At 62.7% G+C, this 57,234-nt stretch carries 50 protein-coding genes (2 of these 50 only partly in view); 37 read left to right on the forward strand and 13 right to left on the reverse strand.

The window, feature by feature from the left end:
* The 3 genes in view from pcaF to MPZ60_RS03645 are tightly spaced (at most 56 nt apart) and all read right to left on the reverse strand, a layout consistent with a single transcriptional unit that may run on beyond the window.
* A protein-coding gene (pcaF, locus tag MPZ60_RS03635) for a 3-oxoadipyl-CoA thiolase (RefSeq protein ID WP_034357429.1) crosses the window boundary here: on the reverse strand, window positions 1-941 show its 5' portion. Its footprint begins 271 nt before the window's first position; only the first 941 of its 1,212 coding nucleotides appear in the window; its start codon is at window positions 939-941; the stop codon falls past the left edge of the window.
* A gap of 56 nt (window positions 942-997) precedes the next feature.
* Window positions 998-1,639 carry a 3-oxoacid CoA-transferase subunit B gene (locus MPZ60_RS03640; RefSeq protein WP_034357431.1) on the reverse strand — a complete coding sequence of 214 codons (642 nt, stop codon included), beginning with the start codon at window positions 1,637-1,639 and terminating at the stop codon, window positions 998-1,000.
* Window positions 1,640-1,670: 31 nt separating this feature from the next.
* Complete coding sequence (locus MPZ60_RS03645) at window positions 1,671-2,372, reverse strand: 3-oxoacid CoA-transferase subunit A (RefSeq protein WP_034357433.1); 702 nt, start codon at window positions 2,370-2,372, stop codon at window positions 1,671-1,673.
* Between the two features lie 103 nt (window positions 2,373-2,475).
* Here MPZ60_RS03645 and MPZ60_RS03650 point away from each other — a divergent pair, with 103 nt between their 5' ends.
* The 4 genes from MPZ60_RS03650 to MPZ60_RS03665 all read left to right on the forward strand — a co-directional run bounded on the left by MPZ60_RS03650 (window position 2,476) and on the right by MPZ60_RS03665 (window position 10,577).
* Complete coding sequence (locus tag MPZ60_RS03650) at window positions 2,476-3,312, forward strand: IclR family transcriptional regulator (RefSeq protein ID WP_034357435.1); 837 nt, start codon at window positions 2,476-2,478, stop codon at window positions 3,310-3,312.
* An 89-nt stretch (window positions 3,313-3,401) separates the two neighbouring features.
* The gene (locus MPZ60_RS03655; RefSeq protein ID WP_034357436.1) at window positions 3,402-4,109 is read left to right on the forward strand and encodes a transposase; all 708 of its coding nucleotides are present in this window, start codon (window positions 3,402-3,404) and stop codon (window positions 4,107-4,109) included.
* A gap of 182 nt (window positions 4,110-4,291) precedes the next feature.
* On the forward strand, window positions 4,292-9,028 hold the full coding sequence (locus MPZ60_RS03660) for a glutamate synthase-related protein (RefSeq protein WP_034357437.1): 4,737 nt from the start codon (window positions 4,292-4,294) through the stop codon (window positions 9,026-9,028).
* 73 nt (window positions 9,029-9,101) lie between these two features.
* A complete protein-coding gene (locus MPZ60_RS03665; RefSeq protein WP_012837053.1) occupies window positions 9,102-10,577 on the forward strand; it encodes a glutamate synthase subunit beta in 1,476 nt (491 codons plus the stop codon).
* A gap of 184 nt (window positions 10,578-10,761) precedes the next feature.
* Here MPZ60_RS03665 and MPZ60_RS03670 read toward each other — a convergent pair whose 3' ends face one another.
* Together MPZ60_RS03670 and MPZ60_RS03675 are read right to left on the reverse strand one after the other, a co-directional pair.
* A complete protein-coding gene (locus MPZ60_RS03670; RefSeq protein ID WP_012837054.1) occupies window positions 10,762-11,250 on the reverse strand; it encodes a DUF3293 domain-containing protein in 489 nt (162 codons plus the stop codon).
* Entirely contained in the window at window positions 11,205-11,348 is a 144-nt protein-coding gene (locus MPZ60_RS03675; RefSeq protein ID WP_165570853.1) for a hypothetical protein, read from the reverse strand. The genes MPZ60_RS03670 and MPZ60_RS03675 overlap by 46 nt, the downstream gene beginning before the upstream one ends.
* A 374-nt stretch (window positions 11,349-11,722) precedes the next feature.
* Between MPZ60_RS03675 and MPZ60_RS03680 the strand changes: the two genes are divergently transcribed.
* The 23 genes from MPZ60_RS03680 to MPZ60_RS03790 all read left to right on the forward strand — a co-directional run bounded on the left by MPZ60_RS03680 (window position 11,723) and on the right by MPZ60_RS03790 (window position 37,509).
* Window positions 11,723-14,533 (forward strand): bifunctional glycoside hydrolase 114/ polysaccharide deacetylase family protein, encoded by a 2,811-nt coding sequence (locus MPZ60_RS03680; protein WP_034357438.1) that lies wholly within the window; start codon window positions 11,723-11,725, stop codon window positions 14,531-14,533.
* The gene (locus MPZ60_RS03685) at window positions 14,499-18,353 is read left to right on the forward strand and encodes a tetratricopeptide repeat protein (RefSeq protein ID WP_034357440.1); all 3,855 of its coding nucleotides are present in this window, start codon (window positions 14,499-14,501) and stop codon (window positions 18,351-18,353) included. The genes MPZ60_RS03680 and MPZ60_RS03685 overlap by 35 nt, the downstream gene beginning before the upstream one ends.
* 20 nt (window positions 18,354-18,373) lie before the next feature.
* Window positions 18,374-18,925, forward strand: a complete 552-nt coding sequence (locus tag MPZ60_RS03690) for a hypothetical protein (RefSeq protein ID WP_012837057.1) — start codon at window positions 18,374-18,376, stop codon at window positions 18,923-18,925.
* 22 nt (window positions 18,926-18,947) lie between these two features.
* Window positions 18,948-20,315: a PelD GGDEF domain-containing protein gene (locus MPZ60_RS03695; RefSeq protein WP_034357443.1), complete on the forward strand. Its 1,368-nt coding sequence runs from the start codon at window positions 18,948-18,950 to the stop codon at window positions 20,313-20,315.
* Window positions 20,308-21,327 carry a membrane protein gene (locus MPZ60_RS03700; protein ID WP_034357445.1) on the forward strand — a complete coding sequence of 340 codons (1,020 nt, stop codon included), beginning with the start codon at window positions 20,308-20,310 and terminating at the stop codon, window positions 21,325-21,327. The genes MPZ60_RS03695 and MPZ60_RS03700 overlap by 8 nt, the downstream gene beginning before the upstream one ends.
* Window positions 21,324-22,871 (forward strand): GT4 family glycosyltransferase PelF, encoded by a 1,548-nt coding sequence (gene pelF / locus MPZ60_RS03705; RefSeq protein WP_034357446.1) that lies wholly within the window; start codon window positions 21,324-21,326, stop codon window positions 22,869-22,871. Before MPZ60_RS03700 ends, pelF begins: the two co-directional genes overlap by 4 nt.
* Window positions 22,871-24,244 carry an exopolysaccharide Pel transporter PelG gene (pelG, locus tag MPZ60_RS03710; RefSeq protein ID WP_034357448.1) on the forward strand — a complete coding sequence of 458 codons (1,374 nt, stop codon included), beginning with the start codon at window positions 22,871-22,873 and terminating at the stop codon, window positions 24,242-24,244. Before pelF ends, pelG begins: the two co-directional genes overlap by 1 nt.
* 242 nt (window positions 24,245-24,486) lie before the next feature.
* Complete coding sequence (locus tag MPZ60_RS03715; RefSeq protein ID WP_034357450.1) at window positions 24,487-25,296, forward strand: amino acid ABC transporter substrate-binding protein; 810 nt, start codon at window positions 24,487-24,489, stop codon at window positions 25,294-25,296.
* A 143-nt stretch (window positions 25,297-25,439) separates the two neighbouring features.
* Window positions 25,440-26,093, forward strand: coding sequence for an amino acid ABC transporter permease (locus MPZ60_RS03720; RefSeq protein WP_003058677.1), 654 nt, complete (start codon window positions 25,440-25,442; stop codon window positions 26,091-26,093).
* A complete protein-coding gene (locus tag MPZ60_RS03725; RefSeq protein WP_003062063.1) occupies window positions 26,074-26,850 on the forward strand; it encodes an amino acid ABC transporter ATP-binding protein in 777 nt (258 codons plus the stop codon). Before MPZ60_RS03720 ends, MPZ60_RS03725 begins: the two co-directional genes overlap by 20 nt.
* 221 nt (window positions 26,851-27,071) lie before the next feature.
* Complete coding sequence (locus tag MPZ60_RS03730; RefSeq protein ID WP_034357452.1) at window positions 27,072-27,884, forward strand: ABC transporter ATP-binding protein; 813 nt, start codon at window positions 27,072-27,074, stop codon at window positions 27,882-27,884.
* Window positions 27,881-28,657 (forward strand): lipid asymmetry maintenance ABC transporter permease subunit MlaE, encoded by a 777-nt coding sequence (mlaE, locus tag MPZ60_RS03735; RefSeq protein ID WP_003062071.1) that lies wholly within the window; start codon window positions 27,881-27,883, stop codon window positions 28,655-28,657. The genes MPZ60_RS03730 and mlaE overlap by 4 nt, the downstream gene beginning before the upstream one ends.
* 29 nt (window positions 28,658-28,686) lie before the next feature.
* A complete protein-coding gene (mlaD, locus tag MPZ60_RS03740; RefSeq protein ID WP_034357454.1) occupies window positions 28,687-29,187 on the forward strand; it encodes an outer membrane lipid asymmetry maintenance protein MlaD in 501 nt (166 codons plus the stop codon).
* Complete coding sequence (locus MPZ60_RS03745; RefSeq protein ID WP_034357456.1) at window positions 29,184-29,981, forward strand: VacJ family lipoprotein; 798 nt, start codon at window positions 29,184-29,186, stop codon at window positions 29,979-29,981. The genes mlaD and MPZ60_RS03745 overlap by 4 nt, the downstream gene beginning before the upstream one ends.
* An 80-nt stretch (window positions 29,982-30,061) precedes the next feature.
* Window positions 30,062-30,694, forward strand: a complete 633-nt coding sequence (locus MPZ60_RS03750) for a phospholipid-binding protein MlaC (protein WP_034357457.1) — start codon at window positions 30,062-30,064, stop codon at window positions 30,692-30,694.
* Window positions 30,695-30,713: 19 nt separating this feature from the next.
* Window positions 30,714-31,040, forward strand: a complete 327-nt coding sequence (locus MPZ60_RS03755; protein ID WP_034357458.1) for a lipid asymmetry maintenance protein MlaB — start codon at window positions 30,714-30,716, stop codon at window positions 31,038-31,040.
* A 74-nt stretch (window positions 31,041-31,114) separates the two neighbouring features.
* Window positions 31,115-32,050: an ABC transporter ATP-binding protein gene (locus MPZ60_RS03760; protein ID WP_034357700.1), complete on the forward strand. Its 936-nt coding sequence runs from the start codon at window positions 31,115-31,117 to the stop codon at window positions 32,048-32,050.
* Entirely contained in the window at window positions 32,047-32,802 is a 756-nt protein-coding gene (locus tag MPZ60_RS03765) for an ABC transporter permease (RefSeq protein ID WP_003058656.1), read from the forward strand. Before MPZ60_RS03760 ends, MPZ60_RS03765 begins: the two co-directional genes overlap by 4 nt.
* Window positions 32,803-32,874: 72 nt before the next feature.
* The gene (locus MPZ60_RS03770) at window positions 32,875-33,117 is read left to right on the forward strand and encodes a BolA family protein (protein ID WP_003062090.1); all 243 of its coding nucleotides are present in this window, start codon (window positions 32,875-32,877) and stop codon (window positions 33,115-33,117) included.
* 92 nt (window positions 33,118-33,209) lie between these two features.
* On the forward strand, window positions 33,210-34,481 hold the full coding sequence (gene murA, locus MPZ60_RS03775) for a UDP-N-acetylglucosamine 1-carboxyvinyltransferase (protein WP_034357460.1): 1,272 nt from the start codon (window positions 33,210-33,212) through the stop codon (window positions 34,479-34,481).
* A complete protein-coding gene (gene hisG / locus MPZ60_RS03780; RefSeq protein ID WP_003062096.1) occupies window positions 34,478-35,140 on the forward strand; it encodes an ATP phosphoribosyltransferase in 663 nt (220 codons plus the stop codon). Before murA ends, hisG begins: the two co-directional genes overlap by 4 nt.
* Window positions 35,141-35,161: 21 nt before the next feature.
* On the forward strand, window positions 35,162-36,478 hold the full coding sequence (gene hisD / locus MPZ60_RS03785) for a histidinol dehydrogenase (protein ID WP_034357462.1): 1,317 nt from the start codon (window positions 35,162-35,164) through the stop codon (window positions 36,476-36,478).
* A gap of 98 nt (window positions 36,479-36,576) precedes the next feature.
* Complete coding sequence (locus MPZ60_RS03790; protein WP_034357464.1) at window positions 36,577-37,509, forward strand: hypothetical protein; 933 nt, start codon at window positions 36,577-36,579, stop codon at window positions 37,507-37,509.
* A 29-nt stretch (window positions 37,510-37,538) separates the two neighbouring features.
* Here the strand turns inward: MPZ60_RS03790 and MPZ60_RS03795 are convergent, their stop codons facing one another.
* Complete coding sequence (locus MPZ60_RS03795; protein ID WP_034357466.1) at window positions 37,539-39,104, reverse strand: serine hydrolase; 1,566 nt, start codon at window positions 39,102-39,104, stop codon at window positions 37,539-37,541.
* Between the two features lie 156 nt (window positions 39,105-39,260).
* Between MPZ60_RS03795 and MPZ60_RS03800 the strand changes: the two genes are divergently transcribed.
* The 7 genes from MPZ60_RS03800 (at window position 39,261) to MPZ60_RS03830 (ending at window position 44,345) form a co-directional block, all read left to right on the forward strand.
* Window positions 39,261-39,533 carry a hypothetical protein gene (locus tag MPZ60_RS03800; RefSeq protein ID WP_034357468.1) on the forward strand — a complete coding sequence of 91 codons (273 nt, stop codon included), beginning with the start codon at window positions 39,261-39,263 and terminating at the stop codon, window positions 39,531-39,533.
* Window positions 39,530-39,970, forward strand: coding sequence for a PIN domain-containing protein (locus tag MPZ60_RS03805; protein WP_003058641.1), 441 nt, complete (start codon window positions 39,530-39,532; stop codon window positions 39,968-39,970). Before MPZ60_RS03800 ends, MPZ60_RS03805 begins: the two co-directional genes overlap by 4 nt.
* A gap of 69 nt (window positions 39,971-40,039) precedes the next feature.
* Window positions 40,040-41,158 (forward strand): histidinol-phosphate transaminase, encoded by a 1,119-nt coding sequence (gene hisC, locus MPZ60_RS03810; protein ID WP_034357470.1) that lies wholly within the window; start codon window positions 40,040-40,042, stop codon window positions 41,156-41,158.
* Window positions 41,155-41,778 carry an imidazoleglycerol-phosphate dehydratase HisB gene (hisB, locus tag MPZ60_RS03815; RefSeq protein ID WP_034357473.1) on the forward strand — a complete coding sequence of 208 codons (624 nt, stop codon included), beginning with the start codon at window positions 41,155-41,157 and terminating at the stop codon, window positions 41,776-41,778. The genes hisC and hisB overlap by 4 nt, the downstream gene beginning before the upstream one ends.
* A gap of 81 nt (window positions 41,779-41,859) precedes the next feature.
* Entirely contained in the window at window positions 41,860-42,528 is a 669-nt protein-coding gene (gene hisH / locus MPZ60_RS03820) for an imidazole glycerol phosphate synthase subunit HisH (RefSeq protein WP_034357476.1), read from the forward strand.
* A 214-nt stretch (window positions 42,529-42,742) separates the two neighbouring features.
* A complete protein-coding gene (gene hisA / locus MPZ60_RS03825) occupies window positions 42,743-43,486 on the forward strand; it encodes a 1-(5-phosphoribosyl)-5-[(5-phosphoribosylamino)methylideneamino]imidazole-4-carboxamide isomerase (protein ID WP_003058631.1) in 744 nt (247 codons plus the stop codon).
* Window positions 43,479-44,345, forward strand: a complete 867-nt coding sequence (locus MPZ60_RS03830) for a D-hexose-6-phosphate mutarotase (RefSeq protein ID WP_034357477.1) — start codon at window positions 43,479-43,481, stop codon at window positions 44,343-44,345. Before hisA ends, MPZ60_RS03830 begins: the two co-directional genes overlap by 8 nt.
* Before the next feature lie 134 nt (window positions 44,346-44,479).
* On the opposite strand, the gene MPZ60_RS03835 is transcribed toward MPZ60_RS03830, so the two are convergent.
* The 7 genes from MPZ60_RS03835 to glmM form a co-directional block, all read right to left on the reverse strand.
* Complete coding sequence (locus MPZ60_RS03835) at window positions 44,480-45,349, reverse strand: hypothetical protein (protein WP_241781305.1); 870 nt, start codon at window positions 45,347-45,349, stop codon at window positions 44,480-44,482.
* 47 nt (window positions 45,350-45,396) lie between these two features.
* The gene (locus MPZ60_RS03840; RefSeq protein WP_034357481.1) at window positions 45,397-47,031 is read right to left on the reverse strand and encodes a DUF2334 domain-containing protein; all 1,635 of its coding nucleotides are present in this window, start codon (window positions 47,029-47,031) and stop codon (window positions 45,397-45,399) included.
* Between the two features lie 32 nt (window positions 47,032-47,063).
* Entirely contained in the window at window positions 47,064-47,387 is a 324-nt protein-coding gene (locus MPZ60_RS03845; RefSeq protein ID WP_034357484.1) for a hypothetical protein, read from the reverse strand.
* Window positions 47,388-47,489: 102 nt separating this feature from the next.
* Window positions 47,490-50,240, reverse strand: a complete 2,751-nt coding sequence (locus tag MPZ60_RS03850; RefSeq protein ID WP_034357486.1) for a tetratricopeptide repeat protein — start codon at window positions 50,238-50,240, stop codon at window positions 47,490-47,492.
* 10 nt (window positions 50,241-50,250) lie between these two features.
* On the reverse strand, window positions 50,251-52,470 hold the full coding sequence (gene nrfB / locus MPZ60_RS03855; RefSeq protein WP_034357488.1) for a cyclic di-3',5'-guanylate-activated glycosyltransferase NrfB: 2,220 nt from the start codon (window positions 52,468-52,470) through the stop codon (window positions 50,251-50,253).
* Entirely contained in the window at window positions 52,457-53,638 is a 1,182-nt protein-coding gene (wecB, locus tag MPZ60_RS03860; RefSeq protein ID WP_034357490.1) for a non-hydrolyzing UDP-N-acetylglucosamine 2-epimerase, read from the reverse strand. Before wecB ends, nrfB begins: the two co-directional genes overlap by 14 nt.
* Window positions 53,639-53,800: 162 nt before the next feature.
* A complete protein-coding gene (glmM, locus tag MPZ60_RS03865) occupies window positions 53,801-55,135 on the reverse strand; it encodes a phosphoglucosamine mutase (protein ID WP_034357702.1) in 1,335 nt (444 codons plus the stop codon).
* 788 nt (window positions 55,136-55,923) lie between these two features.
* On the opposite strand from glmM, the gene hisF reads away from it, so the two are divergent.
* The 3 genes from hisF to MPZ60_RS03880 form a co-directional block, all read left to right on the forward strand.
* Window positions 55,924-56,724: an imidazole glycerol phosphate synthase subunit HisF gene (gene hisF, locus MPZ60_RS03870; protein ID WP_003058607.1), complete on the forward strand. Its 801-nt coding sequence runs from the start codon at window positions 55,924-55,926 to the stop codon at window positions 56,722-56,724.
* Window positions 56,725-56,796: 72 nt separating this feature from the next.
* Window positions 56,797-57,225 carry a phosphoribosyl-AMP cyclohydrolase gene (gene hisI, locus MPZ60_RS03875; RefSeq protein ID WP_255538961.1) on the forward strand — a complete coding sequence of 143 codons (429 nt, stop codon included), beginning with the start codon at window positions 56,797-56,799 and terminating at the stop codon, window positions 57,223-57,225.
* 4 nt (window positions 57,226-57,229) lie between these two features.
* Window positions 57,230-57,234 carry the start of a phosphoribosyl-ATP diphosphatase gene (locus MPZ60_RS03880; protein WP_034357492.1) on the forward strand. It continues 394 nt past the right edge of the window, so the window shows 5 of its 399 coding nt (coding positions 1-5); its start codon is at window positions 57,230-57,232; its stop codon lies beyond the right edge, outside the window.

Genomic DNA, 57,234 nt, shown 5'->3' on the forward strand with positions numbered 1-57,234 from the left:
AGTCCTGTCTGGGTCAGCACCTTGCGCACGGCGGGAGCGGGGCCGAAGCCCATGATGCGCGGTGCGACGCCGGCCACGGCCATGCCGACCACGCGGGCACGCGGCACCAGGCCGTACTGGCTGGCCGCTTCCTCGTTGGCCAGCAGCAGGGCGCAGGCACCGTCGTTGACGCCGCTGGCGTTGCCGGCTGTGACCGTGCCGTCAGGGCGTACCACGCCCTTGAGCCTGGCCAAGGCCTCGATGGTGGTGGCGCGGGGGTGCTCATCCTGGCTCACGACAATGGGGTCGCCCTTCTTCTGGGCGATGGACACGGGCACGATCTCGCGTGCCAGATGGCCGGCAGCAATCGCGGCCGCGGCCTTTTCCTGACTGGCCAGGGCCATGCGGTCCTGGGCTTCGCGTTCGATCCCGAAATCGTCGGCCACGTTTTCGGCGGTCTCGGGCATGGAGTCCACGCCGTACTGGGCTTTCATCAGCTTGTTGACAAAGCGCCAGCCGATGGTGGTGTCGTAGACGGCATTGTTGCGGCTGAAGGCGGACTCGGCCTTGGGCATCACGAAGGGGGCGCGGCTCATGCTTTCCACGCCGCCGGCAATCATCAGGCGGGCTTCGCCGGACTTGATGGCACGCGCGGCCGTGCCGACAGCGTCCAGACCCGAGCCGCACAGACGGTTGATGGTGGCACCGGGTACATCGATGGGCAGGCCGGCCAGCAGCGCCGACATGCGCGCCACGTTGCGGTTGTCCTCGCCGGCCTGGTTGGCACAGCCATAGAGCACATCGGCCACGGCGGTCCAGTCCACGTCGGGGTTGCGCTGCATCAGCGCCTTGATGGGCAGGGCGCCCAGATCATCGGTGCGCACGCTGGACAGCGCGCCGCCGTAGCGACCGAAGGGGGTGCGGATGGCGTCGCAGATAAAGGCTTGGTTCTGGTTGCTCATGGCATGTCTCCGTTATGAAAATTGAGCTTCTGGTGCAGACGGGATTGGCCTGAAGTTCAGGCCGCGATGGGCAGGCCCACGATGCGTTCGAGTTCGGCGTGCTCCAGGCCTTCGACCTTGTCGATCAGGCGCAGCCCCTCGGGTGTGCATGTCAGGGTGCACAGATCGGTATAGATGCGCTTGACGCAGCCCAGGCCGGTCAGCGGGTAGCTGCACTGGGCCACGACCTTGCTCTCGCCCTTTTTGGTGAGCAGATCCATCATCACCCAGGTCTGCTTGGCGCCAATCGCCAGGTCCATGGCTCCGCCCACGGCGGGAATGGCGCCGGGCTCGCCGGTGCTCCAGTTGGCCAGGTCGCCCGTGGCCGAAACCTGGAAGGCTCCGAGCACGCAGATGTCCAGGTGGCCGCCGCGCATCATGGCGAAGCTGTCGGCGTGGTGGAAATAGCTGCCGCCGGGCAGCAGGGTCACGGGCTGCTTGCCGGCATTGGTCAGGTCGTAGTCTTCGGAGCCGGCCGCCGGTGCCGGGCCCATGCCCAGAATGCCGTTCTCGCTTTGCAGCACGATCTCGCGTCCTGCGGGAATGTGGTTGGCCACCAGGGTGGGCTGGCCTATGCCCAGATTCACATAGGCACCGTCATGAATGTCCTGGGCCACGCGCAGGGCCAGTTCGTCCTTGCTTCGTTTTTGATAGCTCACGCTTGTATCTCCTTGCTGGACCTTGGCGGGCTCAGGCCGCCTTCTTGAAGCCGCCGGCCTGGGTGGCCACGCGCTCGATCTTCACCACCTGGCTCACATAGATGCCTGGGGTGACCACGGATTCGGGGTCAAGCTGGCCGAGTTCCACGATCTCATGCACGGTGGCCACGGTGAACCTGGCGGCCGAAGCCATCACGGGGCCGAAGTTGCGCGCCGACATGCGATAGGTCAGATTGCCCCAGCGGTCGCCTTTTTCGGCCTTGATCAGGGCCACATCGCCATGGATGGGGTGCTCCAGCACATAGTGCTTGCCGTTGATTTCGCGCGTTTCCTTGCCTTTGGCGAGTTCGGTGCCGTAGGCCGTGGGGCAGAAGAAAGCGCCTATGCCTGCAGCAGCGGCGCGCATGCGCTCGGCCAGATTGCCCTGGGCCACCAGCTCGAGCTCGATCTTGCCGCTGCGGTACAGCTCGTCGAAGACCCAGCTGTCCACCTGGCGCGGGAAGCTGCAGATGATCTTGCGCACCTGGCCGGTCTTGAGCAGGGCGGCCAGGCCGGTGTCGCCATTGCCGGCGTTGTTGTTGACCACGGTGAGCTCGCGTGCACCCTGGGCGATCAGGCCGTCGATCAGCTCGCCGGGGATGCCCGAGGTGCCGAAGCCGCCGATGAGCACGGTGGAGCCGTCTTGAATGCCGGACAGGGCCTGAGCGACCGAGTCGGCGATCTTGTTGATCATGGGTGTCTCCAATTTTCTACACAAAGATCTGCGCCATTGGCGCTAAAATGTTCGTATATAGAACATTTGTTCGCTAAAAGAATTGTAGAAAAGGATGATGAAAATGGAGACTGTAAAAACCACATCAGGGAAAACCCCGGTCGAGGGCGAAGCGGTCTCGCTCAAGCCCGGTGACAGCTATGTGCAGTCCTTTGCCAGGGGGCTGGAAGTCATACGTTCGTTCAGCGCCAGGGCGCCTGAGCAGACGCTCAGCGAGGTGGCTGCCGCCACGGGTCTGACGCGTGCCGGTGCAAGGCGCATCCTGCTGACGCTGCAGACGCTGGGCTATGTGCGCAGCGATGGCAAGTACTACGCACTCACGCCGCGCATCCTGGATCTGGGCTTTGCCTATCTGAGCTCCACGCCGCTGTGGAATTTGGCCGAGCCGGCCATGGAGGCGCTGGTGGACGAGGTCAAGGAGTCATGCTCGGCCGCGGTGCTCGAAGGCCTGGACGTGGTCTATGTTCTGCGCGTGCACACGCACAAGATCATGAGTACCAATCTGGGCGTGGGCTCGCGACTGCCTGCCTTCTGGACATCCATGGGCCGGGTGCTGCTGGCGGCGCTGCCCCCCGATGAGCTGCGGGCGCTGATGGCCCGGCGCGAGCAGCGCGCCTTCACGCGACACACGCTGACCGGCGACGACGAGCTGTATGCCGAGATCGCCCGCGTGCGCGAGCAGGGCTGGGCCTTGCTCAATCAGGAGCTGGAGGAGGGCCTGATCTCGATTGCCGCCCCCATACGCAACGCGCGCGGCCAGACGGTGGCGGCGCTCAACATCAGCGGACAGGCCAACCGCACCAGCGAGCAGATGATGCGCGAGCGGTTGCTGCCGCAGTTGCTGGCCGCTACGCGCCACATCAGCCAGTTGCTGAGTGCTTCGGGCCGCATGCATCTGTGATGTCTGGCGCCTGAGGACGCGTCGGCCCTGGCGCGACGCTTCATAATGACCGAAACGCCTTCCTTGTCGCCCCTGTCCAAGTCCGCTCCATGGCCCGTCTTCCCCGTCTCACGCTGGCAAACATGCCGCACCACATCATCCAGCGTGGCAATAACAGCGGCGAGATCTTTGTGGACGCGCAGGATCGCCTGGTCATGCTGGATCTGATGCGCGAGATGGCGCGGCGCTTCGAGGTCGATGTGCATGCCTATGTGCTCATGCCCAATCACTTCCATCTGCTGCTGACGCCCAGGACCGAGCAGGGCGTGCCCCAATTCATGCAGGCCGTGGGGCGCAGCTATGTGCGTTACTTCAACAACCGCCACGGGCGTACCGGTACCTTGTGGGAGGGGCGCTATCGCTGCACCGTGCTGCAGGCCGAGCAATGGCTGATGGCCACCATGGTCTCCATGGATCTCAACCCCGTGCGCGACGGGCTGGTGCAGCGCGCGGTGGACTGGCCCTGGTCCAGCTATGCGCACAACGCAGGTCTGCAAAGCGATGCGCTCATCAGCCCGCACGCACTTTTCTGGGCTCTGGGCAACACGCCGTTTGCCCGGGATGCCGCTTATGTCAGGGCCGTGGAGGCCGGTCTGGATGCCGATACCCAGGCGCAGATCAGCCATGCCGCGCTGCGTGGCTGGGCTCTGGGTGAGCCCGATTTCATTGAAAATTTGCAACAAAAAACCGAGCGGCGCGTGAAGCGGCAGAAGGCCGGCAGGCCTGCAGTACGCACAGCTTCGGTGCACGAAGACTAAACGGCTTTTCCAACTCCTTGTTTTTATTGGATTGCTTTGTTCTATTTTTATATGTCCCTAATTAAATTCAAATAAGAAAAGTTGGGAATTAATTGGAATCTGACCCTAATTAAAACTTATTGCATAACTTCATGTCATGTCGTAATCTTGCGTTCCCCGCGATTGATATAAGAGGATTCCCCATGACGACTGCTGCCGAGATCAAGTATCTCCAGGACCACGGTCTGTACTCCAAGAGCAACGAACACGATGCCTGCGGTCTGGGCTTTGTGGCCCATATCAAGGGTCAGAAGCGCCATGACATCGTGCTGGGGGCACTGAAGATCCTCGAAAACATCGACCATCGCGGTGCCGTGGGCGCAGACCCTCTGATGGGTGACGGCGCCGGTATCCTGATCCAGATCCCCGATCAGCTCTACCGCGAGGAAATGGCCAAGCAGGGCGTGGCACTGCCTCCTGCCGGCGAATATGGCGTGGGCATGATCTTCCTGCCCAAGGAACATGCTTCGCGCCTGGCTTGCCAGCAGGAGATGGAGCGCGCCATCAAGGCCGAAGGCCAGGTGCTGCTGGGCTGGCGCGATGTGCCGGTGAACCGCGACATGCCCATGTCGCCCACCGTGCAGGAAAAGGAACCCATCCTGCGCCAGGTCTTCATCGGCCGCGGTGCCGACGTCATTGTGCAGGACGCGCTGGAGCGCAAGCTGTATGTGATCCGCAAGACGGCCTCGGCCGCCATCCAGAACCTGGGCCTCAAGCACAGCAAGGAATACTACGTCCCCAGCATGAGCAGCCGCACCGTGGTCTACAAGGGCCTGCTGCTGGCCGACCAGGTGGGCGTTTACTACCGCGACCTGGCCGACGAGCGCTGCGTCTCGGCCATCGGTCTGGTGCACCAGCGTTTCTCCACCAACACCTTCCCCGAGTGGCCTCTGGCTCACCCCTACCGCTATGTGGCCCACAACGGTGAAATCAACACCGTGCGCGGCAACTACAACTGGATGCTGGCGCGCGAAGGCGTGATGGCCTCTCCCGTGCTGGGCGAAGACCTGCAAAAGCTCTATCCCATCAGCTTTGCCGGTCAGTCCGACACCGCCACCTTCGACAACTGCCTGGAACTGCTGACCATGGCCGGCTACCCCATCAGCCAGGCCGTGATGATGATGATTCCCGAGCCCTGGGAGCAGCACGAAGCCATGGACGAGCGCCGCCGCGCCTTCTATGAATACCACGCTGCGATGATCGAGCCCTGGGACGGCCCCGCCTCCATCGTGTTCACCGATGGCCGCCAGATCGGCGCCACGCTGGACCGCAACGGCCTGCGCCCCTCGCGCTACTGCATCACCGATGACGATATGGTGATCCTGGCTTCCGAAGCCGGCGTGCTGCCCGTGCCCGATAGCAAGATCGTGCGCAAGTGGCGCCTGCAGCCCGGCAAGATGCTGCTGATCGACCTGGAGCAGGGTCGCATGATCGAAGACGAAGAGCTTAAGGCCAACGTCGTCAACACCAAGCCTTACAAGCAGTGGATCGAGAACCTGCGCATCAAGCTCGACGAGGTGGAAATCCCCGCCGACTTCAAGGCACCCGCAGCCAAGACCGAGCTGTCCCTGCTGGACCGCCAGCAAGCCTTCGGCTTCACGCAGGAAGACATCAAGTTCCTGCTGACCCCCATGGCCGAAAAGGGCGAGGAAGGCATTGGCTCCATGGGCAACGACAGCCCGCTGGCCGTGCTGTCCGACAAGAACAAGCCGCTGTACAACTACTTCCGTCAGATGTTCGCCCAGGTGACGAACCCCCCCATTGACCCGATCCGCGAAGCGATCGTGATGTCGCTGGTGTCGTTCGTGGGTCCCAAGCCCAACCTGCTGGACATCAACCAGGTCAACCCGCCCATGCGCCTGGAGCTGCAGCAGCCCGTGCTCGACTTCGAAGGCATGGCAAGGCTGCGTGATATCGAGAAGCGCACCAACGGCAAGTTCAAGAGCTCGACGATCGACATCACCTACCCGCTGTCCTGGGGCAAGCAGGGCGTGGAAGCCAAGCTGGCCTCGCTGTGCGCCCACGCCGTGGACGAGATCAAGGGCGGTGCCAACATCCTGATCATCAGCGACCGCAACATGAGCGCCACGCAAGTGGCCATCCCCGCGCTGCTGGCGTTGTCCGCCATCCACCAGCATCTGGTGCGTGAAGGCCTGCGCACCACCGCTGGCCTGGTGGTGGAAACCGGCACGGCCCGCGAAGTGCACCACTTCGCCGTGCTGGCCGGCTACGGCGCGGAAGCCGTGCACCCCTATCTGGCGATGGAGACCCTGGTCGACATCTTCAGCCGCGAAGCTGCGCCCATCACTGCCGACAAGGCCATCTATCACTATGTGAAGGCCATCGGCAAGGGTCTGTCCAAGATCATGTCCAAGATGGGCGTGTCCACCTATATGTCCTACTGCGGCGCCCAGCTGTTCGAGGCCGTGGGCCTGAACAGCGAGACCGTGGACAAGTACTTCACGGGCACGGCCAGCCGTGTGGAAGGTATCGGCGTCTTCGAGATCGCCGAGGAAACCATCCGCAACCATGAAGCTGCCTTCAGCGACGACCCCGTGCTCGAAACCATGCTGGATGCCGGCGGCGAGTACGCCTGGCGCGCCCGTGGCGAAGAGCATATGTGGACGCCTGACGTGATTGCCAAGCTGCAGCACTCCACACGTGCCAACAACTTCAGCACCTACAAGGAATACGCCCAGCTGATCAACGACCAGACCAAGCGCCACATGACGCTGCGCGGCCTGTTCGAATTCAAGTTCGATCCCGCCAAGGCGATTCCCGTGGACCAGGTCGAGTCGGCCAAGGAAATCGTCAAGCGCTTTGCCACGGGTGCGATGTCGCTGGGCTCCATCTCCACCGAAGCCCATGCCACGCTGGCCGTGGCCATGAACCGCATCGGCGGCAAGAGCAACACCGGCGAAGGCGGCGAAGATCCCAAGCGCTATCGCAACGAGTTGAAGGGCATCCCCATCAGCAAGGGCGAAACCCTGGCCTCCATCATCGGCAAGGACAAGGTCGAGTCCGATATCGAACTGCAGGCCGGCGACTCGCTGCGCTCCAAGATCAAGCAGGTCGCGTCCGGTCGTTTCGGCGTGACTGCCGAATATCTGGCCTCTTCGGACCAGATCCAGATCAAGATGGCTCAGGGCGCCAAGCCCGGTGAAGGCGGTCAGCTGCCCGGCGGCAAGGTTTCCGACTACATCGGTGCACTGCGTCACTCGGTGCCCGGTGTGGGCCTGATCTCGCCTCCTCCCCACCACGACATCTACTCGATCGAAGACCTGGCGCAGCTGATCCACGATCTGAAGAACGTGGCTCCGCACGCCAGCATCAGCACCAAGCTGGTGTCCGAAGTCGGTGTGGGCACGATTGCCGCAGGCGTGACCAAGTGCAAGAGCGATCACCTGGTAATCGCCGGCCATGACGGCGGCACCGGCGCCTCGCCCTGGTCCTCCATCAAGCATGCGGGCGGCCCCTGGGAAATCGGCCTGGCCGAGACCCAGCAGACCCTGGTGCTGAACCGTTTGCGCGGCCGTGTGCGTGTGCAGGCCGACGGCCAGATGAAGACCGGCCGCGACGTGGTCATCGGCGCCCTGCTGGGTGCTGACGAGTTCGGCTTTGCCACGGCTCCGCTGGTGGTGGAAGGCTGCATCATGATGCGCAAGTGCCACCTCAACACCTGCCCCGTGGGCGTGGCCACGCAAGACCCCGTGTTGCGTGCCAAGTTCACCGGCAAGCCCGAGCATGTGGTGAACTATTTCTTCTTCATCGCCGAAGAAGTGCGCCAGATCATGGCCCAGCTGGGTATCGCCAAGTTCGACGACCTGATCGGCCGCTCCGATCTGCTCGACACCCGCAAGGGCATCGAGCACTGGAAGGCTCAGGGTCTGGACTTCAGCCGTCTGTTCGCCCAGCCCGAAGTGCCTGCCGACGTGGCCCGCTACCACGTGGAGAGCCAGGATCACCTGCTGGACAAGGCGCTGGACGTCAAGCTCATCGAGCGCTGCAAGCCCGCCATCGAAAACGGCGAGAAGGTGCGCATCATGGAAGTGGCGCGCAACGTCAACCGCTCCGTCGGTGCCATGCTCTCGGGTGCGGTGACCAAGCATCACGCCGAAGGCCTGCCAGACGACACCATCCGCATCCACTTCGAAGGTACGGGCGGCCAGTCCTTCGGTGCCTTCCTGTGCAACGGCATCACGCTGAACCTCAGCGGCGAAGCCAACGACTACACCGGCAAGGGCCTGTCGGGCGGTCGTGTGGTGGTGCATCCCAGCCATGAGTTCCGTGGCTCGACCACGACCAACACCATTGTGGGCAACACCGTGATGTTCGGTGCCACCAGCGGTGAAGCCTTCTTCAGCGGCGTGGCCGGCGAGCGCTTTGCCGTGCGTCTGTCCGGCGCCACGGCCGTGGTCGAAGGCGTGGGTGACCACGGCTGCGAATACATGACCGGCGGTACCGTGGTCGTGCTGGGCAAGACCGGCCGCAACTTCGCGGCCGGCATGAGCGGCGGCGTGGCCTATGTCTACGACGAGGACGGCAAGTTTGCCGAGCGCTGCAACACCGCTTCGGTGAAGCTGGAGAAGGTGCTGCCGCACGACGAGTTTGTCTCGCGTGTCGATCCCGGCATCTGGCACCGCGGCCAAAGCGACGATCAGCAGCTGCGCAACATGGTGGAGGCTCACAGCCGCTGGACGGGTTCCAAGCGTGCCCGTGATCTGCTGGACAACTGGGCCGCAGCGCGTGCCAAGTTTGTCAAGGTGTTCCCGACCGAGTACCAGCGTGCACTCGGCGAGATCTTTGAACGCAAACAGAAGGAAAAGCAAGCTGCGAAAGCGCCAGCAGCTCCTCAGAAAGAAGCAGTAGCCGCCAAGTAAACACGGCTCCAAGCGGTGGCGGCCAGGCGGCCACCGCACTGCAAGCGAACACAGATTTCAAGGATTAAAGATCATGGGAAAGACCACCGGCTTCATGGAATACGAGCGCATCGAAGAGGGCTATGCCCCCGTTGCGGAACGTCTCAAGCACTACAAGGAATTCGTCATCGGCCTGACCACCGATCAGGCCAAGGTGCAGGCTGCACGCTGCATGGACTGCGGCACGCCGTTCTGCAACAACGGCTGCCCGGTCAACAACATCATTCCGGACTTCAACGACCTCGTGTACCAGGGTGACTGGAAGAACGCCATCACCACGCTGCACAGCACCAACAACTTCCCCGAGTTCACGGGCCGCATCTGCCCCGCACCCTGCGAAGCTGCCTGCGTGGCCAATATCAATGGCGACGCCATCGGCATCAAGTCCATCGAGCACTCCATCATCGACCGTGCCTGGAGCGAAGGCTGGGTCAAGCCCCTGCTGCCCAAGCACAAGACCGGCAAGAAGGTGGCCGTGGTCGGTGCCGGCCCTGCCGGCATGGCAGCGGCCCAGCAACTGGTGCGCGCCGGCCACGACGTGACCCTGTTCGAGAAGAACGACCGCGTGGGCGGCCTGCTGCGCTACGGCATTCCCGACTTCAAGCTGGACAAGGGCCTGATCGACCGCCGTGTCGAGCAGATGGTGGCCGAAGGCCTGAAGATTCGCACCGGCGTGCTGATTGCCGGCAAGGACGGTCTGGGCAAGGATTCCAAGGTCACCAACTGGGCCAAGGAAACCATCAGCCCCGAGCAGCTCAATGCCGAGTTCGACGCCGTGCTGCTGACCGGCGGCTCCGAGCAGTCACGTGATCTGCCCGTGCCTGGCCGCGATCTGGAAGGCGTGCACTTCGCGATGGAGTTCCTGCCCCAGCAGAACAAGGTCAACGCGGGCGACAAGCTCAAGGGTCAGATCCGTGCCGACGGCAAGCATGTCATCGTCATCGGCGGTGGCGACACCGGCTCCGACTGTGTGGGCACCTCCAACCGCCATGGCGCCAAGAGCGTGACCCAGTTCGAGGTCATGCCCATGCCGCCCGAGCAGGAGAACAAGCCACTGGTCTGGCCTTACTGGCCGATCAAGCTGCGTACCTCGTCCAGCCACGACGAAGGCGTGGTCCGCGAGTTCGCCATCTCCACCAAGGAGTTCGGCGGCGAAAAGGGCAAGGTCAAGAGCCTGACCACCGTCCAGGTCGAGTTCAAGGACGGCAAGCTGAGCGAAGTGCCCGGCACGGAAAAGGTCTGGCCTGCCGATCTGGTGCTGCTGGCCATGGGCTTTGTGAACCCTGTCGCCACCGTGCTCGAAGCCTTTGGCGTCGACAAGGATGCACGCGGCAACGCCAAGGCCAGCACCGATTTCATCGGCGGCTATGCCACCAGCGTGCCCAAGGTGTTCGCTGCCGGTGACATCCGCCGTGGCCAGTCGCTGGTCGTGTGGGCGATTCGTGAGGGCCGCCAGGCCGCACGTGCCGTGGACGAGTTCCTGATGGGCGCCAGCGAACTGCCTCGCTGAGCCAAGGCCTTGCGAGCCAAGGCATATTCAAGATTTTCACAGGCGCCCACCGGGGCGCCTTTTTTTATGGCCTCCATCGACTAGTAGCTGAATTGATAGCTGCATGCGATTTATGAATAACGATTTCGGGTATGTTTGTGGCTGATAACTAGGAAGAGCGTGTGCAAGCTGCTATCAGAACGCTTTATCTGAGCCATAGCAGCTGGGGGATGGCATCGGCGCCGCACCAGAGCACGGCGTTCTGCTCCCATTGCTCGCCCCAGGCGCGGGCCGTGGGGGCGTCCATGCCCCATATCAGCACGCTGGCTTCGCCGGGCCACAGGCCTTGCGGATCCAGACCCTGGCCTTCGGAAAATATCCAGGCGCCGACGCGCAGCGTCTGGCGCAACTGCTGCATGCGCCTGGCGTTGTCCGCATCGGACAGCAACTGCCCCCGAGGATTGCAGGCCGTGAGAAAGCTTGCGCAGTCCACCTGGTGTGCGCTGTAGTGCGTGAGCAGCAGGGGCTGGAGTCTGTCGACTTGCAGCCGCCAGTCCAGCCCGCTTTGATCATGCACGCGATATTCGGCGCGATGGTAAGCCTGCTGCAATGAAGAGGGAAGCTGCGTGTCCTGCATGCCCGTCAGATTCAGGGTGTGGCGGCCGAGCTTGGTCGGCGCCAGGTGTCCGCGCACATGCGTTCCACATCAAGCTCTGCCTTCCAGTCCGGCAATTGCCCGGCCGGCGAAAGATCGATCTCGTATTGCGCCGCATCGCTGTGGTTCTGGTTCATGGTCAGTCGTCCGGAGATTCGGCCCAGATGGTGCTGTGCCACAGTGTCCCCCACATTGGCTTCATCCGCTGGACAGCAGCCGGGACGCCGATTCGCGCACGGCCCTGGCGCGCGGTGCAGTGATCCGGGGAGCCTTGCTTGCACCTCTTTCTGACCAGTCAAGCCGAGCGAATTTCCTCCGCGCTTCGTTTGGGTCATTGGGGGTCATTGGGTTTGAGTATTTTCGGGGTTTTTAGTAGGTATTTGGCAGCGTACCTACACAGAATATTCGTGAGTCAGTCTATATATTTAAAAGTTAATAACAATTCAAAAATGCATATTAATTTATGATAACTATCAATTAACGTGTAAACCAACAACATGAGGGCCTGGTCGTGAATGCTTTTCTGCGAAGTTGCGTGTTCTGCTGCGCCTTGTTGTACGGTTGGAGCAGCCAGGCTGCGGAGCCGTCGGTTGCCATCTACTATGGAGCCAAGGCTTCGCTGAGCGAACTCGGTCTTTACGACATTGCCGTTGTAGAGCCCGACCACGGCTACGACCCGCAGCGTTTGCGCGACCAGGCGCCCGGCAGCGAACTCTATGCCTATGCCTCGGTAGCCGAAGTACTGCCGGAGCGGGCCTACTTCAAGAAGCTGCCGGCCGCATGGCAGATGGCGCGCAATGGAGCCTGGCGTTCCATCGTGATCGACCAGACCCCGGCGCAGTGGCCGGAGTTCTTTGCTCAGCAAGTGATTGCACCGCTCTGGGAAAAGGGCTACAGAGGTTTTTTCCTGGATACCCTGGACTCCTACCGCCTGGCCGCACACTTCGATGAAGCGGCGCAGCAGGATGGCCTGGTCCGCGTCATCGACACCTTGCACAGCCGCTTTCCCGGCATCAAGCTGATACTGAACCGCGGCTTCGAGATCGTGCCGCGAGTGCGCGACAAGATTCAGATGGTGGCGGCCGAGTCGTTGTATCGCGGCTGGGATGCCAATCTCAAGCGCTATGTGGAAGTTTCTGCCAAGGACCGCGACTGGCTTCTGCAGCAGCTGCAAACCATACGGGAGCGCGACAAGCTGCCGGTGCTGGCCATTGACTATGTGGCGCCGCATGACCGCGACACTACACGGGCCACCGCACAGCGCATTGCGCAGCTGGGCATCATTGCCTGGGTGAGCGATGCCGGTCTGCAGACCCTGGGCATGGGGCGGGTCGAGGCCGTGGCGCGTCGGATACTGGTGCTCTACAACGGAGCCGACGATCCCGCGCTCGATTACGCATCGGCCCATCGCTTCCTCGAGATGCCCATCAACTACATGGGCTATGTGGTCGACTATGCCGATGTGCGCTCGGCACTGCCCACTGACGTGGGACGGGATCGCTACGCAGGTGTGGTGAGCTGGTTCGGCGGGGCCATTCCCGACACGCGCTTCAAGGATGTGCGCAGCTGGATGGTGCGCCAGGTCCAGCAGGGTATGCCGCTGCTGATGATGGAGGCGCCCGGCGTGCCCCTGGATCGTACGCTTGCGAGCACGCTGGGCGTGCGCGCCATGGAGACCGTTCCGGCCTTTCCGCTGAAAAAGGCCGAGCAGGCGGCTGCCATGGGGTTCGAGACCGAGCCCGGGCTGCCGGCCCACGACTACACGGGCTGGCTGCTGACGCCGCAGCTGCAGCAGCAAAGCCGGCAACTGCTGTCCTTTGACGATGCCAAGGGCCGACGCTTCGTCTCTGCCGCCATCACGCCCTGGGGCGGTTTTGTGATGACGCCTTATGTGCTGACGGACGTGCCGGGCACCGAGCAGTCGCGCTGGGTGGTCGATCCTTTCGCGCTGCTCAAGCAGGCATTGCGGCTTGAAGACATTCCCGTCCCCGATGTGACCACCGAGAACGGCCGCCGTCTGCTGCTGGCCCATGTGGATGGAGACGGATTCCCATCCAAGGCCGAAGCGCCCGGTGCACCCTTTGCCGGAGAGATGCTGCGCCGCGAGATCCTCGAGCGCTACCGTATTCCCCACACGGTGTCCGTGATCGAGGCCGAGGTTTCGCCCAAGGGCCTGTATCCGCAATGGGCAGATCAGCTCGAGGGCATTGCCAAACGCATCTTTGCCATGCCGCATGTGGAGATCGCCAGCCACTCCTATTCCCACCCCTATCTCTGGGACCGCTCCGTAAGCCATGGACTGTTTGCCGAAAGCAAGGAGGCCAGCCTGAACCTCAGCATTCCCGGCTATGAAATGGATCTGCGCCGGGAGATTGTGGGTTCGGTCGACTACATCAGCCAGCGCTTGGCTCCCGCAGGCAAGCCGGTCCAGGTGTTCCTGTGGACCGGCGATACGGCACCCGGCGCCGATGCGCTGGCCATCTCCGATGCCGCAGGCCTGCTGAACATGAATGGCGGGGATACCTCGATCATGCGCAGCAATCCGTCCATCACCGAGGTCAAGAGCTGGGGCATACACAAGGGCGGGCATCTGCAGATCTATGCACCGGTCACCAACGAGAACATCTACACCAATCTGTGGCATGGCCCGTTCTACGGCTTCGAACGCGTTATCGAGACCTTTGAGATGACTGATGCGCCGCGACGCTTCAAGGCGGTGGACATCTATTACCACTCCTATTCGGCCAGCAAGCAGGCCAGCCTCAAGGCCTTGCACAAGGCCTATCAATGGGCGCTGAGCCGCAAGCTGCACCCGGTCTACGGCTCGGAATACATACGCAAGGTAGAGGATTTCTACCAGTTTGCGATCGGCCGGGACGGCGAGGGCTGGCGCCTGCGCGGCCCCGGGCGATTGCGTACGCTGCGCCTGCCGCCGGGCCTGGGCACTCCTGTGATGGCCGAAAGCACGGGCGTTGCCGGCTATGCGCCGGGAGTGGACGGCAGCTATCTGCACCTGACCGACGGCGTAGCTCGGATGGTGGTGCGTACAGGGGCCGCACCGACCGCCTCCACCCCCTATCTGGTGGATGCCAATGCTCGCCTCAAGGACTGGCAGACCCAGGCCGACGGCAGTCTGCGCTTCACGCTGGAAGGTCATGTGCCGCTGGAGCTGCGCATGTATCTGCCGCCTGGCTGCTCGCTGAGCGCTGCCGCTGCCAGTTCCTCCATCAGCGCGGTTCCCGCTGCGGACCGCTCCTCCATCCGCTCCTTCAGAAGTGCCAGCCACAGTGCCCAACTCCAAGCGCAATGCCGTGCGCTCTGAGCGCCCGACCACGGTTCCTCACTGGCTGATCGCACTGCTGGCAGTGCTGATCGGAGGAGCCTTGTGGATGTTGTTCCCCAAGCAGGCGCTGGAGCGTCGGCTTGCCGATTCGGCGGACGATTCCGAGCTTTCGCTCAACTACCTGAGCAATCTGCTCAAGAGCGACCCGGGAAATGAACGTCTGCAGAGCCTGCTCAAGGTCAAGCAACAGCGGCTCGAGGCCATGCGACAGGCCCAGGAAGAGGCGCGCAGGCAGGCTCTGCCCAGCGCCGCGGCTCAGGCCTGGGATCGTTGGCAGACGCTGTACCAGCGCTATCTGGAAACCAAGCAGCGGGGCCATGGATCAGATGGTCAGGTCAGGCAGCTGGCACCCGCGGTGATGCAGGCGCTCAAGGCCGTGCCGCGCGACGATCTGAGCCAGGAGCAAAGCCTTTATCTGGCATCCTCGGCGCTGGTGCTGAACGATGAGTCACAGGCCCTGGAAATCTATGAGGAGCTGGCCCGTAAACAGGTGTCTCCTGAGCGCAAGGCGCGCGTGTACGAGGCCGCTGCACGTCAGACGCTGGGGTTGTCCATGTACGAGCAGTCTTCCCTGCTGTGGCGCGAGGCCAGCGCGGCGGCGCCGGAGGTGCAGCAGTCGCGCGAGTATATGTGGCAGGCCTTGCAGGTGCTGCAGGCCGGCAACCGTGCCCAGCAAGCACTGGTGCTGGCGCGCGAGCAGGAGGAGCTGCTGGGCAGCGATCCCGAGACGCTGCGCCGGCTGATAGGCCTGGCGCGTGCGGCCGGCGCTTCGGCCGAGGCCGAGCGCTATGCCAAGCAACTGCTCAAGTTGTCGCTGCAGCAGCAATGGCTGAACATGCGGGCCGTGGCTGATAGGGGCGGCGGGGCCGACGATGGTGCCTGGGCGCTGCATCCCGTGCTCTGGAAGGCTCCGGGCTGGACGCTGCGGCACACTGCCGCACCGGCTAGGAAAGAGGCTCCGGGACTTCCGTTCGACGACAAAACCTATGAGCTGGGCTACCAGGTATTCCTCGAGAACCGCAATCTCGAGGATGCCTGGCGTGTGGCCGCAGCTGCCGTGCACCAGGCTCCGGGGAATATGGTTTGGCGCGAGCGTCTGGCCCAGGTGGCGGAGTGGAGCGGGCGCCAGCAGGTGGCCCTGGACAACTGGCTGGCCATTGCCCAGGCCACGCAGCGTGAGGTTGCCTGGCAGTCTGTGATGCGACTGGCGCCGGGCTTGTTCGACGATCGCGCGCTGGTGGAAGGCATCAAGCACGAACTGGGTCGACGTCCTGGCGATGCGGCACTGCAGCAGGCGCTGGTACAGGCCTATGAGCGCCAGGCCGAGCCGCAGCCGGCGATCGACTATCTGCAAGCCCATGGGAACACGCCGCAGGCGCAGATTCTGCTGGCCCAGTTGGCCGAGCGTGCCGGCCAACCCGTGGTGGCGCTCAATGCCTGGAAACGCCTGCTCCGCGATCCGGCGCAGCGCGTTCCGGCCCATGTCATGCCGGCCGCGGTGCTGGCATTTCTGCAAGGTGAGCGCGCGCTTGGCCTGAGTTGGCTGGATGATGCCCAGGCACGGGTGCCGGCCGATATGGGAGCTGAAGCCGAGGCCGAATACTGGCGACTGCTGGGCGAGGTGGCGCAGAAACAGCAGCAGGAGGCCCTGGCACTGGGCGCTTTCAGGCGTTTGCTGGAAATGCAGGATGCCAAGGCGCGCGATTTCGACGAGGTCATCAATCTGCTGATTCGCAGCGATCGCGGTGAGGCGGCTCGGGTGTCTCTGCGCGCATGGCATCAGTTCCACGATCCGCGCCATTTGTCCCAGGCGCTCTATATGCTGGAAGATCTGAACGAGTGGAGCCATGCGGGTCAGCAGATCGATCACGCCTTGGCCGACACCAAGACGGCCGGTTTGCTGCTTCAGCAGCCGGCTTTTCTGCACGCCGCAGCGCTTTACTACCAGCATGTTGGACAGGCAAGAAAAGCCCTGGAACTGCTGCAAAAAGGCCTGGCCCTGGATGGGGGCTCGACCCTGATGCGTCAGTCACTGCTGTGGCTGCTGATAGATACGCAGAATGCCGCGCTGCTCGCGCCGATGCTGGCGCAGGCCGAGCCGGCCTGGGCCCAGGATCCGGAGATGCACGATGCGCTGGCGGCTGCCTATATGGCTCTGTCCCGCCCGGCTGTGGCCCTGCAGCGCTATCTGCGCCCCCATCTGCAGGAGAACGGCGACGACTTCCTCTGGATGATGAACTACGCCGATGCGCTCGAGCAAAACCAGCAGGTGGATCTGGCCTGGCGGCTGCGGCGCGAGCTGTGGGTCAGGCAGGCACTCCAGACGCGGGATGTCGGGTTGGCCGATACTTCAGCAGGCCGAGCCTCGGGTGGCAAGCTGCGTCGCTGGCTGAGCCCCGAAGACCTGGACAAGGTGCAGAGTCAGGCCCGCAACCGGTTGATGCTCTCACAAGTGCACGGCGATGACGAGCTGGTCCTGCTGCGTGAGCTCATGCGCATGGACCGCGATACGGGCCGGGAGCTTTCCCCGGCGGCCGTGGAGCTGGCCATTGCCTGGCTGCAGGACAAGGGAGAATATTCGACCGAGCGGGGCTATCTGTGGCAGCAGTACGCCTTCAGCCGCAGCAAGCGGGCGAACCGGCCACTTTGGGCCGAGATCACCGTGGCACTGGCCGAAAAGGATCATGCCCAGGTCGGCCAGTTGCTGGAGCAATACGATGCCAGCCTGTCGCGCTACGACCGCATCAATGCGGCGACCCTGACGGGCGACGGCAGGCTAGCGCAGTCTGCCGCCTTCGAGACCCAGCACGACCAGCCCGACGACGACAGCCTGCATCTGGCTCTTACCGAGCAACTGCTGGCCTTCAGCGACCATGCAGGCCTGCAGTTGCATAGCCGGCGGCTGGATGGCATAGACGAGCGGGCACGGCGCCTGAGTTGGCATCTGGCGTTAAGTCCGCGCTGGGCGCTGGACATCGATGCCGATCACACGCGCCGCAGCGTGAACGGCCGCGGCTTTGTACAGGCGCCATCGTCCGAACATGGCCTGGGCCTGCGTCTGACGCGCAAAACTCAGGGTTCCAGCAGCGAGTTCATGCTGGGCCAGCGCCAGGGAATGAGCAGCTATGTGCCCATGCAGTTTTCGCACACCCAGATCCTGGACAGCCGCCTGAGCCTTCAGGCTGCGCTGGGCCGCGACCTGCCGACGCAGGAAACGCTGCCCATGCGCATGGGGGGCATGAAGGATCGCGTGGCCGTGGGTGCAATTTACAGGCTGTCGCGGCTGGATCAGCTCAGCCTGGAGTATGCCCATGAGCGTTTCCATGTGCAGACCGGTGCGCGCGTGGGCCTGGGCAACCAGACCACGCTGCAATACACCCATAGCTATCGCGGCGAGGCACCCCTGGTCCAGTTCGACGCCTTCACCTCCTGGCATCGCTACAGCCGCAACAGCCCCGGGGGACTGAGCGGCCGGGATGCGGCGGTGCTGCGCTATCTGCCGTCGGGAAGCGAGGCTGGCATGGACTATCTGCTGCCCGGCAATTTCCGTTTTTCGGGGCTGCGGATCTCGGCCAATATGCCTTATGCACAGGAGTACTCGCGCGCACTGCGGCCGTTTGCCAGCCTGGCCCTGACCCGCCACAGCATCAACGGCACGGGCTACGACCTGAGCTTCGGTCTGGCCACCAGTGTGCTGGGGGCGGATCACCTGATGCTGGGACTGAATTTCTCCAAGTCGGGTGTGAATACCACGGGCACCACCCGCGAGCTGCAGCTCGCCTACCGCCTCCATTTCTGAAGATTTCAAGGAGCTCTCCCATGACTCACCGTACTGTTCTCTCCTCCCGCATCCGCATGCTCACGGGCGCAGCCCTGCTGGGGCTGCTCGGTGCTTGTTCCACGCTGGACCAGGGCAAGTCCCCGGCCCTGGAGAGGAACGCCAACTGGGCGGTGCTGCCGTTCGAGAACCATACGGAAACGCCCATGGCAGGCAGCCGGGCCGAAAGCATTGCCACGGCCTTGTTGAGCAGCCGCGGCATAGGTGCCGTCAAGCGCTATACAGGCGAGGCGCAGCAGGAGACGCTGTTCGATGGCCGCGATGCCAAGCGGCGCGAAGATGCGCTGGCCTGGGCACGCAGTGAGGGTGTGCGTTATGCCTTGCTGGGGGCGGTTGACGAGTGGCGCTACAAGGTCGGCGTGGACGGTGAGCCAGCCGTCGGCGTGGCCCTGGAGATCGTCGATGTGGACAGCGGTGCCACGGTCTGGAGCGGTGCTGGCGGTCAAAGCGGATGGAGTCGCGAGGCTTTGTCGGCTGTCGGGCAGAAGCTGATCCGCAAACTGCTGGGAACGGGCCTGGCCGGCGCCCGGTAAGCATTGAGCAGGATTTCCAGTCATGCAAGATCACGCCACGACACCTGCCGCCACGCCCGATTCCGCGCGCCGCATGGGCATTGCTGCGGAATTCAGAAGCTCGCCACTGGGGTTGCTGGTGCAAACCAGCGAGCGCCCCGGAGTGGTGGCGGCCGAGACCTTGCTGCTGCCACTGCTGGCATTGCTGATAGGTTATGTTTTTAGCCGCAACGACCCGCTCTGGGTGCGTGCCGAGTTTCCCTGGTCCTGGCTTGCGCCCATGATCGTGGCCTTGCGCTATGGGCCCATCGGGGGATTGTCGGCGGCCGGTGTGCTGTTGCTGGGCTGGCTGGGTTTCAACCGCGAGGACTTGAGCCGCTTTCCCGAGCAGTACTTTCTGGGTGGCTTGATGGTGGTGATGATCGTGGGCGAGATTTCTAGTCTCTGGCGTGCCCGCATACGGCGCGAGCGTACCGCGCAGCACTATATGGATCAGCGCACCGAACAGCTCATACGTCAGCACTATCTGCTGCGTCTGTCACATGACCAGCTGGAGCAGGAGCTGATCGGCCGCCCGGTGTCGATGCGCGATGCACTCAGCGGGCTTAGTGCGCTCAGCGGCGCTCCTGGCGATGCGCAAAGCCTGCTCAATCAGCTGGCACAGTTCTGCCAGATCAGTGCGGCCTGCCTGGTGGCTGTGCGCGACGACAGGATCGAGCCCCAGCCGATTGCCCAGCTGGGCGGTGCCCATGAGGTCCGGCCCGAGGATCCGCTGCTGCGCCAGGCGCTGGAAGCCCGCATGCTGACCCATGTCTCCCAGGGCCTGAGGGATGCTCAACAGACCCGCTATCTGGTCGTGGCTCCGATGCTGGATCTGGGGGGGGAGATCTATGGTCTGCTGCTGGTGGAAGAAATGCCCTTTTTTGCTCTGCAGGAAGAGACGCTGCAGACCATCAATCTGCTGCTCGGCTATTACACGGACAGCGTGGCTGCCAATCGTCTGGCCCAGCCGCTGCTGCAGGCCTATCCCCTGTGCCCGCGGCCGTTCGCGTCCGAGCTGCAGCGCATGGAGCATGTGAACCGCAGCGCCGGCCTGTGCAGCGTGGTCGTGGCGCTAGAGCTTTCACCGCAGGCGGTGCAAAGCCAGATGGCTCAGCAGCTGATGCGCCTGGAGCGCATGCTGGATCGCTCCTGGCTGATCGAAGGTCGGAACAGGCAGTGGCTGGCCATCCTCATGCCGCTTGGCACCGGGGTCACGGCCGAGGGCTATCTGAATCGTATCGAAGGCTGGCTGGGTCAGCGCGGCATGGACTCCCTGGGAGCGGCCGGTATTTTTCCCCGCACTGTCTTGCTGGATCGCTGCTCGGCCCTGAGCGTGCTGGAGCAGATTGACAGGATGGCCCATGATTAATGTCAAGCTGGCACTGTCCGCTGTGCTGGCGGAGATTGCCTCCTGGAGCAGCCTGTGGCTGCTGCACAACCACTCCGATGCGGCATTGCTCAGCTATCTGGCAGCGCATGCGCTGGCCAGCGTGCTGCTGGCGCTGTGCCTGTCTCCGTTCCTGATGCTGGCGGCAGGTGCCAGGCGCCAGCGTCTGCCGCTGGTCGCGCTGATGGCCTTGCTCTCCTATGCCGTGCCGGTGGTGGGCTTTGTCGGTTCGGTGATTGCGACTGTGGCGTTACTCCGACGGCGCGGCTTGACGGCGCGCAGGGAATTTTCATCGCTGCCGCTGCCTGAGTTCGACCCGCACCAGCAGGCGAGCGGCAGCCGGAGGCAGGCGGGCTTGCAGTCTTTTCTGGCCAATCAGGCGGTTCCCGTGCCCTTGCGCATGCGTTCCCTGGCTGCCCTGGGTCATGTCTCGGGGCGTATTGCCTCGCCCATGCTGCGCATGGCGCTAAGCGACTCCAGCGATGATCTGCGTTTGCTGGCCTACAGCATGCTGGATGCCCAGGAGCGCCAGTTGAGCCAGTCCATACACCAGGAGCTGCAGGCCCTGGAGCGCGCGCGTACGGTCGAAGGAGAGACAATCGGCCCCCGCGGTCTGAGAGCAGTCTGGGCGCTTTCTGATCTGTACTGGGAGCTGATTTACCAGGGCTCGGCGCAGGGTGATGTACGTGACCATGCCATCAAGCAGTCGTTGCATTACTGCAACCGGGTGCTGTCTCAGCACCCGGATACCGCCCTGCTGCAGCTGCGCAAGGGGCGATTGCTGCATCTGCTGGCCGACGACGAAGGTGCCCAGTCCTGCTATCAGAGGGCACTGGAGCTGGGTCTGCCGGCGCCACGCGTCATTCCCTATCAGGCCGAGCTGCTGTTCAAGCAGCGTCAGTTCGCCAAGGTGCAGGAGCTGATGCGCAGACTTGAGGATCAGCAGGTCATGCCCCGTCTGCGCCCCTGCATCCAGTACTGGAGTGCCTCATGAGTTCTCTTCCCAAGGCTGCGCGGGCCGATATCGCCCTGCTGCTCGAGGGCACTTTCCCCTATGTCAGCGGCGGCGTGTCGAGCTGGGTTCACCAGATCCTTCAAGCCTACCCGCAGCATAGCTTTGCCATCGTCTTTATCGGCAGCCGGCGCGAGGACTATGGCGAATTCCGCTATGAGCTGCCGCCCAATGTGGTGCATTTCGAGGAGCATTTCCTCTATGGTCATGCGTCGGGAAAACTGCGGCCCACACCGCGCCGGGGCGACCCCGAGGTCATGTCCAAGCTGCAGCAATTGCTGCAGGCACTCGAGCGACGGGATGAGAGCCCGGCAGGCAGGGCGGAGGTGCTGGCCGCCATGCGCGCCGTTGCCATGGAGCTGCTGCCGGGCGGCAGCTTGCCGCAGGAAGATTTTCTGCACAGTGAATATATGTGGGAGCTGATACAGGACAGCTACCGGCGCCATTGCACCGATCCGTCCTTTGTCGATTTCTTCTGGACGGTGCGCATCATGCTGCAGCCGCTGTGGCTGCTGGCGCGCATCGCCCGGGAGCTGATTCCGGTACATGTGCTGCATACGGTCTCCACAGGTTATGCGGGCTTCCTGGGCGGCATGCTGCACCATCTGCGCGGGCTGCCGCTGGTGCTGTCCGAACATGGCATCTATACCAAGGAGCGGCAGATCGACCTGCTCCAGAGCCAGTGGATACGCGATAACCGCAATGTCTTCCAGCGCGACCCCATGGAAGTCTCCTTCTTCCGTCAGATGTGGATCCAGTTCTTCGAGTGGATGGGGCGTTTTTGCTATGAGGCAGCCGATCCCATCATCGCGTTGTTCGAGGCCAACCGTCTGCGTCAGGTGGCCGACGGCGCCGTTCCAGCGCGCACCAGCAACATTCCCAATGGCATTAGCGTGAAACGCTTTGCGCCGCTGCGTGCCCTGCGGCCTGCCGTGACACCACCCGTGCTGTGCCTCATAGGCCGCGTGGTGCCGATCAAGGACATCAAGACCTTCATCCGCGCCATGCGCCGCGTGGTCAATCACCTGCCCGAGGCTCAGGCTCTGATCGCCGGCCCCATGTCCGAGGACCCGGCCTATGTAGAGGAATGCCGCAATCTTGTGGACAGTCTGGGCCTGCAGGCGCAGGTGCACTTTCTGGGCATGCAGAAGATCGACGAGTTGTTGCCGCGTGTCGGGCTGGTGGTGCTCTCGTCCATCAGCGAGGCCTTGCCTTTGGTGCTGCTGGAGGCGCAGGCGGCAGGCGTTCCCGTGGTCAGCACCGATGTGGGCTCCTGCCGTCAGCTCATAGAAGGGCTGGAGCCCGAGGACCGTGCATTGGGCGCTTGTGGTCGCGTGGTCGGTATCGCCAACCCTGCGGATCTGGCCGATGCGGCGCTGGAGTTGCTGAAATCGCCCGAGGCCTGGCAGGAAGCCAGTGCTGCCGGGATTGCACGCGTTGAGCGCTACTACTCCGATCAGTTGCTGTTCGACCGCTACCGGCAGGTCTATGACCGGGCCATGCAACATTCCAAGGAATATCACTGATGGCCGGCATTGGCTTTGAACTGCGCCACCTGCTGCGCAAAAACACGCTGACCAGCCTGCTCCAAGCCTATGCCTATGCGGGCGTGATCGGCTCGGGTCCCTGGGTGTTCTCCATCATCGGCATTTTGCTGGTAGGGGTGTTCAGCCTCAGCGTCGTGGCGCCGCCGCTGCTGGTGACCCAGTTTCAGACCTCGGTGACCTATCTGGTGGCCTGCAGCTTGATACTGACCGGTGCGGCGCAGCTGATGTTCACGCGCTTTATTTCGGATCGGCTGTTTCTCAAGCAGGATGAAACCGTATTGCCCAATCTGCACGGCTTGCTGTTGCTGATCGTGGCAGCCGCCAGCGGCCTGGGGACGCTGGCCCTTTTCGTGGTGCTGCCAGGCCAGAGCCTGCTGTACCGGATGCTGATGCTGGCCGGCTTCACGCTGATGTGCGTGGTCTGGATGCTGACCGTTCTGCTGTCCGGCCTCAAGCATTACAAGGCCATCTCCGCGCTGTTCGGGGTCAGCTATGCGCTTATTGTCTTGCTGTCGCTGCCTCTGCGTCGCTGGGGACTGGAAGGGCTGCTGAGCAGCTTCGTGTTCGGCAATATCGTGCTGGTGGCTGGCATGTGGGCCATCGTGCTGCGCGCTTTCCCTATCAAAAGGCGCTGGATCGGCTTCGATTTCATGCAGCGCTCGCTGATCTTTCCGGTACTGATTGCGGTCGGCCTGCTATACAACCTGGGTATCTGGGCCGACAAGTTCATGTTCTGGTATTTCCCGCCAACCTCGCAGCAGATCATCGGCGGGCTCAGGGCCTCGCTGATCTACGACCTGCCAGTTTTCCTGTCCTATCTGTCCATCATTCCTGGCATGGCAGTGTTCCTGGTGCGCATAGAAACCGATTTCGTCGAGTACTACGACAAGTTCTTCGATGCGGTGCGCGGCGGCGGCTCCCTGAACTACATACAGTCCATGCGCAACGAGATGGTGTATGCGATACAGACGGGCCTGGGCGAGATCGCCAAAGTGCAGACGCTGGCGGTTCTCGTGACCTTTGTCGCCGGTCCGGCCGTGCTGCATTTGCTAGGCATATCGCAGTTATACCTGCCGCTGCTGCATGTGCAGGTGGTCGGTGCCGGTCTTCAGGTGGGGGTGATGGCTGTGCTCAATGTGTTTTTCTATCTCGACGAGCGGCGCATCGTGCTTTTGCTCTGTGCACTGATGGTGGTGCTGAACATCGTCTTTACCGGCATCTCGCTGGCGCTGGGGGCGGCTTTCTACGGCTATGGTTTCTGCCTGGCAATGCTGGCAACCCTGTGTACAGGTCTGTTTCTGTTGACGCGCGAATTGGACCGGCTGGAATACAAGACTTTTATGCTGCAGTAACCGGGCCGGCTGCAGGTCTCGGCAGCTGCAGCCCCGAGTTCGCCCGGGTGCAATGGCTGAAAGGCACGATCCATGTTCCGAACAAGTTCATGGTTTTGCGACCGGCGAGTGACGTTCTGTCCCGTCTGCGCGACAATAGCGGATTCGGCGCTGGCGGCAGCCCGGCTTCGGGACGGCTGCGGTGGCCCCGGACGGGAGACAAAGCCCCTGCCTCCGCTTTTTCCACTTCAAATTTTGACGCCATGAAAAAACGTACCCTGCTGGCCTCGGTGGCCCTGACTGCAATTTTGGCTGCCTGCGGCAAGAACGAGTCCGCAAGCAACACCGCTGCAGCTCCTGCGCCCACTCCTGCGGCAGTTGCCGCCAAGCTGGTGGTGGGCCTGGACGACAACTTCCCGCCCATGGGTTTCCGTGACGAAAAGAACGAACTGGTCGGTTTCGACATCGACATGGCTCGTGAAGTCGCCAAGCGCGCCAATATCGAAGTGGAGTTCAAGCCCATCGACTGGAACGCCAAGGAAGCCGAGCTGCTGGGCAAGCGTGTGGACGCTCTGTGGAACGGCCTGACCATTCTGGAAGAGCGCAAGGAAAAGATCCTGTTCTCCGACCCCTACATGGTGAACAAGCAGATCATCATCGTGAAGGCCGGCTCTCCCATCAAGGGCAAGGCTGACATGGTCGGCAAGATCGTGGGTGCCCAGGAAGGCTCCAGCGCCGTGACTGCCCTGACCAAGGACAAGGAACTGTCGGACAAGTTCAAGGAAACAAAGCTCTTCGGCGACAACATCGCTGCCATGATGGACCTGGAAGCAGGCCGTCTGGATGTGGTGGTGGTGGATGAGGTGGTGGGTCGCTACTACGTCAACAAGAAGCCCGACAACTACGTGGTGCTGGCCGAGGACTTCGGTACCGAAGACTACGGCGTGGGCTTCCGCAAGGACGACGAAGCCACTCGCAACAAGGTCAACGATGTGCTGACCGAAATGAAGAAGGACGGCAAGGCTGCTGAAATCGCCCAGAAGTGGTTCGGCGCCGACGTCATCAAGCACTAATCCCTTTTTGACGGACTGCACCGGCAATGCCTGGCATTGCCGGTTTTTTTTGCGACGACAATGCGTGCAAACACTTCCTCCTGCGCACGCCCGTGCCTGTGGCGGGCTTTCGATAGCTGCAGCGCCACACTGAAGGCCATTTGATGGACTATGTAATCTCGCTCCTGGGGCCCATGTCGGCTGGTGCCCTTGTCACACTCAAGCTGTTCTTCATCACGCTGGCGCTGTCCATTCCCATGGGCCTGGCGCTGGCGCTGATGCGCATCTCCAGCATCAAGCCGCTGAGCAGCGCCGTGGGCGCCTATATCTGGCTGATGCGCGGCACGCCGCTGATGCTGCAGCTGCTGTTCGTGTACTTTGCGCTGCCCTTTGTGCCCTACATCGGTGTGCGCCTGCCCGACTTTCCCGCCGCCGTGGTGGCGTTTGCGCTGAACTATGCGGCCTACTTCGCGGAGATCTTCCGCGCCGGCATCAAGTCCGTGGATCGCGGCCAGTACGAGGGAGCCAAGGTGCTGGGCATGACTTATGCCCAGACCATGCGCCGCATCGTGCTGCCCCAGATGTGGGCCCGCATCCTGCCGCCCGTCAGCAACGAGACCATCACCCTGGTCAAGGACACCTCGCTGATCTATGTGCTGGCACTCAACGATCTGCTGCGCGTGGCGCGCGGCGTGGTGCAGCGCGACTTCAGCTTCACGCCCTTCATCGTGGCTGCGGCCTTCTATCTCATCATGACCCTGGTGCTGACCTGGGGCTTCCAATATCTTGAGAAAAAATATGCCAAGTACGACGCCTGACGTGATGATTTCCGCCCAGGGCATCCACAAGGCCTTTGGCAGCAACGAAGTGCTGCGCGGTGTCTCTCTGGAGCTGCTGCGCGGCGAGGTGGTGGCCGTGATCGGCCCGTCCGGCTCGGGCAAGAGCACCTTTTTGCGCTGCCTCAACCACCTGGAGACGATTGACCGCGGCACCATCAGCATCGAAGGCGAGGTGTTGGCACGCTCCGAGGGTGAGGCCAGGGCTCAGTACGTGAGCGATGCCGAAATCCGCAAGATCGGCCGCAAGATGGGCATGGTGTTTCAGTCCTTCAATCTGTTTCCCCACCTCACGGTGCTGGAAAACATCATCGAGGCGCCCGTCATCGTCAAGGGCATGAAGCGCGAAGACATCATTCCCAAGGCAGAGGCCCTGCTTGCCAAGGTGGGGCTGGCCGCCAAGCGCGATGCCTATCCCAATCATCTCTCAGGCGGTCAGAAGCAGCGCGTGGCGATTGCCCGTGCGCTGGCCATGGAACCCGACATTCTGCTGTTCGACGAGCCCACCTCGGCGCTGGACCCCGAGCTGACCGGCGAGGTGCTGCGCACCATGCGCGAGCTGGCCGAGGAGCACATGACCATGCTGGTCGTGACCCACGAGATGGGTTTTGCGCGAGAGGTGGCCAACCGCGTCATCTTCATGGACGGCGGCTACATCGTCGAGCAAGGCCCGTCCGAAGCATTCTTTGTGGCGCCTCAGCACGAGCGCACCAAGGCGTTTCTGCAGAATATGTTGTAAATAAGTCGCAGCTGTTGATGCGATTTCATATCGCAAAAAAGGCAGTTTGCGCATGCACAACAAGCGCTGAATGCTCCTGAAACAGGAGTGATGACTCTGCGATCCAAGCCATGCCTTGAAGAAACATTCACGAATGTATGTTTACTTGGGGCTAACCCGAGCTTTTTGCCGAGCTTGTCGGCACAATACCAGTTTGCTTTCTCTTGAGCGGCTATTCACGCATGTCACCCAACGCACCCTTTGTGGAACTGCGCAATGTCACCTTTGGCTATGGTGACCGCGTCATCCTGCGCGATCTGTCCCTGCAAGTGCCGCGCGGCAAGGTCACGGCGCTGATGGGCGCATCGGGCGGCGGCAAGACCACTGTGTTGCGTCTGATCGGCGGGCAGAACCATGCCCAGCAGGGGCAGGTGCTGTTTGACGGCCAGGATGTGACCATCATGAATGCGCAGCAGCTCTACGCCGCGCGTCGCCGCATGGGCATGCTGTTTCAGTTCGGTGCACTGTTCACCGACATGAGCGTGTTCGACAACGTGGCCTTTCCGCTGCGCGAGCACACCGATCTGCCCGAAGAGCTGATTCGCGACATCGTGCTCATGAAGCTGCATGCCGTGGGCCTGCGCGGTGCGCGCGATCTGATGCCTTCCCAGGTCTCGGGCGGCATGGCCCGCCGCGTGGCACTGGCCCGCGCGATTGCGCTGGACCCCGAACTCATCATGTATGACGAGCCTTTCGCGGGCCTGGACCCCATTTCGCTGGGTACCTCGGCACAGCTGATCCGCCAGCTCAACGATGCCATGGGCCTGACTTCGATTCTGGTATCCCACGATCTGGAAGAAACTTTCCGCGTGGCCGACCATGTGGTGATTCTGGGAGCCGGAAGCGTTGCTGCCCAGGGCACACCCGAAGAGGTGCGCGCCAGCACCGACCCGCTGGTGCAGCAATTCATCCATGCCAGACCCACGGGGCCTGTGCCGTTTCACTATCCGGGCGTCAGCGCCGACGAGGACTTTGGCAGCAGGAGGCGTGCATGAACTTTCTCGCACGCATTGGCCTGGCAGTGCGCTGCCAGCTGGTCAACATGGGGATTGGCGCACGCCTGCTGTGGCGCCTGCTGGGTTTGATGGGGCCGGCGCTCAGGCGCCCGCGCCTGATCGGCGACCAGATTCACTTTCTGGGCAATTATTCGCTGGCCATCATCGGCGTCTCCGGTCTGTTCGTGGGCTTTGTGCTGGGTCTGCAGGGCTATTACATCCTGCAGCGCTATGGCTCGGCCGAGGCGCTGGGCATGATGGTGGCCCTGAGCCTGCTGCGCGAGCTGGGGCCTGTGGTCACGGCCCTGCTGTTCGCGGGCCGTGCCGGCACGGCCTTGACGGCCGAAATCGGCCTGATGAAAGCCGGTGAACAGCTGTCAGCCATGGAAATGATGGCGGTGGACCCCGTCAAACGCATTCTGGCGCCGCGCTTCTGGGCCGGGCTGATCACCATGCCTTTGTTGGCTGCGGTCTTCAGCGCCGTGGGTGTGCTGGGTGGCTGGCTGGTGGGCGTGGTGATGATCGGCGTCGACAGCGGTGCTTTCTGGGGCCAGATGCAGCAGGGCGTGGACTGGTGGAGCGATCTGGGCAATGGCGTGCTCAAGAGCTTTGTCTTCGGCCTGGCCGTGACCTTTGTGGCCCTGCTCGAAGGCTATGCGGCCAAGCCCACGCCTGAAGGAGTTTCCCGTGCCACCACCCGTACCGTGGTCGTGGCCTCGCTAGCGGTTCTGGGCCTGGACTTCCTGCTCACCGCAACCATGTTCAGCATTTGAGGCTGCTCAGCAGATAGAGGTAAAAAATCATGCAGCAAAAGAAAAGTGATGTCTGGGTCGGCCTGTTTGTGCTGATCGGTGCTCTGGCCCTGGTGTTCCTGGCCTTGCAGTCGGCCAATCTGCTGAGTCTGAATTTCCAGAAGACCTATGCGATCACGGCGCGTTTTGACAATATCGGCGGACTCAAGCCCAAGGCGGCGGTCAAGAGCGCCGGCGTGGTCGTGGGCCGTATCGAATCCATTACCTTCAACGACCAGACCTTCCAGGCCGACGTGGCCATGAGCATGGAAACCCGTTACGCCTTTCCCAAGGACAGCTCGCTGAAAATTCTGACAAGCGGCCTGCTGGGTGATCAGTACATTGGTATTGAAGCGGGCGCCAGCGAAGAGAACCTCAAGGCAGGCGACCGTGTGACGGCCACCCAGTCTGCCGTGGTGCTCGAGAATCTGATCGGTCAGTTTCTCTACAGCAAGGCGGAGCAGGGTGGTGATTCCGGCGCTGCCGCAGGCAACGGGGGAGCGAAAGAATGATGACTACAACAAGCCCACAGACGAAATTGACGTCAGACGAGAACCAGGCGCTCAGGCGCGTTGCGCTGGCAGCCAGCGTTTCCGTAGCCGCACTGCTGTCCGGCTGCGCCACCACCACGGGCCCTGCCAACCCTGCCGATCCGCTGGAGTCCATGAACCGCAGCATCTATTCCTTCAATGAAGGCGTGGACGAGGCGGTCTTCAAGCCCGTGGCCACGGCCTATCAGACCGTGACGCCGCGTGTGGCGCGTCAGGGCGTGACCAACTTCTTCGACAACCTCGGCGATGCTTGGTCCTTCGTCAACAATGTGTTGCAGGGTCAGGGTCAGGGGGCTTACAACTCCATGGTGCGCTTCAGCGTGAACACGGTGCTGGGCATAGGTGGTCTGTTCGACATCGCCAGCGAGGCTGGCATCGAGCGCCATAAGCAGGACTTCGGCCAGACTCTGGGTCGCTGGGGCATGCCCACGGGGCCGTATCTGGTGCTGCCTTTCTGGGGGCCGTCCACGGTGCGAGATTCGGCCGGCCTGGTGGTCGACGCCTTCGGCTATCCTGCCAACTCCATGGATGACGTGCGCTGGCGCAACAGCCTGTTCGGTCTGCGCATGGTCAACAACCGTGCCAATCTGCTCAAGGCCGGCGATGTGCTGGACTCCGTTGCGCTCGACAAATACAGCCTGGTGCGCGATGTCTATCTGCGCTCACGCATTGGCGGCGCGGCGTCCGGCGGCGATGGTCGCCTCGAAAACTATGATGACGACAACGCCGGCAAGCTGCCCCCGGAAGGCCAGTGAGCCGGTAGAGCTTGGTTACAAACATGATGCACAGGCTGCGCGAGTGCGGTGACACTTGCGGGCCTAGGAGAAAAAACGCAATGAAGATTACTCGTCGCATGTGGGGAATGGCAGCAGGTGCTGTGCTCGCTCTGAATTTGGGGCTACCCGCAGCCCAGGCTGCTGAGGAAGCTCCCGATGCACTGGTCAAGCGCGTCTCTGCCGATGTGCTGGAGACCATCAAGAAGGATGCCTCGCTGCGCAACGGCGATTCCAGCAAGATCAATGCACTGGTCAACGACAAGGTCATGCCCTATGTGGACTTTCGCCGCATGACATCGGCCGCTGTCGGTCCGGCCTGGCGTCAGGCCACGCCCGAGCAGCGCCAGAAACTGCAGGATGAGTTCAAGGCCCTGCTGATTCGCACCTATGCGGGGGCCCTGTCCCAGGTCGGCGATCAGACCATTACCGTCAAGCCTGTGCGCATGGCAGCCGGCGACACCGACGTGCTGGTGCGTACCCAGGTCAACGGCCGTGGCGACCCCGTGCAACTGGATTTCCGTCTGGAAAAACAGGCCACGGGCTGGAAGCTCTACAACTTCAACGTGCTCGGTGTGTGGCTGGTGGAAACCTATCGCAACCAGTTTGCGCAGGAAATCAATGCCAACGGCATTGACGGCCTGATCAAGACCCTGGCCTCGCGCAGCTCCATGCCGGCCACGGCGAACAAGTAAGCAAAGCGCTTCAGACGTCATGGCTCGCTCAGCTAGCAACCCTCTGCAACTGCCCAAGGAACTGACCTATCGTCAGGGGCGCGACTGTCTGCTGCGCCTGCGCCCGCTGGTCACGGGCCATGCGGATGCACAGGTGGTGCTGGATGCCAGTGCCGTCAAGGTGTTTGACTCGGCGGCTCTGGCCGTGCTGCTGGCCTGCCGGCGTGCTGCCCAGGAGGCGGGCAAGCAGCTCGTCGTCGAGGGTCTGCCCAAGGGCCTGCAGTCCATGGCCGCGCTGTATGGCGTGGACGGCTTGCTGATGCCCGCTCCCGTGCCCGATGCGGCCGCCACCGCTCAGCAGGGCTAGGCTGACGAATCACTGTGTCCGGCTAAGCCCCGCCAAGGCAGAGGCTGTGGGCAAGCCCTAGAATCATGGGCTCCATGTCCGCAGTCTCATTCCAATCCGTCTCCAAGACCTACCGTACCCCCAAAGGGGATTTTCAGGCCCTCAAATCGGTGAGCCTGGATATCGAGGAAGGTGAATTCTTCGGTCTGCTCGGCCCCAACGGCGCCGGCAAGACCACGATGATCAGCATCCTCGCCGGACTGGCTCAAGCCACGGGCGGGCGCGTGCTGGTGCAGGGCAGCGATGTGCAGGCGAACTACGCCGATGCACGCCGCAAGCTGGGCATCGTGCCGCAGGAGCTGGTGTTCGACCCCTTCTTCAATGTGCGCGAGGCCTTGAAGTTCCAGTCCGGATATTTCGGCGTCAAGAACAACGACGACTGGATCGACGAGCTGCTCGACAGCCTGGGCCTGACGGACAAGGCCCACAACAATATGCGCCAGCTCTCGGGCGGCATGAAGCGCCGCGTGCTGGTGGCTCAGGCCCTGGTGCACAAGCCGCCCATCATCGTGCTGGACGAGCCCACGGCCGGCGTCGACGTGGAGCTGCGCCAGACGCTGTGGCATTTCATTGCCAAACTCAACAAGCAGGGCCACACGGTTCTGCTGACCACTCACTATCTCGAAGAAGCCGAGGCGTTGTGCAGCCGCGTGGCCATGCTCAAGCGCGGCGAGATCATCAAGCTCTCGCCCATGAGCGAGCTGCTCAAGTCGGCTTCCAGCAATGTGTTGCAGTTCAAGACCGATAGCGCCCTGCCCAAGGCCGTGGCCGCCAGAGCACGTGTTACCGGTCGAATCGTGCAGATTCCCGCCGCCCATGCAGTCGATGTGGAGCAACTGCTGGCCGCCTTGCGCGAGGCGGGTGTGACCCCCGAGGATGTGGAAATCCGCCGCGCGGATCTGGAAGATGTGTTCATCCACATCATGAATGAAGGCTCCAGGACACAGGCTCCTGCAGGAGGTGTCCAATGAACGGCTGGCAGACCCTGCTCAAAAAGGAAGTGCTGCGCTTCTGGAAGGTGAGCTTTCAGACCGTGGCCGCACCGGTGCTCACGGCCGTGCTGTATCTGCTGGTTTTCGGCCATGTGCTCGAAGGCCGGGTCATGGTCTACGACCGCATCCCCTACACCGCGTTTCTGATTCCCGGCCTGGTGATGATGAGCATGCTGCAGAACGCGTTTGCCAACAGCTCGTCCAGCCTGGTGCAGAGCAAGATCATGGGCTCGCTGGTGTTCGTGCTGCTCACGCCGCTGTCGCACTGGGCCTGGTTCAGCGCCTATGTGGGAGCGGCCATTCTGCGCGGCCTGCTGGTCGGTTTGGGCGTGTTTGTGGTCACCTTGTTCTTTGCCGTGCCCGATTTTGCCGCGCCGCTGTGGATTCTGGTGTTCGGCTTTCTGGGCTGTGCCCTGATGGGCACGCTGGGCCTGATCGCCGGTCTCTGGGCCGAGAAGTTCGACCAGATGGCAGCTTTCCAGAACTTTTTGATCATGCCTCTGACCTTTCTGTCCGGCGTGTTCTATTCCGTGCACTCGCTGCCCGGCTTCTGGCAGGCGGTCAGCCATGTCAACCCGTTCTTCTACATGATCGACGGCTTCCGCTATGGCTTCTTCGGCCAGAGCGATGTCTCGCCCTGGCTCAGCTTCGCCATCGTGGGCGCTGCCTGGCTGGCTGTGAGCGCGCTGGCCGTGCACCTGCTGCGTATCGGCTACAAGATTCGTAACTGATTTTTAGAATTGACGCGGGGCTGCTTGCGAGACAATGACCGGTTTCGCCAGCTTTGCGCTTAAAGGTTCCCCATGACTGCAGACCAACTCAAAGACCTGATCGCCGCCGGCCTGCCCTGCGAGCATATTGCGCTGGAAGGTGACGGCCGACATTGGTTTGCCACCATTGTTTCTGCACAGTTTGAAGGCCAGCGTCTGCTGGGCCGCCAGCGCCTGGTCTATGCCACGCTGGGCAACCGCATGGCCACCGATGAAGTCCATGCCCTGTCCATGAAGACCTACACCCCGGCAGAATGGGCTGCTGCCCAGGCTTGATGCGAGTCGAGACGCAAGATTGATAGCCGTCAGCACTTGCTACATAAGCGCTGAGTGCATTTTTTACATATAAACATTCAAGGCTTGAAGCCATGGACAAACTCAAGATCCACGGTGGTCGTCCCCTCAAGGGCGAAGTAATCATTTCCGGTGCCAAAAACGCCGCTCTGCCTGAAATGTGTGCCGCACTGCTCACGGCCGAGCCCGTGCATCTGCACAATGTGCCGCGTCTGCACGATGTGGCCACCATGCGCAAGCTGCTGGCCAACATGGGTGTGCAGACCGAAACCCATGGCGAACGTGGCGGCATGAGCTTTGTGGCACCCGACAGCCTGGTGCCCGAAGCGCCTTACGAGCTGGTCAAGACCATGCGCGCCTCGGTGCTGGCCCTGGGTCCGCTGCTGGCCCGCTTCGGCCACGCCAAGGTGTCGCTGCCCGGCGGCTGCGCGATCGGCTCGCGCCCCGTGGATCAGCACATCAAGGGCCTGCAGGCCATGGGTGCCATCATCACCGTGGAAAACGGCTATATGCATGCCAGCCTGCCCGAAGGCTGGAAGCGTCTGAAGGGCGCACGCATCACCACCGACATGGTGACCGTGACCGGCACCGAGAACTTCCTGATGGCCGCTGCGCTGGCCGAAGGCGAGACGGTGCTGGAAAACGCCGCCATGGAGCCCGAAATCACCGACCTGGCCGAGATGCTGATCAAGATGGGGGCCAGGATCACCGGTCACGGCACCAGCCACATCGTGATTCAGGGCGTGGACAAGCTGCATGGCTGCGAGCATCAGGTGGTGGCCGACCGTATCGAGGCCGGCACCTTCCTCTGCGCCGTGGCGGCTACCAGCGGTGAAGCCTTGCTGCACCACGCGCGTGCCGACCATCTGGGCGCGGTGATCGACAAGCTCAAGGATGCGGGCGTGAGCGTGGAGTGCGTGGATGGCGGCCTGAAGGTGGCGTCCTCCGGCAAGCTCAAGGCCCAGGGCTTTCGCACCACCGAATATCCGGGCTTTCCCACCGATATGCAGGCCCAGTTCATGGCGCTGAACCTGGTGGCCGAAGGCACCAGCATGGTGACCGAGACCATCTTCGAGAACCGCTTCATGCATGTCAACGAGATGGTGCGCCTGGGCGCGCGCATCACCACCGACGGCCGCGTGGCGACCATCGAAGGCGGCAAGCGCCTGTCCGGTGCCACCGTGATGGCGACCGACCTGCGCGCTTCGGCCAGCCTGGTGATTGCCGGTCTGGTGGCCGAGGGCGAGACCATCGTCGATCGCATCTACCACCTGGATCGTGGCTACGACCGCATGGAAGACAAGCTGCGCGCCCTGGGCGCCGATATCGAGAGAATTTCCGCATGAGCACCGCAACGCCTGTGACCATAGCCCTGTCCAAGGGCCGCATTTTTGAAGAAACCGTGCCCCTGCTGGCCGCCGCTGGCATAGCGGTGACCGAGGATGTGGAAAAGTCGCGCAAGCTGATTTTCGACACCAACCGTCCCGATGTGCGCGTGGTGCTGGTGCGTGCTTCGGACGTGCCCGTCTATGTGCAATATGGCGGCGCAGACCTGGGCGTATCGGGCCTGGACTCGCTGATCGAGCATGGCGGCCAGGGCCTGTACCAGCCGCTGGACCTGCAGATTGCCAAGTGTCGTGTCAGCGTGGCCGTGCGCAACGGCTTCGACTATCAGCTGGCCGTCAAGCAGGGCGCGCGTCTGCGCATCGCAACCAAGTACCCCGAGATTGCCCGCAACTTCTTTGCCAAGAAGGGCGTGCACGTGGACATGGTCAAGCTCTACGGCTCCATGGAGCTGGCGCCGCTGACCGGCATGGCCGATGCCATCGTCGATCTGGTGTCCACCGGCAACACGCTCAAGGCCAACGATCTGGTCGAGGTAGAGCCCATCATGGACATCAGCTCGCGTCTGGTCGTCAACCAGGCTTCGCTCAAGCTCAAGCAGGCTCCGCTGCGCCACATCATCGATGCGTTTGCGCAGGCCGTTGCCGCCAAGAACAACTGATTTTTCCTACTGGTAAATACTATGGAATTCGTAGCTGCCCCCGCCCGTCTGTCAACCGCTGATGCCCAGTTCGAGCATGATTTTGCGCAGCGTCTGCATTGGTCGGCGGACACGGATGCAGCCATCGAGCAGCGGGTGGCCGACATCCTGGCCGATGTACAGCAGCGCGGCGACGCCGCCGTGCTTGAATACACGGCACGCTTTGACGGCCTGCAGGCCGATTCCATGGCTGCGCTGGAGCTGACCAAGCAGGAGCTGAAAGCCGCCTTCGAGAGCTTGCCGGCAGCCGAGCGCGAAGCGCTGGAGTCGGCGGCGCGCCGCGTGCGCAGCTATCACGAGGCGCAGAAAAAGGCCAATGGTGAGAGCTGGAGCTACCGCGACGAAGACGGCACGCTGTTGGGCCAAAAGGTCACGCCGCTGGACCGCGTGGGCATCTACGTGCCGGGCGGCAAGGCCGCCTATCCGTCCAGCGTGCTGATGAACGCCATTCCCGCCCATGTAGCCGGTGTGCAGGACATCATCATGGTCGTGCCCACGCCCCAGGGTCAGAAGAACCCGCTGGTGCTGGCTGCTGCCTATGTGGCTGGCGTGCACCGCGCCTTCACCATCGGTGGCGCCCAGGCCGTGGCAGCCCTGGCCTACGGCACGGCCACCGTGCCCAAGGTGGACAAGATCACCGGCCCAGGCAATGCCTATGTGGCCAGCGCCAAGAAGCGCGTGTTCGGCATCGTGGGCATCGACATGATTGCCGGTCCTTCTGAAATCCTGGTGCTGGCCGACGGCACGACACCACCCGACTGGGTGGCCATGGATCTGTTCAGCCAGGCCGAGCATGACGAGCTGGCACAGTCCATCCTGCTGTGTCCCGATGCGGCCTATATCGATGCCGTCCAGGCCGCGATCGACCGCCTGCTGCCCGAGATGCCGCGCAAGGCCATCATCGCCAAGAGCCTGAGCGATCGCGGTGCGCTGATTCTGACCAAGGACATGGAAGAGGCTTGCGCGATCAGCAATCGCATCGCGCCCGAGCACCTGGAAGTCTCCAGCCGCGACCCGCACCGCTGGGAGCCTCTGCTCAGGCACGCCGGCGCCATCTTCCTGGGCGCCTACACCTCCGAGAGCCTGGGCGACTACTGCGCCGGCCCGAATCACGTGTTGCCCACCAGCGGCACGGCGCGCTTTTCCTCGCCGCTGGGGGTGTACGACTTCCAGAAGCGCAGCTCCATCATCGAAGTCAGCGAGTCCGGTGCCCAGATCCTGGGCAAGACCGCCGCCGTGCTGGCCTATGGCGAAGGCCTGCAGGGTCATGCCAGGGCTGCCGAAATGCGCCTGAAGTAAATCCGCCGGTGCTTGCCCATCAGCTGTGGCCCGTCCACGGCTTTTTTCATTTACGGGCAGGTCGGCATGCCCCCCGTTTCGGGGCAAATCATCTCCAGATGTTTCATGGTGCGGGAATGTTCGGATTTGCTGTGACACTCGGCGGGCTGCGTGGCAGCGCAGCATTTAATAGCCAATCACAACAAGGGAGCGTGAAGATGAATCAGGTCATGAGTTCCTGGCAGCAACGCGGCTGGCGGCTGCTGGGCGGATTGCTGCTGATCGCGGGGCTGGCCGCGTGCGGTGCACCGCCTTCGGCGCAGGATGCCTTGCAGGTCGCTGAGAGCGCATCGGCAGCGCCGCGCACGCCCAGGGTCGAGTCCACACTGGGCACGCAATGGGGGGAAGGGCGAGAGTCGGTCACCCGGACCGTGGAAGCCGCGCGCCTGGATCCCGAACGCCCGCGCACCGTGGCACAGCTGCGCTACTCCGATGAGGCCAGCATCCGCCGCGCCCTTGGGCGCAGCATTGATCAGCAGCTCAGCGTGCAACTGGCCGACGGCGATGTGGAGTGGGTTGTGCAGGACGGGCAGGGCCGGCCGCTGCCCATCTACACCATGCGCGGAGCTCGGGACTATCAGTTGGCCGGCCGTCATGGCGAGCGCTACGAGCTGGTCTACAGCAACCGCAGCCAGCGTCACTATGAGGTCGTGGTCACGGTGGACGGCCTGGATGTGCTCACCGGCCAGGCCGGCAGCGTGCGCAATGCCGGCTATCTGCTGCGCCCCGGCGAGACCCTGCGCATCGAGGGTTTTCGCAAGAGCCAGCGTGAAGTGGCGGCCTTTCGTTTTGCCAGCAAGGAGCGCGCCTATGCCGGCAATACCCCGGCTGGCGACGCGCTCAACGTGGGCGTGATCGGAGCGGCCCTGTTCGAAGTCCGCCTGCAGGGGCGCGATGCCGCTCGGCCTGCGCCAGAGCCCCGCGGCGCGGCCGAGCCTGCGGCTTTTCCCGCCGACGGCAGATATGCCCCGCCGCCGCAGTACCGGCGCTGAGGGCTGCGGCGCTGCCGCCGCAGCGCATGTCAGATTCGCCTGCTGAACTGGCCTAATCCGTCGTCGTCATAGAACTCCAGCCAGAGGCTTTGGGCCGGCGCTGTGTCACCTGCCTCGAAGACCGCCAGCGAAATGCTGTGCGGAGCTGCGCTTTCGTTGCCAGGAACGAAGCAGAACTGGCTGCCGCTCCAGTGCTGCAGCACATAGGTCTGGGCTTGCGGGCCTATGCTCAGCTGCAGCCGGTTGTCGACGAGGCTGACCTGCACCGGGCCATGGTAGGCGTTGTCATAGCTTCCCGCATAGCGCTGCAGCGCGCCCGGAGGCTGGGGCGCAGACGGGGGCTGCTGGCCCAGCAGGGAGCCCGTGGGCGCCATCAGCGGAGCGATCTTTTCGCTGTACAGCGACCACCAGTCCTGCGTGAGGCGGCCGGTTTCCATCAGGTCCACGAACTGGCGGCACAGGGTTTCGGGAACGCCTATGGGAATGCCGTTGGTGAGCACGATGACGGCGGCGTCCAGCGAGGGGATGAGCATGAAGCAGGTGGCCGCACCCAGCATGAAGGCGCCCGAATGGCTGAGGAACTTCAGCCCGCCATCGGTCGCTGCGACATTGAAGCCGAAGCCGTAGTGCCCTCCCGGCGCCTGGGCCTGCCAGGCGGCTTGCAGGGCTGCAGGGGCGACCAGTTGCTGTCCCTGCCAGCGCCCCTGCGCCAGCAGCAGAGACAGCCAGCGCGCCATGTCGTTGACGCTGGAGCTGGCGCCGCCGGCCGGGGACTGGGGGTCGGCATTGCGCGGCGTGCCACGCTGCCAGCTGCCGTCATCGGCGCGTACATGGGGGCTGGCACGGTTGGCCTGCTGCATGAATTCGGCATAGACCGATGTGGTTCGCGTCATGCCCAGAGGCGCATACAGGGTCTGGCGCGACAGACTCGCCCAGTCGGTATTGGCAGCGCCTGCGACGCCCACCGCGGCGGCGGTCAGCCCGGCATTGGTGTAGGCGTACTCGCTGCGCAGCGGCTTGACGGGCAGCAGGCGCAGCCGCTCCAGCACCACCTGCTGGCCGTTGCCCAGCTCCTCGAGCTTGTCGCCCGCATGGTCGGGCAGGCCGCTGCGGTGGGCAAACAGATCGCCCACGGTCAGCACCGCGCTGCTGCCCGGATTGCGCAGCGCAAACCAGGGCAGCAAGTCCTGCATGCGGCTGTCCCAGGAGACCCGTCCCTGGCCGACCTGGCGCGCCACCACGGTGGCGGCCAGGGATTTGGAGACCGAGGCCAGCTGGAACACGGTGTCGGCATTCACGGCCGCACTGCCGCCGGTCTCGCAAAGCCCCAGGCCTTGGGCGGCAAGCGTTTGCGCGCCCTGGACCACGGCCCAGGCCATACCCGGAACACCGCTGACACGGCGCAGCGTCGCGGCCAGCTCGGGCAGTCGCCGGGCTGCCTCCGCGGCGCTCAGACCTTTTGCCGGCCCATCGTCTCCGCCGCAGCCCGCCAAAGCCAGCCCGGAGCCGGCCGCGATGCCCAGGCCGGCTCCGGCGCGGACGGTGCGATCGAGCATCTGGCGTCTGGTCCATGCAGTCTTGGATGGTTGGCTCATGATTTCTCCTCCCGGTTGGTGGGTCTGCGCTTGCAGAGGGGCAAGTTTCTGGCGAACTGCTTTTTGCTCCGCAGTATGGATTCCTGCAGGCCATTCTGGCAATTTGAAATTTCACACGAATTTCGTGTTGCACGAAATTCGTGTACCATGCGAGGCATGAAGAACGTCACCATCACCGTCGAAGACAGCGTGCTTGACTGGGCGCGCATTGAAGCGGCCAGGCGCGGCAGCAGCGTCTCGCGCATGCTGGGTGACTTCATGGCCGAGCTGATGCAGCGCGAGGATGCCTACGAGCGTGCCTATCTGGCCTGGCGCACGGATGAGCGCACCTGGCAAGCTGCCGGCCAGTCGGCCAAATCCGTGGCGCGCAGTGCCAGCAGCAAGCGTGCTGCAGTGCAAAGCAATGCCGAAGCCGAGGTGGCCAGGTGAACCCCGTATTTGTCGATACCTCGGTGCTGATCGCCGCGGAAGATGCGGCCGGCGGTGCGCTGTATGCGGCCACGCTGGAATGGCTGGATCTGCTGTGGCGCAGCCGTAGCGGCCGCACCAGCAACCAGGCGCTGGTGGAGTTCTATGACCAGGCGACCACGGCAGCCTTGCCCCTGCCTCAGGGCGATGCCCGCGCAGCCATCCGCCGCTACCAGACCTGGACGCCCTGGAAGACCGACGCCGCCACGCTGGAGACGGCCTGGGCCGTGCAAGCCCGCCATGCGCTGGACTTTGGCGACTGCCTGGCCGTGGCCTGCGCCCAGCACAGCGGCTGCAACCAGATGCTGAGCCTGCATCTGCCTCATGGGGCGGAGTTTGGCGGCGTAACCGTGGTGCACCCGCTGGAGCAAGCCGCCACGCAGAATCTTGAGGCTTGAGCGCCAGAATTGCAGCGATCGGTATCGACTGCATTGGCCAACGCAAGCCTTGTGTGAAGGAGTGAACCCATGACTGCTCAAGACATCCAGACCAAAGCCCTGCAACGCATTCGCGCCGATGTACGCGCCATGCAGGGCTACCATGTGCAGCCCGCGCAAGGCCTGCTCAAGATGGACACGATGGAGAATCCCTACCGCCTGCCGCCCGAGCTGCAGAAAAAGTTGGGCGAGCATCTGGGCGGCCTGGAAATCAACCGCTACCCCGGCGAGCGCCAGGAAGTGCTCAAGCAGATGCTGGCCGACTACGCCGGTGCTCCGGCCGGCACATCGGTGCTGCTGGGCAATGGCTCGGACGAGATCATCACCCTGCTGGCGCTGGCCACGGCCCAGCCTTGCAACAATGCCCGCGCCAAGATGCTGGCGCCCATGCCGGGCTTTGTGATGTATCCGCTGTCTGCCAAGCTGCAGGGCCTGGATTTCGTGGGCGTGAATCTGACGAACGACTTCGACCTGGACGTGCCGGCCATGCAGGCCGCCATTGCCGAGCACCAGCCTGCCATCACCTATATCGCCTATCCCAACAATCCCACCGCCACGCTGTGGGCCGAGGACAAGGTTCAGGCCGTGATCGACGCCGTGGCCGAGGTTGGCGGTCTGGTCGTGATGGACGAGGCCTACCAGCCCTTCGCCAGCCGCAGCTGGATCACCCGCATGAAGGCCGACCCCGCGCGCAACGCCCATGTGCTGTTGATGCGCACTCTGTCCAAGTTCGGTCTGGCCGGTGCGCGCCTGGGCTATCTGATTGGCCCTTCGGCCATCGTCAACGAGATCGACAAGGTGCGCCCGCCCTACAACATCAGCGTGCTCAACTGCGAGACGGCGATTTTTGCGTTGCAGCACGAGTCCCTGTATGCCGAGCAGGCCGCCGCCATCCGCGCCGAACGCCAACCGCTGATCGATGCCCTGGCCCAGCTGGACGGCGTGCAAAAAGTCTGGCCCTCCGAAGCCAATATGGTGCTGCTGCGCGTGCGCGATGCCGGCAAGGCCCAGATCGAGATGAAGCAGCGCGGCGTGCTGGTCAAGAACGTATCGGCCATGCACCCCTTGCTGCACAACTGCCTGCGCCTGACCGTGGGTACCCGCGAAGAAAACGCCCAGATGCTGGCGGCACTGAAAGAAAGCCTATGAGCAATATCGTCCCCTCCATCGCCCAGAACCTGCCGCGCATTGCCGAAGTGCAGCGCAACACGGCCGAGACCCGCGTCGCCGTGCGCGTCAACCTCGACGGCACGGGCAAGGCCAGCCTGAACTCCGGTATCGGCTTTCTCGACCACATGCTGGACCAGATCGCGCGCCACGGCCTGATCGACATGGATATCGAATGCGCGGGCGATCTGCACATCGACGGCCACCACACGGTGGAGGACATCGGCATCACCCTGGGCCAGGCCTTCGCCAAGGCCATCGGCGACAAGAAAGGCATTCGCCGCTACGGCCATGCCTATGTGCCGCTGGACGAAGCCCTGAGCCGCGTCGTCATCGACTTCTCGGGCCGTCCCGGTCTGCACATGGATGTGAAGTTCACGGCCGGCAGCATCGGCCAGCTCGACACGCAACTGGTCTTCGAATTCTTCCAGGGCTTTGTCAACCACGCCGGCGTGACCCTGCACATTGACAACCTCAAAGGCTTCAACGCCCACCACCAGTGCGAAACCATCTTCAAGGCCTTTGCGCGCGCCCTGCGCTTTGCACTGGAGCATGATGAGCGCATGGCCGGCGTGATTCCCTCGACCAAGGGTGCTCTGTAATCAGGAGCGTCTTGCGCCTATTTAAACTGCACTTCAAAGCTGTTTGTCTTTAAAAACCAATCTCCATAAGCGGTAGCTGCTATGAGTTTGAAGAACAACACCGTGGCCGTGGTCGATTACGGCATGGGCAATCTGCGTTCGGTCTCGCAGGCGGTGCGTACGGCCGCAGCCGATACCGGCTGGGACGTGGTCGTCACGGCCGATCCCGATGTGGTCCATGCCGCCAACCGCGTGGTCCTGCCCGGTCAGGGGGCCATGCCCGACTGCATGCGCGAGCTGCGCGAATCGGGCCTGCAGCAGGCCGTGCTCGATGCCGCCGTCAACAAGCCGCTGTTCGGCGTCTGCGTGGGCATGCAGATGCTGCTCGACCACAGCGACGAAGGCGATGTGCCGGGCCTGGGACTGATTCCCGGCAATGTGCGCAAGTTCGATCTCGAAGGAAGGACGCAGGCCGACGGCAGCCGTTTCAAGGTGCCGCAGATGGGCTGGAACCAGGTGCAGCAGACACAGCAGGGCGGCAAGCCCCATGCGCTGTGGGCCGGAATTCCCGACGGCAGCTTCTACTACTTTGTGCACAGCTTTTATGCGCAGGTGCAACAAAGCGCGCATTGCGCGGCCGAGACCGACTATGGCGGCCTCTTTGCATGTGCCGTCGCACGCGATAATATTTTCGCAACCCAGTTCCACCCCGAGAAAAGCTCGGATCAGGGACTGGCGCTGTTCCGCAACTTCCTGGGCTGGAAGCCCTAAGGGTCAATATTGAACCAGTCTTTGCGCGCATCGCATCCCTGGCTTGGGCGGTCTGCAGCGTTGCAAATCCTCGCCGGGCGATCAGCCCGGCTGTGGTTTGCGCCTCGCAGCCCATCCCAATCCAGTGCGCGCTGCATCGCGGGGCTTGTTCACTGTCAACCCGATTTTTCAACCGGCCATTTCTGACGGCCAAACTTGCTAGCAGATCACCATCATGTTGCTCATCCCCGCTATCGACCTCAAGGACGGCCACTGCGTTCGCCTGATTCAGGGTGATATGGACCAGTCCACCACTTTCGGTGAAGACCCCGCAGCCATGGCCGCCAAATGGCTGGATGCGGGCGCCCGTCGCCTGCATCTGGTGGACCTGAACGGCGCCTTTGCGGGTCAGCCCAAGAACCTGTCGGCCATCAAGAGCATCCTCAAGGAAGTCGATGGCGAGATTCCCGTGCAGCTGGGCGGCGGCATCCGTGATCTGGATACCATCGAGCGCTACATCGATCTGGGCATCGAGTACCTGATCATCGGCACCGCTGCCGTGAAGAACCCCGGTTTCCTGCAGGACGCCTGCAGCGCCTTTCCCGGCCACATCATCGTGGGCCTGGACGCCAAGGACGGCAAGGTGGCCATCGACGGCTGGAGCAAGCTCACCGGCCAGGATGTGATCGAAACCGCCAAACGCTTCGAGGACTGGGGCGTGGAATCCATCATCTACACCGACATCGGTCGTGACGGCATGCTCAGCGGCATCAACATCGACGCCACCGTCAAGCTGGCCCAGTCGCTGAAGATTCCGGTCATCGCCTCGGGCGGTCTGGCCGGCATGGCCGACATCGAAGCGCTGTGCAAGGTGCAGGACGAGGGCGTGGAGGGCGTGATCTGCGGCCGGGCCATCTATACCGGCGATCTGGACTTCGCCGCCGGCCAGGAGCGTGCGGACGAGCTCACGGGTGAGTGATTTGACGTTTCAGGCCCAGGCCGTTGACTGGAAAGGGCTTCCTGCCATTGCTTTGAAGCTGGGTCAGGGGGATTCGGCGCTGATCTGCCTGCAGGGCGCCCAGGTGCTGTCCTGGATCGGCCAGGGGCAGGAACGCCTGTTTCTCAGTCCCCGCGCATCCCGTGACGGCAAGAGCGCCATTCGCGGCGGCATTCCGGTCTGCTTTCCCCAGTTCAACCAGCGTGGTCCCTTGGTCAAGCATGGCTTTGCGCGCCTCAGTCACTGGCAGGCCGATGCTGCGCGGCCATTGGGCGAGGATGGTGTGCAAATCTCCTTGCGCCTGACGGACAGCGAAGCATCGCGCGCCGTCTGGCTGCACGCCTTTGAGGCAGTGCTCACGATTGAGCTCAGGCCCGGCGCGTTGCGTGTGGAACTGGCTGTGCATAACCGCGGCCGGCAGGACCTGTCTTTTACAGCGGCCTTGCACGGTTATCTTCGCGTTGCGCAGGTCGAGCAGACCAGCTTGCATGGTCTCGAAGGTTTGAGCTATTGGGATGCTGCTGCGGCTCAGCCGGACACCCATGTCACGCAGGAGGGCTGCGTCAGCTTCGGTGCGGAGACCGATCGCGTCTATCCACGTGCGGCTGCAGCCCTGCAGCTGCAAAGCTCGGGCCGGCCCTGGCTGCAGCTTGCCCAGGATGCGTCCTGGAGCGAAACCGTGGTCTGGAATCCCGGCCCCGCACTGTGCGCCACGCTCAAGGACATGGAGGCCGACAGCTGGCAGCAAATGCTGTGTGTGGAGGCTGCGGCCATTGATGCCCCTGTGGTTCTTGGACCCGACCAGCGCTGGAAGGCGGCGCAAACCTTCGAATGCTTTTGAGGCTTTGAACGAGGCGGGGTGATGCCACCCCGAGCCTGGGCCTGTCCTCGTGCGAAGACCTGTTGGCCGTCAGCCTGCTCAGCCCTGTTGCAGGCTCCATGGGCCGCAGCTGCAGAGGCAGGGCGGATGGCGACTCATCGGGATTTGGTGCTCAGGGCATCCGCCAAGGCATCGACCAGAGGCGGGTTCAGATAATGCGGGCCGTCGAATGCGAAGACCGTCCAGCCTTGGTAGGCCGCCAACTGCGGCAGGAATTCTTCTGCCATGGCGCTGCGAAAGCCGCCGCCCTGCGCAGGCCGGAAGGCCTCGGCAATCACGCGAACACGCGCCTGGCCCAGATGGGCGGTCAGCATTTGCAGGTATTCGCGTGCCACGCTGGGAGTGCGCGCGTGGACGCCGACTCCATCCTGGAAAAACACGCCCACATCTTCGGGTATCCAGCGCATGATCCAGTCAACCAGCGCCTGGGGACCCATATTGGCATTGTCATAGGCGCTGATCCACAGCGGACGAGGCAGCTTGTTGAGAACCTCGGTGAGAAGGCTGGGCGCAGCCCAGGTCGGATCGACTTCGACCGGGAAGTACCAGCCGGCAACCCGCAGTGGCAGCGCCGTGATAGCGGCTTTCAAGGCATAGGACTGCATTGCCAGATCCGCGAGACTGGCGCGGGCCTTGGCTTCGTCATGCATGCCGGCCAGGCCGAGAATCAGCTCCTGCGCCCAGGGCTCTGCAGCAATGCGCTCCCAGTCCGGGAGGTTGCGGCTCATGGAGGGCAGATAAGTGCCGGGCACCAGGCTCAGATTGTCCACGGCCGTCCATTGCACCAGCAGGCGGCGGATGCCCAGACGCTGCCATGCTCCATGGGGCCGCAGAGTGTCGGCACTGGGCTGCCAGACCATGCCAGGCAGACGAAGGCCGGGCTTGGCCTGTGCATCAGGCAGGCTGCAGCTCAGCGCCCAGGCCAGGCCCAGCGCCTCGCGTCTGGTGCATTGTTCCATCGTCATATCTATGGATCGAGCCGCTTTCTCCTTTCGGAGAAAGCGCTTTTCTTTCATGGCAGCTGACTCGGAACCGTCCAGGTGAAGCCCAGATTGGAGATGCCGCTGACAAGGCTCTTGAAGTCCGCCAGACCAGGGGTTCCAACCTGCGGCTCCAGCCAGAACGGGTGGAAGAAGAACGAGGCATAGCCGTCACGCACCGTCTTCACATACTGGGCATTGGTGAGAATGTCCTGCCATGTGTAGTTGTAAAAGGAGGTCGGATCGATCTGGGAGATGTCGTATTCGATGTTTCCCAGGCTTTCCGGCAGCACTTTCTGGCCGTAGTAGTCGGTCTGTATGGGGTAGGGGAAGATCTGGCCCACGGCAAAATCCTTCTCCACCGATGCAGTGAAATTGGGCTTGTCTGCGGTGTAGTACACCACGCGCTGATAAGTCTTGGCAAAGACCTGCGTAGTGGCCTTGGATGCCAGCGCCGAGCCCTGGTAGTGCGGGGTTTCCCAGGCTGTAGCGCGATATCCATTGAGAGACAACTCCAGCAGACCGGCCCGATAACGTCCCAACGCCCAGGTGGTCGAGTCTTCGGGCACGGGCTTGTTGTTGACAATGTCCCAGAACTCGTAGTCATCGCCACTCACGGCCGTATAGCGGTTGCGCATATTGCTGTACTGGTGCGTGTAGCCATGCATCACGATTTCGCCGCCGCGCACCAGTGCATAGTTGAGAGCTCTCTTCAGATTGGTCGCCAGTGACATTGGCACCTGCATAGGCACTCCCGAGTTATAGACGCCAAGAGGGTCGCGGTAGTACGGAATGGTCGCAATCGAAAACGGTATCCGTTGCTGGTAGAGGTAGTCCGTCAGCGATTTCATTGCCGCCACACTGACCAATGCGCTCACGTCTTCAAGACGGACCATGGCCTTGTGGCTTTCGGCATGGTTCACCCCCAGCATGTCATGCAGCATGTCTGCCAGCACGAGATAGCGATCGCGTGGTCCGATATAGCTGAACGGCAGATCCGCCACATACCAGAAGTTGCCCGACCTCACCACATAGGGCGCCTGCTCGCCGGTCTTGGGATTGGACATGGAAACCAGGTTCTGGGCCTTGGTGGTATCGGTGATGGCCGTCAGCCCCACATCGGGATCCGCATTCACGGCTCCGGTGCTGCTGTCGTATGCGTAGTATTTGACAAAGGGCAGGTTTTTGTAGGTGATGGTGTCGAAGAACCCCGGTGTGGTGTTGCTTGAGGTTGGTGCGGCATTGAGTCCGCGAAGCGCCGTCAGGTTGAAGCCATAGCGGGACTGGAAGCCGTAGGCCGCATCCCAGGCAAACTGCCAGATGTTGTACTTGAACCAGACTATGGTCTTGCTCGAGCTGGCGGCATCGGCCATGAAGGCGGCGGGCACCGGGTTGTCGTAATACGAGCCCAGATAGAACGTGGCGTCGTAGCCGCTGAGTTTGCCTGCCGTGTAGTTCTGCACCGGGAGCATATCGACCTTGCTGTCGAAATGTCCGAGCAGATTGCGCAGCATGATGGCATAGCCCATGCCGAGCTTGGTGTAGGCCGTATTGGGCGGCGCGTCATAAAGGATCAGTGTGCGCGGACCTGTTTGCGCAAAGGCGCCAGGGCTCGCAAAGAGCATGGCTAGCAGCCATGCCCCAAGAATGCGTCCTAGGGTTTTCATGAGACTCTCCTGAGATCAGTACACGGTGAGGTCTATTGCTGCTGGCCACGGAATGGGCCACCCGGATTGGGCTTGTCCTTCGGGGGATTGCCGGGGGATGGGTTGCCGGGTTTGCTCGGCAGTTCATCCAGCGTGTCATCCCGTGTGAAATCCTTCTTGAAATGCCCTTTGTGGTGATGCGCACGTTCGTTGCGCTTGCGCTCTTCGGGGGCTGCGCCGATATCCATGCGGATCTGGGAGGCACCAGGCGGCAAGGGCGGCGGCATGACGTTCGAGGCCAGGGACCAGTTGGCCCAGGTCAGCAGCGCCAGCGCGAGCAGCGCGCGCGTGGCCTGCCTTTGATCATGGGAGTGCATGAGAGCCTCCTTTCTGGAGGGCAGAAAGAAAAAATGTCGAAGAACTCCATCTCCACAAACTCTAGAAATGGCGATGGGTTCGGGTCTTAGAGGCGTGCCATCTCAAAATACCAAGGCGGCACGTAGAAACACGCCTTTCCCTCGTTCGTCCCCGGCAAGCCGGGCGCGATACTGCAGGGAGAGGTCGAGGTAGGAGCGAGGTGCATGGTCACGGTCCTCGCGGAACCAGAAACGCATGCTCACACCAACGCCAGCGCCAACCGAGCTTTGCTTGCCCGAGGCTGTGCGTTCAGAGTTGTAATCAGCACCCAGGACTGCATGCGGAAACAGCACCAGTCTTGAGTCGCTCCCCCCCATTCGGAAACTGCGCCCTGCTTGGGCTTCGAACGTCGCGTAGTTCTGCTTGCGATGAATGAAGCGACCTACTTCGGCGTACATATTGAACGTGTTCCAGCTGGGCACATCCACGCGCAGGTCGGTGCCCATGCCGCCCGAATATCCCATGCGCAGCAACCAGTCGTTGCTGGACAGCGAGCCGATGCGCACGCGCCGTTCGGCCGCGAGTATGAGGTTGTGATCGCTCAGCGGCTTGGCACGGACACCGACGGCACCCTGGGTAGTCTCTCCGCCCGTGGGCACATCGTGGCGGCTGTAGACCGTTTGCGCTGCGCCGCCGTACAGCTCCCAGAAGCGACCGTCGCCGAACTTCTGCGGGCGCCAGTACACCTCGCTGACGAGCTGGGCCACGTCGCCATAGAGTCCGGGCTGGGCGCCTGCCGCGCCCAGGGCAATGCCTCGATAGCCCAGCAAGGTGTTGATGCCCCAGGAGCGGTCCCGGTCGGCAACTTCACGCCGCGTCTCATATTGCTGCTGCGGCGTCATGGCGAGCCTGCCTTCATGTGCTGCGGCAATGGCCTGCTTGAAGTAGTCGATGGACTGCTCGTTCTCGGCCAGCCTGCTGGCTGCGTAGGCGCCATCGCGCAGCGCCGTGTCCGGCAGGCGGCTCTGGTCACGTGCGCGGTTGAAGATGGACAAGGCACTGCGATCGTCCCCCACGCGGACGGCCAGATAGGCCAGATTGGGGTCGGCGCTTTGCTGCAGCTCAGGCTCCGAGACGGCCTGTGCAAAGCGTGCAGCAGCCTCGTCTCGCAGCCCCAGTTGAAGCAGCAGGTCCACCTCGCTGGACAGGGACAGGCCGCCCATTTGCAATGCCGTCCGTGCGTCGGCGTTGGCGGCCTCGGTCATGCCCTGCTCGTGGCGCAGGCGACTGCGCAAGGCCAGCACTTCGACTGCATCGGGCTGTAGCTGCAGTGTTTGATCGACCTCTTCAAGCGCCTGCGCCTTCTGGCCTGCAGCCAGCAATGCCTGCAGGCGAAGCTGACGGTAGGGTAGATGTCCGGGGTTGAGCTGCGAGGCCGCCCCTGCCTTTTCTGCCGCCAAAGCATATTGCCCATCGCTGTAGGCTTGATAGGCCTCATGGGCGACTTTGTATGCCGGGTCTGGCGCTTCCTGCCCAGGCCAGATTTCGCAGCCGGGCACATCGCCGGCGCTGAAGCAGTTGACCAGGGGCAGTGGCAGCTCGTAGCTGCGTGACATGGTTGAGGAGCGCAGGGCCTTGAGCTGCTCTCGGCGGCTGCTGACGTCGGCATTGCTGTCCGTCTCCAGCGCCTGCACAAGTCGCTGCGCCCGATCGGTCTGACCGGCGGCCAGTGCCGCATCAACGGCAATGACGCCGTAATTCTGCCGTTCCGAGCGCGCCAGATGGGGGGCCGCCAGTGCAGCGTCGAAAGCCTGTACAGAAGCATTGCCGCGACCCTGTGCATGCAGGGCCACACCCAGCAGCACCTGCAGTGCTGGATCGTTCTGCAGTGCCAGCCCTTGCTCTGCCACGCGCTGTGCCTGGGCCGCCTGCCCATCCTGAAGCAGCAAGCCCAGCCACTGAAGGCGGGGAGCCAGCGCATCCGGCGCTATTCGGACGCTGGTCTCGGCATACCTGAGGGCCTTGACCATGTCGCCTTGCTCGCGTGCCTGCAAGGCCTGCTCGAAGGGACGCAGTGCGCGGCGCTGACGTATGGATGTGCGCAGCATCTGCCAATCGGAGTCCGACTGCAGTTGCTTGACCTTGTCCAGCCTTGTTGCCCGGGCTTCGGCCTCGTCGAAGCGCCCGTTCTCTACGAGCAGGTAGACCAGCAGGCGCTGATAGTCAAGACGCCCGGGGGCCGCAGCTACGGCCTGCCTTGCTAGAGGCAATGCCGTGGCGAAGTCACGCCGCTCGGTGGCGGCATAGGCCTGGCTGGCCTTGGCGTAACCAGCAGGCATGGCCTGTGCTGCCGGGCTCTTGCGCGGGCGTGGCGTGGTGTCCGCTGTCGAGGAGGCAGCCTTTGCCGGCTCCGGTGCTGGCGCTGCTGAAGGCGTGGCTGTGCCTGGCGTCTTCGGTGGAGCCTTGGCCGCAGGAGCGGGCAGGGCTTGAGACTCGGGCTGTCTGGCCGGAACGGCTCCCTGATGCATATCGCGCAGAGCCTGGGCCAGACGCGCATCGCCAGGGTGGCGCTGAAGCTGGGCCTTCAGTACAGCTTCGGCCTGTGCTGGTTGGCCAAAGCGGCGATGGGCTGCGGCCAACTGCAAGGCGATCTCGGTGTTGTCCGGTGCCAGACGCTGAGCCTGCTGCAGCTCGGAGATGGCGCGCTGGCCATCGCCGCGCGCCATGGCCTCATACGCCTTGTCGATCCGGGGATAGATCTGAAAGCGCTGTCTGGGAGTGATATCCGGACCTAGATCCACCGTCTGCGCCAGACCATCGTATGGAGTGGCGCATGCCAGGGAAAGAACCAGAATAGGACGAGAAAGCTTCATATATTGGCACCTAAGCAACGGACACGATCGGGGCGGCATCAAGGCGGCGCAAAAGTTGCGCCATGGTGACCTGCAGCTGTTGCTGCAGTCGCAGTGCTTCATCCAGCGTAGCCTGCGTCAACGCCCCCTGGTTCACCAGGAACAGGCCCAGGCTGTCATCGCTTTGCTCATGTCTGAGCAGCAAGGCATTCAGCACGGCCGTGTCGATGCGGCCCAGGGCTTGAAGCACTTCGCCAAGCATCAGCTGCCGCGATACATAGAATTTCCACAGCTCTTTCGCCTGTTCGGCGGATACGCGTTTGCGCTCCACGGCCCAGGCCAGCAGTTCGCGAGCCGGCTCCCCATGTTGTCTTGCATACAGACGCCGCAGCTCGACCGTGACCTCTCCCTTGGGGGCAATGAGGTAGCGCACGGGCCTCTCCAGCTTGCGCTCCAGGGCTGCGTGCGAGACCGGGTCTATGACCGACTCGCTGGCCAGGATCAGTGTTTCTCCCTCCTCGCGCAGCGGCACCACGCTGTAATGCAGTGCCAGATGTGCAGGCAGCAGCGCAGCGATCTCGTCGGGGATCAGACGCTCTCCCAGAAATTCCCATGAAACACCAGCCTGCTGGGCAACTGCAGCTGCCAGCTGTGCGGTGCTGATCAGGTCCTTGTGCACCAGCGCACTGCCCAGGCGCAAGCCGGGAGTGGGGCGCAGCAGCGCTTCCTGCAGCTGGCTCTCTGTCAGGGCACCTTGTGCGATCAGTATCTGTCCCAGGGGCTGGCGCAGTCGGGGTCCCTCTCCCAGCATGGGAAAGTCATGATCGGTCTTGGCCCAGGCCATGCGCCGGATATCCTTGGCCTGCAGCGCCTGGGCGATGGCCCGCCAGTTGGCCAGAAAGTTCACTAAATTGCCCCATAGCAGGCGCGGAAGCGACATCAATCCCTGGACGATGCCGTAGTAGCTGGTGACGAAGAACATGCGCTGGGCAATGCGGTTGAGCATCAGCACGAAGTTCGCAGCCAGCAGTGCATACAGCCACCAGTCGCCCTGGAAGATGGAGAGAAACCGGTAGCTGTCCGGTACCAGGTGCTGGTAGAGCCAGATGGCAATCAGCTGCATCGCCAGCAGCATGGCCAGAAAGCTGGCGAAATTGGTGAGAGCACCCTTGCGGTCGCGCCAGAGAAAATAGTTCAGCACGCCGCTATTGGTCCAGCGCAGGGTCTTGAAGCCCTGGATCACGATGCCCGTGATCCAGCGGGACTTCTGTCGCACCGCCGCATTCAGCGTATCGGGGAAGAACTCTCGCACGCAGATGACGCTGGCTTCACGCGCGCTGCGCCCGTGTCGGCGTGGCTGGTCGGGATCGGCAGGCTGGTCCGCGTCATGCACGGGAAAGCGCACGAAGATCTCGCGCATGCCCAGCTGCTTGAGCCGGAAACCGATGTCGTAGTCCTCGGTCAGGCTCTGGGTGTCGAAGGCCACGCCGTCGCCCATCTCCAGCAGCGCCGTGATGGCGCGGCGGCTGAAGCAGGTGCCGACTCCGGCGCTGGGCACCTGGCCCACCAGGGCCTCGCGCACCACGATGTCCTTGGCATGCAGCTCGGCAAACTCGTCCAGATAATGCCCGCCGGTGAACTCGCGCAGCGGCCGCTCCAGGGGGTAGACCGGCAGCTGGATCAGATCCTTGCGATCCACGAGAAAGTTGAACAGTCTCAGCTCCAACCTGGACAGCACGTCTTCCGAGTCATGCAGGATGAAGCCTGCAAACTCGATGCCCGAGCGCTGCTCGAACTGGAAGATGGCATCGAGCACGTTGTTGAGGCAGTCGGCCTTGCTGGTCGGCCCGGGGCGTGCGCAGACCACGCTGTGCACATTCGGGAAATGGGCTCTTACCTGCTCCACATCGGCGTGGGTCTGGGGGTCGTTGGGGTAGGTGCCGATGAAGATGTGGTAGTTCTCATAGTCCAGCGTGGTTGCCGCCAGCTGCGCCATCTTGCCGATCACGCCATGCTCCTGCCAGGCGGGCACCATGATGGCCAGCGGCTTCTCGTCCACGCCGAGCAAGGCCTTGTGATTCATCTGCTCATGGCGCGAGTACACGGTCAGTGCACGCCAGGTGCGCCGCCCCCAGTAAAAGAGGTCGATGAACAGATCGTCCAGTCCGCTGATGAAGATCACCACCGCAATGACGATGGCGATGCTCTTGAGGACATAGAGATATCCGGTGAACAGGTCAAGCCAGGACATGGCGCGTCCTTTCTGCGGCTTTCTGTGCCAGGCCTGCGTGATCAGGCCTCAGCATCTGGTGCAGTCTTTTCTCGGTGCGTTGTGCTGCAGTCCCGTCACCAAACGGGTTGCTGCTGGCCTGCATGCTCCGGTAGGCAGCATCGTCATGCATCAGGTGGCGCACGGACTGAACGATCCTGCCTCTGTCGGCTCCAACCAAAGCGGCGCAGCCGGCTTCCAGCACCTCGGGACGCTCGGTCTCGTCGCGCAAGACCAGCACAGGTACCTTGAAGGTCGGTGCCTCCTCCTGCAGTCCGCCGGAATCGGTCAGCACCAGCCAGGCATCGGCCAGGGCCTGCTGCATGGCCAGGTAATCCAGCGGCTCTGTCAGCTTGACATTGGGAAGTCCGCCCAGCAGACGGTATACCGGCTCCTTGACCACCGGATTGAGGTGGACCGGGAACAGCACCGGCATCTGGGGAAACTCGCGCGCGATATCGGCAATGGCTTCGCACACATGGTCTACATCGGGGCCCCAGTTCTCTCGCCTGTGCATGGTCACCAGAATATGGCCTCGGCCCTGCATGCGGCGGTGGATGTGGTGATGCTGGCTGGCCCAGAGCTGGGCATCGACGACGGTGTTGCCGGTGAGCTCGATCTTTTCCTTGGCCACGTTTTCGCGCTCCAGCGCCTGCTGGGCCCTCGGGGTGGGGGCCAGATGCAGGCTGGCGATGCGCCCTATCATTTGCCGCAGGCCTTCCTCCGGAAAAGGTCGGTGCAGGTTGTAGGTGCGTAGGCCGGCTTCGACATGGACGACGGGCACCTTGAGATAGAAGCCGGCCAATGCACCCTGAAACGCGCTTTCTGTGTCGCCCTGCACGATCACTGCCTCACAGCTCGTATCCGTCAGCACGGACTCCAGCTGAACCCTGCAGCCTGTGGCGAATTCCAGCAGAGAGCTTCCTTGCCTTTGCAGCACATGATCGGGCTGGATATGAAAGCAGTCCAGCATTTGCGCGGCCATGTCGCCATGCTGGCCGGTGTGCAGCCAGATGGGGCGGGCCCAGTGCGTCTGTTTCAGTGCGTGATAGACAGGGGCCAGCTTGATGATTTCGGGCCTGGTCCCGGACACGATGAGCAACTGCACGATGTCTGGCTTGGCGTGAAGAGCCTCGGAGTCCTGATTCATTGCGTTCTCCCTTTGAGTCAATTGGTATCAGACGTTCTTCATTCGTACCTGCTCAAAATCATCTTTCACGCTCTGCTTGGGGTATGTCAGCCAGCTCCTCGTGCTGGCCACAATTGGTGCCGGCTCTATTTGCTGCATGAGCGGCGCAGCTGCATCGGCGGGCTAACCGTCTCTGGCAGCCGTGACCAGCCTCTCGGCACAGCGGCTGGCCTGATCGCCATCCTGCGCTTCCACCATCACATGCAGCAGCGGCTCCGTGCCGCTGTGACGCACCAGCACACGCCCGGTAGAGCCCAGTTCGGCCTCGACCTGCGCCTGCACTCGTGCCAGCAAGGTATTGCTGCGCCAATCCCGGTCTGGCGACCAGTGCACATTGAGCAATGCCTGAGGGTAGAGCTGCACCGGCAGCAGCCATTGCGACAGCGTGCGGCCGGTGCGCACGCAGGCCTGCAATATCTGCAGCGCGTTCACCAGACCGTCGCCCGTGCTGTGCCGGTCCAGTATCAGCAGATGGCCTGACCCCTCGCCGCCGAAGGTCCAGCCCCTGCGGCTGAGCTCCTCAAGCACGTAGCGGTCGCCGACCTTGGTGCGCATGAAGTCCACATCCAGCACCCCGAATGCCCGCTCCACCGCCATATTCGTCATCAGCGTGCCGACGGCGCCCGCAATGCTCTCGTCATGCTCCAGGCGGTCGGCGACGATCAGGTACAGCAACTCGTCCCCGTTATAGAGCCGCCCGGCGGCATCGACGACCAGCAGGCGATCCGCATCGCCATCCAGGGCGATGCCGAAATCCGCACCGCAACCGGAAACAGTCGTGGCCAGGAGCTCAGGGTGTGCGGCTCCGGCCCCCTGGTTGATGTTCATGCCATCGGGAGCGCAGCCTATGGCCACCACTTCGGCACCGAGTTCATGCAAGACCATGGGCGCTATCTGATAGGCCGCACCATGGCCGGCATCGACCACGATCTTCAGTCCTCGCAAGGTGAACGCATGGTCGCAAGTGCTCTTGCAAAACTCTATATAGCGACCGGCGGCGTCATCCAGGAGCTGGGTTTTTCCGAGTGCGATTGCCGGGACCCAATGCGGCTCATCCAGCAGCATTTGCTCGACTGCTACCTCCCAGACATAGGGCAGTTTGGTGCCTTTGGCGCTGAAGAATTTGATGCCGTTGTCCTCGAAGGTGTTGTGGCTGGCGCTGATGACCACTCCCAGACTTGCACGCAAGGCCCGCGTGAGATAGGCCACTCCCGGTGTTGGCAGCGTCCCAAGCAGCACCACGTCCACGCCAGACGAATTGAAGCCCGACACCAAGGCGCTTTCGAGCATGTGACCCGAGATACGCGTGTCCTTGCCAATCAGCACCGTCGGGCGCTCTTCGTTGCGATGAAGCATTCGTCCGACGACATGGGCGAGATGCAGAGCGAAGTCCGGCGTGATGGGGAAATACCCAGCCCGCCCACGGATTCCGTCGGTACCGAAATATTGGCGTCTCATATCCATGATGATCACCTGTGCCTGAATACATTCATCGAATGGGATGGGTTTCCGGGTTCGGTCAACTATTTATGGGTTCAACACTGTCGAAATATTAAAAACTATTGATTTATTTTTTTTCATAGTTTCACTAGCAAAAACAATCCGAACAAGAAGGCAGCGTAAAAAGAAACATCTTTTTACGTCATGAATATTTGGAAGCCGAATTGGGGTTTTATACACAATATTTAAGGTATTTCGCTGCCTGGTCGAGATTGCTTTGCATTGCTGTCAACCCTAGCGTCAGGCGGCTTGCCGAAGCCCAATCCGCAATAGCTTTGCTTGTCACGCAGTCATATGCCGCTCTCGGCAGTGCAGCTTCTCGCAGGTGTGGAGGCTTCTCATTGAGAATATCAGTGCCTTTATTTCCGGATCGCCTGTGGCATGCCTGGTCAGGAGTGGGCGATGGTTCTATGTGCGCCAGTTAATCGCAGCCGGAATATCGATGCAGGAAAGAGATTGCGGCTGAAAACAATAAATCGTGAGGCCGGCTCTGTGTTTACTGTTATTCAATTGGGAGCACGGGGATTTTGTGCCACTTTATGGATTGGGGCTGCTGCTGAGTTGAATCGTTTCAAATCGAGCGGGTTTGACTCGCGATGCGATGGCTGTGGCCGGGCTGCGTGCCGCCGAAGCCAGCTGGCAATGCCATGGCAGCGGCAGGGGGGCGCCGTCGGCAGATGCCCTAGGCAGCGGCGAGGCCGTGGTATCTTTGGTCTCCTTGTTCGTAGATATTCCGAGACTGGTCCATGCTTGCCAAACGCATCATTCCCTGCCTTGACGTGACCGGCGGCCGCGTGGTCAAGGGCGTCAATTTTCTGGAGCTGCGCGATGCGGGCGACCCGGTGGAAATTGCCGCACGCTACAACGCCCAGGGTGCAGACGAGCTGACCTTTCTGGACATCACGGCCACCAGCGATGGCCGTGACCTGATTCTGCCCATCATCGAGGCCGTGGCTTCGCAGGTCTTCATTCCGCTGACCGTGGGCGGTGGCGTGCGCAGCGTGGAAGATGTGCGTCGCCTGCTCAATGCCGGAGCCGACAAGACCAGCTTCAACTCCGCCGCCATTGCCAACCCGGACACCATCAATGCCTGCAGCGACAAGTATGGCGCGCAATGCATCGTGGTGGCCATCGACGCCAAGCGCCGCACGCCCGAGGACGAGCAGCGCATCGGTCCCGGCGGCACGCCCATGGGGCCGGGCTGGGATGTGTACAGCCACGGCGGCCGCAAGAATGTGGGGCTGGATGTGGTGCGCTGGGCCGAAGAGATGGCCAGGCGCGGTGCCGGCGAGATCCTGCTGACCAGCATGGACAAGGACGGCACCAAGAGCGGCTTCGATCTGAAGCTCACGCGTGCCGTGGCTGATGCCGTGGCCGTGCCCGTGATCGCCTCGGGCGGTGTCGGCAATCTCGAAGATCTGGCCGATGGCGTGACCATCGGCGGCGCCGATGCCGTGCTGGCCGCCAGCATCTTCCACTATGGCGAGTACACCGTGCAGCAGGCCAAGGAATGCATGCGCGCGCGCGGCATTCCCGTGCGTCTCTAAAGTAGTTGTTTTGAGAGCAGCTTGCGCAGGCTACAAGCGGCTTTCCATATGTTTTATGGTTGATGTTAGCTGCTGGCCTGCGCTGGCAGCTATACAAAGCAAAGGTCTGCAATGAGCTGGCTCGATCAAGTCAAATGGGATGCGCAGGGTCTGGTGCCCGTGATTGCGCAGGAGCAAAGCAGCGGCGACGTGGTCATGTTTGCCTGGATGAACCGCGAGGCACTGGAAAAGACCGCCGAGCTGGGGCGTGCCGTCTACTTCAGCCGCTCGCGCAACAAGCTGTGGTTCAAGGGCGAGGAGTCCGGCCATGTGCAGACCGTGCATGAGATGCGCATCGACTGCGATAACGACGTGGTTTTGCTCAAGATCACGCAAGAGGGGCATGATCCCGGTATTGCCTGCCATACCGGCCGCCACTCCTGCTTCTACAGCGTTTTCAAGGACGGACAGTGGCTTGCTGTCGATCCGGTCTTGAAAGATCCTGCTTCCATCTACAAATAAAGTCATGTC

Source organism: Comamonas sp. 7D-2, assembly GCF_022749555.1.
Taxonomy (GTDB): domain Bacteria; phylum Pseudomonadota; class Gammaproteobacteria; order Burkholderiales; family Burkholderiaceae_C; genus Comamonas; species Comamonas thiooxydans.

What these genes read in the sequence shown, in the direction of transcription:
- pelG (WP_034357448.1), top strand. Translation starts at nt 22,871, where the DNA reads ATGGCCGGCATTGGCTTTGAACTGCGCCACCTGCTGCGCAAAAACACG.
- MPZ60_RS03675 (WP_165570853.1), bottom strand. Translation starts at nt 11,348, where the DNA reads ATGAACCAGAACCACAGCGATGCGGCGCAATACGAGATCGATCTTTCG.
- MPZ60_RS03790 (WP_034357464.1), top strand. Translation starts at nt 36,577, where the DNA reads ATGTTTCATGGTGCGGGAATGTTCGGATTTGCTGTGACACTCGGCGGG.
- MPZ60_RS03750 (WP_034357457.1), top strand. Translation starts at nt 30,062, where the DNA reads ATGAAGATTACTCGTCGCATGTGGGGAATGGCAGCAGGTGCTGTGCTC.
- MPZ60_RS03765 (WP_003058656.1), top strand. Translation starts at nt 32,047, where the DNA reads ATGAACGGCTGGCAGACCCTGCTCAAAAAGGAAGTGCTGCGCTTCTGG.
- hisF (WP_003058607.1), top strand. Translation starts at nt 55,924, where the DNA reads ATGCTTGCCAAACGCATCATTCCCTGCCTTGACGTGACCGGCGGCCGC.
- MPZ60_RS03745 (WP_034357456.1), top strand. Translation starts at nt 29,184, where the DNA reads ATGATGACTACAACAAGCCCACAGACGAAATTGACGTCAGACGAGAAC.
- MPZ60_RS03800 (WP_034357468.1), top strand. Translation starts at nt 39,261, where the DNA reads ATGAAGAACGTCACCATCACCGTCGAAGACAGCGTGCTTGACTGGGCG.
- MPZ60_RS03645 (WP_034357433.1), bottom strand. Translation starts at nt 2,372, where the DNA reads ATGATCAACAAGATCGCCGACTCGGTCGCTCAGGCCCTGTCCGGCATT.
- hisD (WP_034357462.1), top strand. Translation starts at nt 35,162, where the DNA reads ATGGAATTCGTAGCTGCCCCCGCCCGTCTGTCAACCGCTGATGCCCAG.
- MPZ60_RS03690 (WP_012837057.1), top strand. Translation starts at nt 18,374, where the DNA reads ATGACTCACCGTACTGTTCTCTCCTCCCGCATCCGCATGCTCACGGGC.
- MPZ60_RS03650 (WP_034357435.1), top strand. Translation starts at nt 2,476, where the DNA reads ATGGAGACTGTAAAAACCACATCAGGGAAAACCCCGGTCGAGGGCGAA.
- wecB (WP_034357490.1), bottom strand. Translation starts at nt 53,638, where the DNA reads ATGAATCAGGACTCCGAGGCTCTTCACGCCAAGCCAGACATCGTGCAG.
- MPZ60_RS03835 (WP_241781305.1), bottom strand. Translation starts at nt 45,349, where the DNA reads ATGACGATGGAACAATGCACCAGACGCGAGGCGCTGGGCCTGGCCTGG.
- murA (WP_034357460.1), top strand. Translation starts at nt 33,210, where the DNA reads ATGGACAAACTCAAGATCCACGGTGGTCGTCCCCTCAAGGGCGAAGTA.
- hisC (WP_034357470.1), top strand. Translation starts at nt 40,040, where the DNA reads ATGACTGCTCAAGACATCCAGACCAAAGCCCTGCAACGCATTCGCGCC.
- hisH (WP_034357476.1), top strand. Translation starts at nt 41,860, where the DNA reads ATGAGTTTGAAGAACAACACCGTGGCCGTGGTCGATTACGGCATGGGC.
- mlaE (WP_003062071.1), top strand. Translation starts at nt 27,881, where the DNA reads ATGAACTTTCTCGCACGCATTGGCCTGGCAGTGCGCTGCCAGCTGGTC.
- hisA (WP_003058631.1), top strand. Translation starts at nt 42,743, where the DNA reads ATGTTGCTCATCCCCGCTATCGACCTCAAGGACGGCCACTGCGTTCGC.
- MPZ60_RS03725 (WP_003062063.1), top strand. Translation starts at nt 26,074, where the DNA reads ATGCCAAGTACGACGCCTGACGTGATGATTTCCGCCCAGGGCATCCAC.
- MPZ60_RS03730 (WP_034357452.1), top strand. Translation starts at nt 27,072, where the DNA reads ATGTCACCCAACGCACCCTTTGTGGAACTGCGCAATGTCACCTTTGGC.
- mlaD (WP_034357454.1), top strand. Translation starts at nt 28,687, where the DNA reads ATGCAGCAAAAGAAAAGTGATGTCTGGGTCGGCCTGTTTGTGCTGATC.
- MPZ60_RS03845 (WP_034357484.1), bottom strand. Translation starts at nt 47,387, where the DNA reads ATGCACTCCCATGATCAAAGGCAGGCCACGCGCGCGCTGCTCGCGCTG.
- MPZ60_RS03795 (WP_034357466.1), bottom strand. Translation starts at nt 39,104, where the DNA reads ATGAGCCAACCATCCAAGACTGCATGGACCAGACGCCAGATGCTCGAT.
- MPZ60_RS03755 (WP_034357458.1), top strand. Translation starts at nt 30,714, where the DNA reads ATGGCTCGCTCAGCTAGCAACCCTCTGCAACTGCCCAAGGAACTGACC.
- pelF (WP_034357446.1), top strand. Translation starts at nt 21,324, where the DNA reads ATGAGTTCTCTTCCCAAGGCTGCGCGGGCCGATATCGCCCTGCTGCTC.
- MPZ60_RS03760 (WP_034357700.1), top strand. Translation starts at nt 31,115, where the DNA reads ATGTCCGCAGTCTCATTCCAATCCGTCTCCAAGACCTACCGTACCCCC.
- MPZ60_RS03655 (WP_034357436.1), top strand. Translation starts at nt 3,402, where the DNA reads ATGGCCCGTCTTCCCCGTCTCACGCTGGCAAACATGCCGCACCACATC.
- hisG (WP_003062096.1), top strand. Translation starts at nt 34,478, where the DNA reads ATGAGCACCGCAACGCCTGTGACCATAGCCCTGTCCAAGGGCCGCATT.
- MPZ60_RS03850 (WP_034357486.1), bottom strand. Translation starts at nt 50,240, where the DNA reads ATGAAGCTTTCTCGTCCTATTCTGGTTCTTTCCCTGGCATGCGCCACT.
- glmM (WP_034357702.1), bottom strand. Translation starts at nt 55,135, where the DNA reads ATGAGACGCCAATATTTCGGTACCGACGGAATCCGTGGGCGGGCTGGG.
- MPZ60_RS03695 (WP_034357443.1), top strand. Translation starts at nt 18,948, where the DNA reads ATGCAAGATCACGCCACGACACCTGCCGCCACGCCCGATTCCGCGCGC.
- MPZ60_RS03840 (WP_034357481.1), bottom strand. Translation starts at nt 47,031, where the DNA reads ATGAAAACCCTAGGACGCATTCTTGGGGCATGGCTGCTAGCCATGCTC.
- MPZ60_RS03720 (WP_003058677.1), top strand. Translation starts at nt 25,440, where the DNA reads ATGGACTATGTAATCTCGCTCCTGGGGCCCATGTCGGCTGGTGCCCTT.
- MPZ60_RS03770 (WP_003062090.1), top strand. Translation starts at nt 32,875, where the DNA reads ATGACTGCAGACCAACTCAAAGACCTGATCGCCGCCGGCCTGCCCTGC.
- MPZ60_RS03660 (WP_034357437.1), top strand. Translation starts at nt 4,292, where the DNA reads ATGACGACTGCTGCCGAGATCAAGTATCTCCAGGACCACGGTCTGTAC.
- MPZ60_RS03715 (WP_034357450.1), top strand. Translation starts at nt 24,487, where the DNA reads ATGAAAAAACGTACCCTGCTGGCCTCGGTGGCCCTGACTGCAATTTTG.
- hisB (WP_034357473.1), top strand. Translation starts at nt 41,155, where the DNA reads ATGAGCAATATCGTCCCCTCCATCGCCCAGAACCTGCCGCGCATTGCC.
- nrfB (WP_034357488.1), bottom strand. Translation starts at nt 52,470, where the DNA reads ATGTCCTGGCTTGACCTGTTCACCGGATATCTCTATGTCCTCAAGAGC.
- MPZ60_RS03665 (WP_012837053.1), top strand. Translation starts at nt 9,102, where the DNA reads ATGGGAAAGACCACCGGCTTCATGGAATACGAGCGCATCGAAGAGGGC.
- MPZ60_RS03700 (WP_034357445.1), top strand. Translation starts at nt 20,308, where the DNA reads ATGATTAATGTCAAGCTGGCACTGTCCGCTGTGCTGGCGGAGATTGCC.